General features: G+C 69.1%; 54 protein-coding genes, 2 tRNA genes and 5 pseudogenes (1 of these 61 only partly in view). 44 read left to right on the plus strand and 17 right to left on the minus strand.

The genetic code is table 11. The features are described from left to right. The 12 genes and pseudogenes from IPG68_06280 to IPG68_06335 form a co-directional block, all read left to right on the plus strand. Positions 1-110, plus strand: the 3' portion of a protein-coding gene (locus tag IPG68_06280) for a DUF2344 domain-containing protein (GenBank protein ID MBK6762895.1). The gene continues 520 nt to the left of window position 1, outside the view; only the last 110 of its 630 coding nucleotides appear in the window; its start codon lies off the left edge, out of view; its stop codon occupies positions 108-110. Between the two features lie 272 nt (positions 111-382). Further along, on the plus strand, positions 383-2,536 hold the full coding sequence (locus IPG68_06285; protein MBK6762896.1) for an Rne/Rng family ribonuclease: 2,154 nt from the start codon (positions 383-385) through the stop codon (positions 2,534-2,536). Positions 2,537-2,652: 116 nt separating this feature from the next. Beyond that, the gene (gene rplU, locus IPG68_06290; GenBank protein MBK6762897.1) at positions 2,653-2,970 is read left to right on the plus strand and encodes a 50S ribosomal protein L21; all 318 of its coding nucleotides are present in this window, start codon (positions 2,653-2,655) and stop codon (positions 2,968-2,970) included. A gap of 4 nt (positions 2,971-2,974) precedes the next feature. Next, a complete protein-coding gene (gene rpmA / locus IPG68_06295) occupies positions 2,975-3,223 on the plus strand; it encodes a 50S ribosomal protein L27 (protein ID MBK6762898.1) in 249 nt (82 codons plus the stop codon). Positions 3,224-3,234: 11 nt separating this feature from the next. Continuing rightward, complete coding sequence (gene obgE / locus IPG68_06300; GenBank protein ID MBK6762899.1) at positions 3,235-4,560, plus strand: GTPase ObgE; 1,326 nt, start codon at positions 3,235-3,237, stop codon at positions 4,558-4,560. Next, positions 4,560-5,671: pseudogene (locus IPG68_06305) on the plus strand (glutamate 5-kinase). Before obgE ends, IPG68_06305 begins: the two are co-directional and overlap by 1 nt. Positions 5,672-5,722: 51 nt before the next feature. Next, the gene (locus tag IPG68_06310; protein ID MBK6762900.1) at positions 5,723-6,997 is read left to right on the plus strand and encodes a glutamate-5-semialdehyde dehydrogenase; all 1,275 of its coding nucleotides are present in this window, start codon (positions 5,723-5,725) and stop codon (positions 6,995-6,997) included. Between the two features lie 27 nt (positions 6,998-7,024). Then, a complete protein-coding gene (locus IPG68_06315; protein ID MBK6762901.1) occupies positions 7,025-7,183 on the plus strand; it encodes a hypothetical protein in 159 nt (52 codons plus the stop codon). 29 nt (positions 7,184-7,212) lie between these two features. Further along, positions 7,213-7,767 (plus strand): annotated as a pseudogene (locus IPG68_06320) (nicotinate-nucleotide adenylyltransferase). Next, complete coding sequence (locus IPG68_06325) at positions 7,767-8,897, plus strand: LCP family protein (GenBank protein MBK6762902.1); 1,131 nt, start codon at positions 7,767-7,769, stop codon at positions 8,895-8,897. The pseudogene IPG68_06320 and the gene IPG68_06325 overlap by 1 nt, the downstream one beginning before the upstream one ends. Continuing rightward, on the plus strand, positions 8,872-9,252 hold the full coding sequence (gene rsfS, locus IPG68_06330; GenBank protein MBK6762903.1) for a ribosome silencing factor: 381 nt from the start codon (positions 8,872-8,874) through the stop codon (positions 9,250-9,252). Before IPG68_06325 ends, rsfS begins: the two co-directional genes overlap by 26 nt. Beyond that, a complete protein-coding gene (locus tag IPG68_06335; GenBank protein ID MBK6762904.1) occupies positions 9,245-9,895 on the plus strand; it encodes a histidine phosphatase family protein in 651 nt (216 codons plus the stop codon). Before rsfS ends, IPG68_06335 begins: the two co-directional genes overlap by 8 nt. Positions 9,896-9,907: 12 nt before the next feature. Here IPG68_06335 and IPG68_06340 read toward each other — a convergent pair whose 3' ends face one another. Then, positions 9,908-10,336: a CBS domain-containing protein gene (locus IPG68_06340; protein MBK6762905.1), complete on the minus strand. Its 429-nt coding sequence runs from the start codon at positions 10,334-10,336 to the stop codon at positions 9,908-9,910. Between the two features lie 117 nt (positions 10,337-10,453). On the opposite strand from IPG68_06340, the gene IPG68_06345 reads away from it, so the two are divergent. The 5 genes from IPG68_06345 to plsY all read left to right on the plus strand — a co-directional run bounded on the left by IPG68_06345 (position 10,454) and on the right by plsY (position 15,255). After that, positions 10,454-10,526 (plus strand) — tRNA-Ala (locus IPG68_06345). A gap of 68 nt (positions 10,527-10,594) precedes the next feature. Beyond that, positions 10,595-11,305 (plus strand): SGNH/GDSL hydrolase family protein, encoded by a 711-nt coding sequence (locus tag IPG68_06350; protein MBK6762906.1) that lies wholly within the window; start codon positions 10,595-10,597, stop codon positions 11,303-11,305. Positions 11,306-11,353: 48 nt separating this feature from the next. Next, the gene (locus tag IPG68_06355) at positions 11,354-13,816 is read left to right on the plus strand and encodes a leucine--tRNA ligase (GenBank protein MBK6762907.1); all 2,463 of its coding nucleotides are present in this window, start codon (positions 11,354-11,356) and stop codon (positions 13,814-13,816) included. A gap of 24 nt (positions 13,817-13,840) precedes the next feature. After that, positions 13,841-14,686 carry a DegV family protein gene (locus IPG68_06360; protein ID MBK6762908.1) on the plus strand — a complete coding sequence of 282 codons (846 nt, stop codon included), beginning with the start codon at positions 13,841-13,843 and terminating at the stop codon, positions 14,684-14,686. Continuing rightward, positions 14,683-15,255 (plus strand): glycerol-3-phosphate 1-O-acyltransferase PlsY, encoded by a 573-nt coding sequence (plsY, locus tag IPG68_06365; GenBank protein ID MBK6762909.1) that lies wholly within the window; start codon positions 14,683-14,685, stop codon positions 15,253-15,255. Before IPG68_06360 ends, plsY begins: the two co-directional genes overlap by 4 nt. Positions 15,256-15,276: 21 nt before the next feature. Here the strand turns inward: plsY and IPG68_06370 are convergent, their stop codons facing one another. Further along, positions 15,277-16,509 (minus strand): DUF222 domain-containing protein, encoded by a 1,233-nt coding sequence (locus IPG68_06370; GenBank protein ID MBK6762910.1) that lies wholly within the window; start codon positions 16,507-16,509, stop codon positions 15,277-15,279. Positions 16,510-16,666: 157 nt separating this feature from the next. Between IPG68_06370 and IPG68_06375 the strand changes: the two genes are divergently transcribed. Together IPG68_06375 and IPG68_06380 are read left to right on the plus strand one after the other, a co-directional pair. Then, positions 16,667-17,290 carry a ComEA family DNA-binding protein gene (locus IPG68_06375; protein ID MBK6762911.1) on the plus strand — a complete coding sequence of 208 codons (624 nt, stop codon included), beginning with the start codon at positions 16,667-16,669 and terminating at the stop codon, positions 17,288-17,290. 74 nt (positions 17,291-17,364) lie between these two features. Further along, positions 17,365-19,389, plus strand: a complete 2,025-nt coding sequence (locus IPG68_06380; GenBank protein MBK6762912.1) for a ComEC/Rec2 family competence protein — start codon at positions 17,365-17,367, stop codon at positions 19,387-19,389. 1 nt (position 19,390) lies between these two features. On the opposite strand, the gene IPG68_06385 is transcribed toward IPG68_06380, so the two are convergent. Together IPG68_06385 and IPG68_06390 are read right to left on the minus strand one after the other, a co-directional pair. Beyond that, positions 19,391-20,353 carry a hypothetical protein gene (locus tag IPG68_06385; GenBank protein MBK6762913.1) on the minus strand — a complete coding sequence of 321 codons (963 nt, stop codon included), beginning with the start codon at positions 20,351-20,353 and terminating at the stop codon, positions 19,391-19,393. Beyond that, positions 20,350-22,050: pseudogene (locus IPG68_06390) on the minus strand (elongation factor 4). The gene IPG68_06385 and the pseudogene IPG68_06390 overlap by 4 nt, the downstream one beginning before the upstream one ends. A 205-nt stretch (positions 22,051-22,255) precedes the next feature. Between IPG68_06390 and rpsT the strand changes: the two are divergent. The 3 genes from rpsT (at position 22,256) to IPG68_06405 (ending at position 25,981) form a co-directional block, all read left to right on the plus strand. Next, positions 22,256-22,525 carry a 30S ribosomal protein S20 gene (rpsT, locus tag IPG68_06395; protein ID MBK6762914.1) on the plus strand — a complete coding sequence of 90 codons (270 nt, stop codon included), beginning with the start codon at positions 22,256-22,258 and terminating at the stop codon, positions 22,523-22,525. A gap of 161 nt (positions 22,526-22,686) precedes the next feature. Then, entirely contained in the window at positions 22,687-24,453 is a 1,767-nt protein-coding gene (locus IPG68_06400; protein MBK6762915.1) for a long-chain fatty acid--CoA ligase, read from the plus strand. A 328-nt stretch (positions 24,454-24,781) separates the two neighbouring features. Further along, entirely contained in the window at positions 24,782-25,981 is a 1,200-nt protein-coding gene (locus IPG68_06405) for a coproporphyrinogen III oxidase (protein MBK6762916.1), read from the plus strand. On the opposite strand, the gene IPG68_06410 is transcribed toward IPG68_06405, so the two are convergent. Both IPG68_06410 and IPG68_06415 read right to left on the minus strand, forming a co-directional pair. After that, positions 25,963-26,640: a hypothetical protein gene (locus IPG68_06410; GenBank protein MBK6762917.1), complete on the minus strand. Its 678-nt coding sequence runs from the start codon at positions 26,638-26,640 to the stop codon at positions 25,963-25,965. The genes IPG68_06405 and IPG68_06410 overlap by 19 nt on opposite strands. 319 nt (positions 26,641-26,959) lie before the next feature. Beyond that, positions 26,960-27,415 carry a DUF4190 domain-containing protein gene (locus IPG68_06415; GenBank protein ID MBK6762918.1) on the minus strand — a complete coding sequence of 152 codons (456 nt, stop codon included), beginning with the start codon at positions 27,413-27,415 and terminating at the stop codon, positions 26,960-26,962. Positions 27,416-27,564: 149 nt separating this feature from the next. On the opposite strand from IPG68_06415, the gene hrcA reads away from it, so the two are divergent. The 9 genes from hrcA to era are packed head-to-tail and all read left to right on the plus strand — an operon-like array spanning position 27,565 to position 34,745. Next, positions 27,565-28,578, plus strand: a complete 1,014-nt coding sequence (hrcA, locus tag IPG68_06420; protein MBK6762919.1) for a heat-inducible transcriptional repressor HrcA — start codon at positions 27,565-27,567, stop codon at positions 28,576-28,578. A gap of 10 nt (positions 28,579-28,588) precedes the next feature. Then, positions 28,589-29,728, plus strand: a complete 1,140-nt coding sequence (dnaJ, locus tag IPG68_06425) for a molecular chaperone DnaJ (GenBank protein ID MBK6762920.1) — start codon at positions 28,589-28,591, stop codon at positions 29,726-29,728. Continuing rightward, positions 29,725-30,438, plus strand: coding sequence for a 16S rRNA (uracil(1498)-N(3))-methyltransferase (locus IPG68_06430; GenBank protein ID MBK6762921.1), 714 nt, complete (start codon positions 29,725-29,727; stop codon positions 30,436-30,438). The genes dnaJ and IPG68_06430 overlap by 4 nt, the downstream gene beginning before the upstream one ends. A gap of 1 nt (position 30,439) precedes the next feature. After that, on the plus strand, positions 30,440-30,787 hold the full coding sequence (locus IPG68_06435) for a histidine triad nucleotide-binding protein (GenBank protein ID MBK6762922.1): 348 nt from the start codon (positions 30,440-30,442) through the stop codon (positions 30,785-30,787). Then, positions 30,772-31,767 (plus strand): PhoH family protein, encoded by a 996-nt coding sequence (locus IPG68_06440; GenBank protein ID MBK6762923.1) that lies wholly within the window; start codon positions 30,772-30,774, stop codon positions 31,765-31,767. Before IPG68_06435 ends, IPG68_06440 begins: the two co-directional genes overlap by 16 nt. Further along, on the plus strand, positions 31,764-32,222 hold the full coding sequence (ybeY, locus tag IPG68_06445; protein ID MBK6762924.1) for an rRNA maturation RNase YbeY: 459 nt from the start codon (positions 31,764-31,766) through the stop codon (positions 32,220-32,222). The genes IPG68_06440 and ybeY overlap by 4 nt, the downstream gene beginning before the upstream one ends. Beyond that, positions 32,222-33,523, plus strand: a complete 1,302-nt coding sequence (locus IPG68_06450; GenBank protein ID MBK6762925.1) for an HlyC/CorC family transporter — start codon at positions 32,222-32,224, stop codon at positions 33,521-33,523. Before ybeY ends, IPG68_06450 begins: the two co-directional genes overlap by 1 nt. Next, positions 33,520-33,840, plus strand: a complete 321-nt coding sequence (locus IPG68_06455) for a cytidine deaminase (protein MBK6762926.1) — start codon at positions 33,520-33,522, stop codon at positions 33,838-33,840. The genes IPG68_06450 and IPG68_06455 overlap by 4 nt, the downstream gene beginning before the upstream one ends. Beyond that, positions 33,837-34,745 (plus strand): GTPase Era, encoded by a 909-nt coding sequence (era, locus tag IPG68_06460; protein MBK6762927.1) that lies wholly within the window; start codon positions 33,837-33,839, stop codon positions 34,743-34,745. The genes IPG68_06455 and era overlap by 4 nt, the downstream gene beginning before the upstream one ends. Here era and IPG68_06465 read toward each other — a convergent pair. Next, entirely contained in the window at positions 34,725-35,849 is a 1,125-nt protein-coding gene (locus IPG68_06465) for an AI-2E family transporter (GenBank protein ID MBK6762928.1), read from the minus strand. The genes era and IPG68_06465 overlap by 21 nt on opposite strands. A 69-nt stretch (positions 35,850-35,918) precedes the next feature. Between IPG68_06465 and recO the strand changes: the two genes are divergently transcribed. Together recO and IPG68_06475 are read left to right on the plus strand one after the other, a co-directional pair. Further along, positions 35,919-36,692, plus strand: coding sequence for a DNA repair protein RecO (recO, locus tag IPG68_06470; GenBank protein MBK6762929.1), 774 nt, complete (start codon positions 35,919-35,921; stop codon positions 36,690-36,692). Continuing rightward, positions 36,638-37,456, plus strand: coding sequence for an isoprenyl transferase (locus IPG68_06475; protein MBK6762930.1), 819 nt, complete (start codon positions 36,638-36,640; stop codon positions 37,454-37,456). Before recO ends, IPG68_06475 begins: the two co-directional genes overlap by 55 nt. 4 nt (positions 37,457-37,460) lie before the next feature. On the opposite strand, the gene IPG68_06480 is transcribed toward IPG68_06475, so the two are convergent. From IPG68_06480 to IPG68_06490, 3 genes are read right to left on the minus strand one after another with little or no spacing between them, the layout of a single operon-like run. After that, positions 37,461-37,919, minus strand: a complete 459-nt coding sequence (locus IPG68_06480) for a hypothetical protein (GenBank protein ID MBK6762931.1) — start codon at positions 37,917-37,919, stop codon at positions 37,461-37,463. Next, positions 37,892-38,314 carry a hypothetical protein gene (locus IPG68_06485; protein MBK6762932.1) on the minus strand — a complete coding sequence of 141 codons (423 nt, stop codon included), beginning with the start codon at positions 38,312-38,314 and terminating at the stop codon, positions 37,892-37,894. The genes IPG68_06480 and IPG68_06485 overlap by 28 nt, the downstream gene beginning before the upstream one ends. After that, positions 38,311-38,622 (minus strand): hypothetical protein, encoded by a 312-nt coding sequence (locus tag IPG68_06490; GenBank protein MBK6762933.1) that lies wholly within the window; start codon positions 38,620-38,622, stop codon positions 38,311-38,313. The genes IPG68_06485 and IPG68_06490 overlap by 4 nt, the downstream gene beginning before the upstream one ends. Between IPG68_06490 and IPG68_06495 the strand changes: the two are divergent. The 9 genes and pseudogenes from IPG68_06495 (at position 38,621) to IPG68_06535 (ending at position 49,782) form a co-directional block, all read left to right on the plus strand. Beyond that, positions 38,621-40,092, plus strand: a pseudogene (locus IPG68_06495) (glycine--tRNA ligase). The gene IPG68_06490 and the pseudogene IPG68_06495 sit on opposite strands and share 2 nt — an antisense overlap. 44 nt (positions 40,093-40,136) lie before the next feature. Then, a pseudogene (gene dusB / locus IPG68_06500) lies at positions 40,137-41,225 on the plus strand (tRNA dihydrouridine synthase DusB). Between the two features lie 243 nt (positions 41,226-41,468). Next, positions 41,469-41,996 carry a YdcF family protein gene (locus IPG68_06505; protein ID MBK6762934.1) on the plus strand — a complete coding sequence of 176 codons (528 nt, stop codon included), beginning with the start codon at positions 41,469-41,471 and terminating at the stop codon, positions 41,994-41,996. 1 nt (position 41,997) lies between these two features. Continuing rightward, positions 41,998-43,200 carry a deoxyguanosinetriphosphate triphosphohydrolase gene (locus IPG68_06510; GenBank protein MBK6762935.1) on the plus strand — a complete coding sequence of 401 codons (1,203 nt, stop codon included), beginning with the start codon at positions 41,998-42,000 and terminating at the stop codon, positions 43,198-43,200. A gap of 808 nt (positions 43,201-44,008) precedes the next feature. Then, complete coding sequence (locus tag IPG68_06515) at positions 44,009-45,856, plus strand: DNA primase (GenBank protein MBK6762936.1); 1,848 nt, start codon at positions 44,009-44,011, stop codon at positions 45,854-45,856. Beyond that, positions 45,853-46,308 carry a hypothetical protein gene (locus tag IPG68_06520; protein MBK6762937.1) on the plus strand — a complete coding sequence of 152 codons (456 nt, stop codon included), beginning with the start codon at positions 45,853-45,855 and terminating at the stop codon, positions 46,306-46,308. The genes IPG68_06515 and IPG68_06520 overlap by 4 nt, the downstream gene beginning before the upstream one ends. Positions 46,309-46,352: 44 nt before the next feature. Further along, positions 46,353-47,003, plus strand: coding sequence for a DUF308 domain-containing protein (locus IPG68_06525; GenBank protein MBK6762938.1), 651 nt, complete (start codon positions 46,353-46,355; stop codon positions 47,001-47,003). Between the two features lie 2 nt (positions 47,004-47,005). Continuing rightward, positions 47,006-47,437 (plus strand): GNAT family N-acetyltransferase, encoded by a 432-nt coding sequence (locus IPG68_06530; GenBank protein ID MBK6762939.1) that lies wholly within the window; start codon positions 47,006-47,008, stop codon positions 47,435-47,437. Further along, a complete protein-coding gene (locus IPG68_06535) occupies positions 47,419-49,782 on the plus strand; it encodes a glycoside hydrolase family 3 C-terminal domain-containing protein (GenBank protein MBK6762940.1) in 2,364 nt (787 codons plus the stop codon). The genes IPG68_06530 and IPG68_06535 overlap by 19 nt, the downstream gene beginning before the upstream one ends. 6 nt (positions 49,783-49,788) lie before the next feature. Here IPG68_06535 and IPG68_06540 read toward each other — a convergent pair whose 3' ends face one another. From IPG68_06540 to IPG68_06550, 3 genes are read right to left on the minus strand one after another with little or no spacing between them, the layout of a single operon-like run. Then, on the minus strand, positions 49,789-51,048 hold the full coding sequence (locus IPG68_06540; protein ID MBK6762941.1) for a HAMP domain-containing histidine kinase: 1,260 nt from the start codon (positions 51,046-51,048) through the stop codon (positions 49,789-49,791). Continuing rightward, entirely contained in the window at positions 51,049-51,750 is a 702-nt protein-coding gene (locus IPG68_06545; protein ID MBK6762942.1) for a response regulator transcription factor, read from the minus strand. Positions 51,751-51,760: 10 nt separating this feature from the next. Further along, positions 51,761-52,675: an FAD:protein FMN transferase gene (locus IPG68_06550; protein ID MBK6762943.1), complete on the minus strand. Its 915-nt coding sequence runs from the start codon at positions 52,673-52,675 to the stop codon at positions 51,761-51,763. 129 nt (positions 52,676-52,804) lie between these two features. Here IPG68_06550 and IPG68_06555 point away from each other — a divergent pair, with 129 nt between their 5' ends. After that, entirely contained in the window at positions 52,805-53,083 is a 279-nt protein-coding gene (locus IPG68_06555; GenBank protein MBK6762944.1) for a hypothetical protein, read from the plus strand. 52 nt (positions 53,084-53,135) lie between these two features. Here IPG68_06555 and IPG68_06560 read toward each other — a convergent pair whose 3' ends face one another. The 4 genes from IPG68_06560 to IPG68_06575 all read right to left on the minus strand — a co-directional run bounded on the left by IPG68_06560 (position 53,136) and on the right by IPG68_06575 (position 55,213). Then, positions 53,136-53,432 (minus strand): hypothetical protein, encoded by a 297-nt coding sequence (locus IPG68_06560; protein ID MBK6762945.1) that lies wholly within the window; start codon positions 53,430-53,432, stop codon positions 53,136-53,138. 69 nt (positions 53,433-53,501) lie between these two features. Then, positions 53,502-54,272, minus strand: coding sequence for a CPBP family intramembrane metalloprotease (locus IPG68_06565; GenBank protein ID MBK6762946.1), 771 nt, complete (start codon positions 54,270-54,272; stop codon positions 53,502-53,504). A gap of 17 nt (positions 54,273-54,289) precedes the next feature. Beyond that, on the minus strand, positions 54,290-55,090 hold the full coding sequence (locus IPG68_06570; protein ID MBK6762947.1) for a neutral zinc metallopeptidase: 801 nt from the start codon (positions 55,088-55,090) through the stop codon (positions 54,290-54,292). Positions 55,091-55,137: 47 nt separating this feature from the next. After that, a tRNA-Asn gene (locus tag IPG68_06575) sits at positions 55,138-55,213 on the minus strand. Between the two features lie 332 nt (positions 55,214-55,545). Here IPG68_06575 and IPG68_06580 point away from each other — a divergent pair. Then, positions 55,546-55,995, plus strand: coding sequence for a hypothetical protein (locus IPG68_06580; protein MBK6762948.1), 450 nt, complete (start codon positions 55,546-55,548; stop codon positions 55,993-55,995). Positions 55,996-56,021: the final 26 nt, after the last annotated feature.

Here is a 56,021-nt window from a genome sequence, read left to right on the forward strand (position 1 = left end):
TGGTGAGCGCCATCCGGTCGGTCTTCCCGGAGTTGCCCGACGAGCCGGTGCTCGCGACCAGGCTGGTCCAGGGCGTGCCCGGTGACACAGGGGTCCGGGCGCCCTTCTGAGCTGACGAAGACGGGTCACCGTGCGTGATCGGGGCTCTACGCAGCGCTCATGTGCGATACTGCCGGTAGTCGGGAGCCGATCGGAGCCCGACCGGTGACCGGATCTGCTGCCCGGGCGCATCGCGCCTTATGTGTGCGGCACACAGTCACCGCCGAATGGAAGCTTTGTGTTCGGTCGCGGCCGAACACCTACGAGTGGGTCCGGAGGATTCGCGCGCGAAGGGCGTAGGAGCCCGCGCGCCGATTCTGAGGACCCGGATCGGGAGTACCCGATGGACGATGAGGTCCAGGACAGCGAGCAGTTCAGCGACGGTGGCGAGCGTGCCCGTCGGCGCCGTCGGGCAGCCGGCCGGCCGGCCGGACCGCCCCAGCCCCACCCGCACGAGGCACCGGAGATCCCGGCGGACGAGGAACCGGTGGTGCAGGTGGACCAGGCGCCGGAGACCCCGGCGAACCAGGTGCCGGAGTCAGCAGAGGGCCAGGTGCCGGAGACCCCGGTGACCGAGCCGCCGGCGCTCGAGGCGCCACAGTCCGATGAGGACGGGTCCCGGGACCTCGTGGTGCCGGACGTGAGCATGACCGACCCCTTCCACGTGGGCCCGCTCGAGTCACAGCCGGAACCCGAGGTCGAGACCGACGAGGTGTTCGAACTCGACGAGGACGAGCCGATCATGGCCACGGCCTTCTTCCTGGCCCCGGAGATCGAAATCGAAGAGGTCGACACCGAACCTGTGCCGGCGCGCTCCCGCCAGCGCGGCAAGAAGAGGCCGCCGCGCGATGACGACGGGGGTCAGGGTGACGCGAAGGCCGAGCCGGCCGCCGAGGCCGAGACCGAGGCGGAGGAGTCCAGCGGTGACGACGAGGGTGCCGGCAGCAAACGTCGTCGTCGTCGGCGCCGCCGTGGCGGGGGCGGGGAGACTGCCGACGAGGAGACTGGTACTAAGGACGAAGTCACGTCGGTGAAGGGCTCCACCCGACTGGAGGCCAAGCGGCAGCGCCGGCGGGAGGGTCGCGATGCCGGCCGTCGCCGTTCCCCCATCGTCACCGAGGCCGAATTCCTCGCCCGCCGGGAGAGCGTCGACCGGGTCATGGTCGTGCGGGGGATGGACGACCGCACCCAGATCGCGGTGCTGGAGGACAAGATCCTCGTGGAGCACTACGTCACCCGCGAACGCAATGCGAGCATGATCGGCAACGTCTACCTGGGCAAGGTGCAGAACGTGCTGCCGTCGATGGAGGCGGCCTTCGTCGATATCGGCCGGGGCCGCAACGCGGTGCTCTACGCTGGCGAGGTGAACTGGGAAGGGGCCGGGCTCGAGGGCCAGCCCAAGCGCATCGAGCTGGCCATGCAGCCTGGCGACACTGTGCTCGTGCAGGTGACCAAGGACCCGGTTGGGCACAAGGGCGCCCGCCTCACCAGTCAGATCTCGCTGCCGGGCCGGTACCTGGTCTATGTGCCCAACGGCAGGATGACCGGCATCAGCCGCAAACTGCCCGACAAGGAGCGCAGCCGGCTCAAGAAGGCGCTGCGCGCGGCCCTGCCCGAGGATGCCGGGGTCATCGTGCGCACCGCGGCGGAGGGTGCCACCGAAGAGCAGTTGGCCTCGGACGTGGCCAGGCTGTCAGCGCAGTGGGAGAGCATCACCGAGAAGACCCAGACGGCCAAGTCGCCGTCGCCGTTGTACTCCGAGCCGGATCTGGCCATCCGCGTGGTGCGCGACATCTTCAACGAGGACTTCAGCGAGTTGATCGTGTCCGGTGCCCAGGCGCAGGACACCATCGAGGAGTACGTGGGCTGGGTGGCCCCGGAACTCAAGGACCGTGTGAAGCGCTGGACCGACGCCGAGGACGTCTTCAGCGCCTACCGGGTCGACGAGCAGATCACGAAGGCGCTCGACCGGAAGGTCCTGCTGCCCAGCGGCGGGTCCCTGGTCATCGACCGGACCGAGGCGATGACCGTGGTCGACGTCAACACCGGTCGCTTCGTGGGGCAGGGAGGCAACCTGGAGGAGACGGTCACGCGCAACAACCTCGAGGCGGCCGAGGAGGTCGTGCGGCAACTGCGCCTGCGCGACGTCGGCGGGATCATCGTCGTGGACTTCATCGACATGGTCCTGGAGTCCAACCGGGACCTGGTCGTCCGGCGGCTCGTGGAGTGCCTGGGCCGTGACCGGACCAAGCACCAGGTCGCTGAGATCACCTCAATGGGGCTCGTGCAGATGACCCGCAAGCGCATCGGTCAGGGCCTGCTCGAGACGTTCAGCGAGCCGTGCGAGCACTGCAACGGCCGCGGCGTGCGGGTTCAGACCGAACCGGTGGGCTCGCGGCGCAGGCGCCCGCCGGGGCCGATCCCGGGGGCGCCGACGAACTCGTCGAAGCCCGAGGACGCACCCGCCGAGCCGGAGGGCGTCGCCGAGAACGGCTGAGGGGGCGCGTTGCCCTGCGGAGGGCGCATCGCGTACCCTGATGAGGTGCGCTTCTCGCGCGCATTCCCTCGTGCCTTGTGCCGGAGGGTCACCATGAACGTTGAAGGAGCTAGGGCGTGTACGCGATCGTGCGGACCAGTGGTCACCAGGAGAAGGTGGCTGTTGGCGATGAGCTGCTGTTGAACCGAGTGACCGGCGAGCCCGGCGCTGCGGTGGAATTGGCCCCCGTCCTGCTCGTCGTCGACGGTGACAACGTGACCTCCGACCCCAGCACGCTGTCGGGCGCGAAGGTCACCGCCGAGGTGGTCGAGCACCGCCGAGGCCCCAAGATCGACATCCAGAAGTACAAGAACAAGACCGGCTACCGCCGCCGCCAGGGTCACCGTCAGGAGCAGACCGTGGTGAAGGTGACCGGCATCGAGTTGGGAGCCTGACCTCATGGCACACAAGAAGGGTGCAGCCAGCACCAGGAACGGCCGCGACTCCAACGCCCAGCGCCTCGGTGTCAAGCGCTTCGGTGGCCAGGAGGTCAACGCCGGCGAGATCCTCGTCCGTCAGCGCGGCACCCACTTCCACCCCGGCGACAACGTCGGCATCGGCAAGGACGACACCCTGTTCGCCCTGACCGCAGGGACCGTGGACTTCGGCACCAAGCGCGGTCGCCGGGTCGTCAACGTCCTGGCCTGAAGCCGTCCGCGGTGACGACTTTCGTTGACCGCGTCCTGATCCACGCATACGCCGGGGACGGCGGCCACGGGTGCGCCTCGATCCACCGCGAGAAGTTCAAACCCCTCGGTGGGCCTGATGGCGGCAATGGTGGCCGCGGTGGCGACGTGGTGCTCCTGGTCGATCCCAATGTGAACAGCCTGCTGGACGTGCATCATCATCCCCACCGGCGAGCCGGTAGCGGTCAGCCCGGACAGGGTGGGCACCGCAACGGCGCGTGGGGCGGCGACCTGGTGGTGCCGGTACCGCCGGGCACCGTGGTCCAGACGCCGGCCGGCGATGTGCTCGCGGATCTGCTGGCGCCGGGCGAGCGTTTCGTGCTGGCGGCCGGGGGCCATGGCGGTCTGGGGAATGCTTCGCTGGCGAGTCGCCGGCGCAAGGCGCCAGGTTTCGCGCTGCTGGGTGAACCGGGCGAGCAGACCGACGCGGTCCTCGAACTCAAGACGGTGGCCGACGTCGGTCTCATCGGCTATCCGAGTGCGGGCAAGTCGAGTCTGGTCTCCGCGTTGTCCGCTGCGAAGCCCAAGGTGGCCGACTACCCGTTCACGACGCTGACCCCCCACCTGGGGGTGGTGTCGATCGCGGGCACGACCTTCACCGTCGCCGACGTCCCCGGACTGATCCCCGGTGCCAGCCAGGGCAAGGGCCTCGGGCACGAGTTCCTGCGCCACGTGCAGCGGTGCAGTGCCCTGGTCCACGTGCTGGACTGCGCGACGTTCGAGAGCGACCGCGACCCGGTGGCCGATCTCGAGGTCATCGAGCAGGAACTCCTCGCCTTCGACCCGGAACTGGCGGGACGTCCCCGACTGGTGGCTTTGAACAAGGTCGACGTCCCGGACGGCCGGGAGATGGCCGATATGGTGGCGGATTCCCTGCGCGAGCGTGGCTACGAAGTCCATCCCATCTCCGCGGTCACGCACGAAGGGCTGCCGGCGCTGACGTATGCGATGTTGCGCCTGGTGCTCGCAGACCGTGCCCTGCGTCCCGAACCCGAGGCCCGGGTGGTACTGCGCCCGCAGCCCGTCACGGGTCCCGACTTCGACGTGCGCACGCAGGGGGAGGCCTTCCGGGTGTTGGGCACCAAGCCGCACCGCTGGGTACGGCAGACCGACTTCAGCAACGAGGAGGCGGTGCGCTACCTGGCTGACCGGCTGGCCAAACTCGGGGTGGAGGACCGGCTGGCCGAACTCGGCGCCGTCGAAGGGTCGACCGTGATCATCGGCCCGGAGGACGACGCGGTGGTCTTCGACTGGGTTCCCTCGGTGGACCGGGTGGTTGCCGAGGAGGACGAACAGTGATGGACGCCCGGGCGCGCATCGCGCAATCTTCCCGGCTCGTGGTCAAGATCGGCTCGTCCTCACTGACCGATGCCGCCGGTGGGCTGCACCAGCAGCACCTCGACCAGTTGGTGGCGGCGCTGGTCCGCAACGTGCGGGCAGGCGTGCAGTTGATCCTCGTGTCATCGGGATCCATCGCAGCCGGGACACCGGCCCTGGGTCTGACGAAGCCGCCGCGGGACCTCGCCACGCAGAAGGCTGCGGCCAGTGTGGGCCAAGGCATCCTGCTGGCGCACTACACCGCGCAGTTCGGGGAGCACGGCATCCGTGTGGGGCAGATCCTGCTCACCGCCGAGGACCTCATCCGGCGCACCCACTACCGCAATGCCCAGCGCACCCTGGGCCGGCTGCTGGAACTCGGCGTGCTGCCCATCGTCAACGAGAACGACACTGTGGCGACCGACGAGATCCGGTTCGGGGACAACGATCGGCTCGCCGCGCTGGTGGCCCACGTCGTGCAAGCCGACGGCCTGGTGCTGCTCACCGACATCGACGGCGTGTACGATCGCCCCCGTCCCAGGCGGGTGCATCTCACATCCAGACCGTGACCGGTGCGCAGGACCTGGCTGGCGTGAGTCTCGGGGGCCAGGGGTCCGGGATCGGCCGGGGCGGCATGGCCACCAAGGTGCAGGCCGCGCTCATGGCCAGCGAGGCGGGGATCCCGGTCGTGCTGACCTGCGCCGACCAGGTCTCCCAGGCGCTGCTCGGCGAGGTGACCGGGACCGTGTTCGAGCCGTCGGGTAGGCGCCGTTCACCGCGTCAGATGTGGCTGGCACATGCGACGACAGCGCGTGGCGCCGTCCAGATCGACGCCGGTGCGGTGAGGGCCCTGCGTCAGCGTCAGGCCTCGCTGCTCGCGGCTGGCGTCGTGGGGGTGTCGGGAGGGTTCGTGGCCGGGGAACCGGTGGACATCGTGGGTCCCGACGACGCAGTCGTCGCCCGCGGCCTGGTCGGTTACGACGCCGCTGAGTTCGACCGCCTGGTGGGGCGCACCACCGCCCAGTTGATCGCGGAGTTCGGCCCGGACTACGAACGGGAGATCGTGCACCGCGACGACCTCGTGCTGCTGTGAAGTACCGCTGACCCGTGGCGCTGCGTACGCGAGTCTTGAGAGACTGAGCCCATGAGTCATGCCTCGGCTGAAGAAGTCCGCGCCGTCGGGATGCGGGCGCGTGCCGCATCCGCCACCCTGCGCACCCTGCACCGCGATCAGAAGGACGCCGGACTGACTGCCATCGCCGACGCGCTGCAGGCCCGTTCGGCACAGATCATCGGGGCCAACGACGCCGACGTGGAGGCGGCGCGCGCAGCGGGTACGGATCCGGGCATCATCGACCGGCTCACACTGACCGAACAGCGGCTGGCCGACATCGCGCAAGCAGTGCGTCAGGTGGCGGCTCTGCCGGACCCGGTGGGCGACGTCCTGCGCGGATACACGCTGCCCAACGGCTTGCGGGTGCGGCAGGTGCGCGTGCCGCTCGGGGTCATCGGGATGATCTACGAGGCCCGGCCCAATGTCACGGTGGACGCCGCGGCGCTGTGCCTGAAGAGCGGCAACGCAGTGCTGCTGCGCGGATCGGCCAGTGCCGCCCACAGCAACCAGGTCCTCATCGAGGTCATGCGGGAGGCGTTGGCAGGGACGGACGTCCCGCGTGATGCGATCTGCCAGGTACCCGGTCTCACGCATGAGAGCGTGGAGCACCTCACCCGGTCCCGCGGCATCGTCGACGTGGTCATCCCCCGCGGCGGAGCTGGTCTGATCCAGGCCGTGGTGCGCAACAGCCTGGTGCCGGTGATCGAGACCGGTGTGGGTAACTGCCACGTCTACCTGCATGAGGACGCCCCGCTGGACCGTGCGGTGGAGATCGTGGTCAACTCCAAGACGCACCGGGTCAGCGTGTGCAACGCGGCGGAGACCCTGCTGGTCCATCAGGGAGCCGCTGACCGGCTGCTGCCGGCCGTGCTCGCCGCGCTCAAGGACCGCGGCGTCACGGTGCACGGGGACGAAGCGGCAGCGCCGTACGCCGCGCAGGTGGGCATCCCCTTCCGCCCGGTCAACGATCACGACTGGGCCGAGGAGTTCCTGACCCTGGACATCGCTGTGGGGGTGGTGCCGGACCTGGAGGCGGCAATCGACCACATCGCGCGCTGGAGCAGTGGCCACACGGAGGCGATCGTGACCGACTCCGTGTCCGCGGCCACGCGGTTCGGGGACGCGGTGGATTCCGCGGCGGTGATGGTGAACGCCTCGACCCGGTTCACCGACGGCGAGCAGCTGGGCTTCGGCGCCGAGATCGGGATCTCCACGCAGAAACTGCATGCCCGCGGGCCGATGGGGCTCACGGAACTGACCTCCACGAAGTTCGTCGTCGAAGGTGACGGGCACGTTCGCGCCTGAGCCGGGGGCACTGGGTAGAGTGCCTGCATGGGAAACGCGGTCGTGGTTCTGAGCAACGTCCTGGCCAATACGGAGGGTGAGGAGGGGGAGGCGGCCCACGCTTCGCCGTACGCCTACGGCGCGGTCGCCCTGATCGTGCTCCTGCTCCTGCTGTTCCTCGTCACACGCATCAACGTCGACCGCTGACAATGGCTGCGCGCCGCAGGATCGGCGTCATGGGAGGGACCTTCGACCCGATCCACATCGGACATCTCGCGGCGGCTGCACACGTCCAGCACCACCTGGCCCTCGACGAGGTGGTGCTCGTTCCCACCGGACAGCCCTGGCAGAAGTAGGACCGGTCGGTGACGGATGCGGAGCACAGGTACGTCATGGCGGTCCTTGCCACCGATCGCACCTCCTTCCGGGTCAGCCGGGTGGACATCGACCGGCAGGGACCGACCTTCACCGTGGACACCCTGCGCGACCTGCACCGCGAGTACCACCCGGCCGATCTGTTCTTCATCATGGGATCGGACGCCCTGTCCGGAGTTGCGACATGGCGGGACCCGGATGCCGTCCTCGAGCTGGCGCATATTGTGGGGGTGACCCGCCCGGGCCATCCGAGCAGCAACAATCTGCCCCACGGGGCTGCGACCCTTCTGGAGATACCGAGTTTGGACGTCTCATCGACGATGTGCCGTGAACGTCTCCAGCGCGGACAGCCCATCGACTTCCTGGTCCCGGCGCCGGTGGTCGACTACATCCGCAAGCAACAGCTCTATCGCTGATGCACAGACGAGCCGACGCCTCGGTAGCCCTCCTGCTGGTCGTCATCGCGGCGACGGTGGGGATTCTCGTCTCCCGTCAGCAGCCCGTCGTGCCCCCGCCGGACGACCCGCCGGGGCCCGCCCCTCGCACCCTGCTGGTCCAACTGCGCGACTCCCGGCTCCTTGCTCAGGGGTCCGTAATCATGGGGGTCGAGAAGGACTCGCGCCTGGCGAACCTGTGGTGGACCGGGCAGTGGTGGATCGACCAGATCGGCGTTCAGGAGGTCAGCGCCGCGGAACTCGGTCGCAAACCCGTGCCGTACCTCGTGGACACTGTCCAGAACCAGTTGGGGGTCCGGGTCGATGATGCCTGGGTGCTCGACCGGCTCGCGTTCGCCGGCCTCGTGGACGCGGTGTCCGGGGTCCGGCTGGAGATTCCGCAGGTGACCGTCTACGTCACGGACGATGACACCACGGCCGTGCTGCCTGCCGGGATGCGCACGTTGGCGGGTGCGCAGGCCGCCGATTACGTCCTCGACGCATCGCTGGTCGACGAGCAGGCGAGATTGCAGCGGTTCCAAGCGGTGTGGGATCAGATCGTTCGACGGTTCCCGACCGATCCGGACAAGGCCCGGACCCTGGTGGTCTCCCTCGGCGCATTGTCGAAAGCCACGATGCCGGCCGAGCAGCTCGCAGTCCTCCTCGCCGACGCCCACGACCTGCGGATCACCGGGGACTACGACGAGGTCCAGGTCGCCCTCGACGGGCAGAACGCCGTGCGTGTTCGACCGGCACAGGGAGTGCGCCGGGCCTACGCCCTCGACCCCTTCGCGACCGCCCGGCGCCTGAGCCGGGTCTTCGACGGGTTCGCCGGCCCCGACGAGCCAGTGGCCCGCGTCGCGTCGGTGGTGATCCGTAGCGAGGCGGTTCCTGAGATCCGCTCGCAGCTGAGCACCCGGTCCTGGCGCTCGGCCTGGGGGGGCCGCGCTATCACGAGTTCGACGACGGTGACGGTCGACCCGTCCGTGCCCGCTGCGCAGGTGGTGACCTTGGAACAGGCGCTGGGGATCACCCCGGGGAAGGATCCTGTCCCGCTGGCCGAGGCCAGGGTGGCCGTGGCTGCTGATGCCGCCGACCCTGTGGGATCGTGAGGTCGTGACAATCGCTGCTGACACCAGGGTCCGGGTGGAGCGCGCCGCACAGGCGGCGTTCGGCAAGAAGGCTGCAGATGTGGTGGCCCTCGATGTCAGCGACCACCTGGCCCTCACCGACGCCTTCCTCATCTGCACGGGCGGCAACGAGCGGCAAGTCGACGCGATCGTCGACGGCGTCGAGGACGCCTTCGACGAACCGCCGGTGCGCCGCGAAGGCCAAGGCAAGGGCCGGTGGGTGCTGCTGGACTTCGGGGACTTCGTGGTGCATGTGCAGCATGCCGACGAGCGGGCCTTCTACGACCTGGAACGACTCTGGAAGGATTGCCCGGTCATCGAGGTGTCCGATGTCTGATCCACCTCGCCGGCTGGTGCTGTGGCGGCACGGGCGCACGGCCTGGAACCTCGAGCACCGGTTCCAGGGTCAGACGGACGTGCCCCTTGACGGTGTGGGGCGCAAACAGGCGCAGGCGGCCGCGCGCCTGCTCATCGCTTTGCGGCCGCAGCACATCGTGAGCAGTGACCTCAGCCGGGCGCGTGACACCGCGGCCGCCCTGGCCGCGCGCTGTGGACTCGAGGTGGCCACCGACCCTCGGCTGCGGGAGACCGATGGCGGCTCCTGGGAGGGGCGGCAGCGGGAGGAACTCCTGCGCACCGATCCGGACGCCTACCGCTCCTGGCTGGCCGGGGAGCCGGTGCGGCCCGGTGGCGACGGGGAGGCGCGGGCCGACGTGGGGGACAGGGTGATGGCGGCGGTGCAGGATGCGCTGGTGGGCGCGGACCCCGGCCGCACAGTCGTCGTCGTGACCCACGGTGGCGCTGCCCGCGCGGTCCTGGCCCCCCTGCTCAACCGGCCGTTCGAGCAACTGCGGTTCTTCGGGGTGATGCGGAACGCGGCCTGGAGCGTGTTCCTGGAAACTCCCGACGCGCAGACGCCGTGGAGCGTGCTGGAGTACAACGCCCGCTCGCTGCCGGAGCCGGCGGCGGCCGACGACTAGCAGGGACGTCGGCTAACTGCTGATGTAGGCCTGCAGGGCGTCGCGCTCGGTCTCCAGTTCGGCCAGGCGGGACTTGACGACGTCCCCGATGCTGACGATCCCGATCAGTTCCTCGTCGACGATGACGGGGATGTGCCGGACCCGCTTCTGCGTCATCAGCCCCATCAATTCGGCGGTCGTGGCGCTCGGGTCACAGGTGACCACCACGGCGGTCATGATCTCGCGCACAGGGCGTTGCAGTGCCTCGGATCCGTGCGAGTGGGCAGCCCGGGCCACATCCCGCTCGGAGACGATTCCGGTGACGTGGCGGCCGTCCTCGCTGACCACCGCCGCACCGATCTGGTGCTGGGCGAGTAGCGCCAGCAGGTCGCTCACGGAGGCGTCGGGCGGCACTGTGGCCACGAAGTCGCCCTTGGTCGTCAGGATGCTCGAGATCTTCATGCCGGTCCTTCCACGCCGCTTGGCCATATCGTGCCGTGAAAGGCGGTCCCGTGTCATCCCTGTGCCTGATGCCGGGTGGGGGACGGCGATTCTGTCGGGTACAGTTGTGGGGGTCGAGGGGCTATAGCTCAGCTGGTAGAGCACTTGCATGGCATGCAAGGGGTCTGGGGTTCGAGTCCCCATAGCTCCACTGAACCCCCGGGTGATCCTCGGGGGTTTTTCATTCCTCCGTGGAGATGGCGAGGGGGTCCGGTACCGGTGAGGGTGCTCGTCGTCGGCGACTCGCTGACCTTCCACGGGCCCGACCAGGCACACCCGCCCGGTGACCCCCGACTGTGGCCCAATCTGCTGGCCGCCGACCTCGGTGGCGACGTCGATGTCGCTGCGGGAGTGGGTTGGACTGCGCGCGAGGCCTGGTGGGCGCTCACCCGGGATCCGAAACTCTGGGGCGAGTACTTGCCGCGGGCGCAGGCCCTGGTGATCGCGGTGGGCGGCATGGATGCGCTGCCGGCTGCGATCCCGACCTATTTGCGGCAGGGGATCTCGTACATCCGGCCGGGCTGGCTGCGGCGCCGCGTGCGTGGGGTGTACACGGGGTTCTCGCCGCGGGTGATGGCGGCGCTCGGCGGGCCGCTGCGGCAACTCCCGCAGAGCGCCACCGATCACTACCTGTCCCGGATCGTGCAGGCCGTACGAACCTGGTACCCCGACCTGCCGATCCTGCTGCTGACGCCAAGCCCCCACGACTCGTCCTTGTACCCGACATTGCGCTTCCACCCCACAGCCGTCGCCGCGGCCCGGCGCTGGGCGCAGGCGCACGACGTGGTCCTCGTCGACATCGAGCAGGCCGCGCAACGCGGGCTGGACAACGGCTGGGTGAATGCCGACGGCATGCACTGGGGCTGGCAGACGCACGCCGAGATCGCCGGGATGGTCTCCGAGGCGCTGCGCGCGGCCTCGGTACCCTGATACCGGGCCCTGTGGGTCCGCATCTGACCACCACGCAAGGGGACATTCATGCCGGACCCGGTCGAGTACGACGCCGAGGCCATCCAGGACCGCTGGTTGCCGGTCTGGGACCAGATCGCCCCGTTCCGCTCGGGGCGCCCGGATGACCCGCGGCCGCGCAAGTACGTACTCGACATGTTCCCGTACCCCAGCGGTGACCTGCACATGGGGCACGCGGAGGCGTACGCGCTCGGCGACGTGATCGCCCGGTATTGGGTACAGCGCGGATTCAACGTGATGCACCCCATCGGGTGGGACGCCTTCGGACTGCCGGCGGAGAACGCGGCCATCCGGCGGGGCGTGAACCCGAAGTCGTGGACGTACGAGAACATCGCGCAGCAGCGCGAATCGATGCGCAGGTACGCCTGCTCGTTCGACTGGGACCGCACGCTCAACACCTGCGATCCGCAGTACTACCACTGGAACCAGTGGCTGTTCCTGAAGATGTTCGAGCGCGGCCTGGCCTACCGCAAGGACAGTTCGGTCAACTGGTGCCCCAATGACCAGACGGTGCTGGCCAACGAGCAGGTCGTCAACGGCCGGTGTGAGCGCTGCGACGCGGTGGTGACGAAGAAGAAACTGACGCAGTGGTACCTGCGGATCACCGACTACGCCGAACGGCTGCTGGACGACATGGCCCAGTTGGAGGGCAAGTGGCCGGACAAGGTGCTGACGATGCAGCGCAACTGGATCGGCCGCTCGACGGGTGCGGAGGTCGCGTTCGAGATCGAGGGCCGGGACGAGCCGGTGACCGTGTACACGACACGGCCCGACACCCTGTACGGCGCGACGTTCTTCGTGGTCGCCGTCGACTCCGACCTTGCCGCCGAGCTCGCCGAGGGATCGGGAGTCGAGCAGGAGTTCGCGGACTACCTCACACAGGCGACCAAGCAGTCCGAGATCGACCGGATGTCCGCCGAGCGGCCCAAGACCGGCGTCTTCCTGCACCGCCACGCCATCAATCCGGTCAACGGGGAGCGCCTGCCCATCTACGCCTCCGACTACGTGCTGGCCGACTACGGCACCGGCGCAATCATGGCGGTTCCGGCGCATGACCAGCGTGACCTCGACTTCGCCCGTGCTTTCGGCCTGCCGGTACGAGTCGTCGTCGCCTCCGAGGAGGATCCGGGGCAGACCTGGGTGGCCACTGCCGACGACGGGCCGCACATCAACTCCGGACCGCTGGACGGGTTGGGTACTCCGGAGGCCATCGAGAAGGTCGTGGCGGATCTGCAGGCCGGCGACCGGGGCCGCTCCGCGGTCAACTACCGACTGCGGGACTGGCTGATCTCGCGCCAGCGCTACTGGGGCACCCCGATCCCGATCATCCACTGCCCGCAGTGCGGTGAGGTTCCCGTCCCCGAGGACGAACTGCCCGTTCAACTGCCTGAGCCGGAGGGCCTGGACCTGCAGCCCAAGGGGTCGTCGCCGCTGGGGGCGGCCACCGAATGGCTCAACGTCCGGTGCCCCCGCTGTGCGGGTCCGGCGCAGCGCGACTCGGACACGATGGACACGTTCGTGGATTCGTCGTGGTACTACCTGCGTTACCTCGACCCGCAGCGCACCGATGCACCGTTCGACCCGGTGGAGGCCCGCAAGTGGCTGCCGGTGGACCAGTACGTGGGCGGCGTCACCCACGCGATCCTGCATCTGCTGTACGCGCGGTTCTTCACCAAGGTGCTGCACGACATGGGCATGGTGGACTTCACCGAACCCTTCGCCAGCCTGCTCAACCAGGGCATGGTCGTGATGGACGGCTCCGCGATGAGCAAGTCGCGCGGCAACCTGGTGCGACTGTCCGATGAACTCGCCGAGCACGGGGTGGACGCACTGCGGCTGACGATGGTCTTCGCCGGGCCGCCGGAGGACGACATCGACTGGTCGGATGTGTCGCCCGCGGCCAGCGTCCGTTTCCTGACCCGGGCGTGGCGCCTCAGCGGTGACGTCACCAGCGCCCCCGGCCCGGATCCCGCCGAGGGAGACGTCGGGCTGCGCAGGGTGATCCACCGGCTCGTGCACGAGGCCGGGCAGGCAGTGGACTCGTTCCGCTTCAACGTGGCGGTGGCAAAGGTCATGGAGATGGTCAACGCCACGCGCAAGGCCATCGACTCGGGGCCGGGGCCGGGGGATCCGGCGGTGCGTGAGGCTGCCGAGGCGGTGGCTATCGTGCTGTCGCTGGTGGCCCCGTACACTGCCGAGGACATGTGGGCCCGCCTGGGTCATGAGCCGTCGGTCGCGCTGGCCGGCTGGCCGCAGGTCGACCCGGAACTCGTCAAGGCGCAGACAGTGACTTGTGTGGTGCAGATCGCCGGCAAGGTGAAGGCCCGGCTCGAGGTGGATCCCGATATCGGTGACGACGAGTTGCAGGTCGCCGCGCTGGCCGAACCCGCGATCGGGGCCGCGCTTGCCGGCATACCACCGCGTCGGGTCATCGTGCGGGCGCCGAAGTTGGTCAACATCGTTCCCGGCTGAGCGAGCGTGGGTAAGGATGGTGCAATGCCTTCCATCGCCGTGGTCACCGACAGCACCGCCTGCCTCACTGTCGACTTGCTGAAGCAGTCGGGTCTGACCGTCGTGCCCATCCACGTCGTCGTGGACGGGCGGACCTTCCTCGACGGGGTGGACATCACCTCGGCCGAGGTCGCCGCGGCGTTGTCCCGGTTCGCGACGGTCAGTACCTCCAAACCGACCCCGCTGCAGTTCCTCGACGCCTATGCCGCCGCCGCCGAGGCCGGTGCGGATTCGATCGTCAGCGTGCATCTGTCGGCGTCGCTGAGCGGGACCTACGACGCCGCCCGGCTGGCGGCACGGGACGCCCCGATCCCGGTCGAGGTCGTGGACACCCGCTCGATCGCGATGGGGCTGGGCTTCGCCGCGCTCAACGCCGCGCGGGCCGCACAGGCCGGAGCCGACCAGGTAGCCACTGCCGAGGTGGCCCGTCGCACCGCCGCTGACAGCCAGGTGCTGTTCTACGTCGACACCCTCGAGTTCCTGCGGCGTGGCGGTCGCATCGGCAAGGCCTCGGCCTGGCTGGGCAGCGCGTTGCGCGTCAAGCCGCTCTTGCACGTCGTCGACGGCGAGGTGGCCCCCTTGGAGAAGGCCCGCACCGCCAACCGCGCGCTGGGCCGTCTCGCCGACCTTGCCGAGGAGGCCGCCCAGGGCCGCCGGGTCCAGGTGGCCGTTCAGCATCTGGACGCCCAGGATCGGGCCGAGGGGGTGGCACAGCGGCTGCGCGAGCACCTGCGCACCGACGTCCTGGTCTGCGAGGTCGGCGCGGTGATGGGTGTCCACGTCGGTCCCGGGCTGGTCGCGATCGCCGTGTCGCCCGCGGAGGTTCCATGACCTACCTGTTCGCGGCAGTTGTCGGCTACCTGATCGGGTCGATCAACCCGGCTGCGATCATCGCGCGCATCCGGGGGGTCGACTACCGTTCCGTCGGATCCGGGAACCCCGGGGCGACGAACATCAGCCGTGCGATGGGGCGCAAGACCGGCATTCTCGTGGGCGTCCTCGACGTGCTCAAAGGATTCCTCCCCGCACTGGCCTTCAGCCTGTGGAGCGGTGACATCGTCCTGGCCGAAATCGCTGGATTCGCTGCTGTGTTGGGTCATGTCACGAGTCCTTTCCTGAAGGGCCGTGGTGGCAAAGGGGTGGCCACCTCGCTGGGAGCGATCCTGGCCATCCAGCCGATCTGGCTCATCCCGGTGCTGGTCGTCTTCGGGATCGCCTTCTGGCTGAGCCGCCGCATGGGGATCGCCAGTGTCGCTGGCGCCGTCACCTTGCTGCCAGCGTCGCTGGTGTGGCGCGACGACGACAGCGAGATCCTCTTCGCCGCCGCGATGGTAGGGCTGATCCTCCTCCGGCATCAGAGCAACATCCGCACGGCCATCGCGACCCGTTTCGGGAAGTGAGCCGCGGTGGCCGCTGGCCGGTCAGGCCGGGAGGTCGGCCGGTGGTGATCGGCTCGGCGTGATGTGGGGGATGTCGTGGGCGTCCACCGTGATCGTGTAGTGACCGTGATGCAGGTCGGCGTGACATCGGTCGCAGAGCAGGACCAGGTTTGACACATCCGTCAAACCACCATGGCGCCAATGGAGGATGTGGTGCGCCTGACAGAAGCGGGGTGAGCGACCGCAACGGATACAGCCACGATCGCGGGCGATGAGGGCAGCCCACTGCCAGCGGGTGGCCCGCCGGGCAGCACGGCCAAGTGCGATGGGGACGAAAGTGTCGCCGTGCTTCCGGCCGAAGACGACAGCGGCCGTCGTGGCGCACGTGAGCAGGTCGAACGTAGCGGGTCCGATCGGATGGCCATCGTCCAGCGTGGCCCGGGTCCCGTCGTCGATCTCGTCGACATCGACAAGGATGGACAGCCCGGACACGCCCAGGGGACGGCTGTTGGCATTCGCGGCGGCGACGAGGTCGGTCAGCGCATCTGCCCGCCTCTGGATCGCGGTGCGGTGGTCGTTGGGTGTGCGCGGATCGGTGAACGCTGCCAGCGTGTCGCGAAGTCGGCGGCCCTCGACGGGGTCGAGCCAGCCGTCGATACGGAACATCCCGCCCGGGGTCTCGGAAAGGCTCAAGCCGCGCTTCTCGCGCAGTCGCAGATGCTCCGCGTCGATACTCGCGGGTCCTCTCTGCTGCGAGATCAGGCTGTTCGCGATGGTCCGGAGTTCCGCGGCGTCGACGTGGCTGGCGATCTCTACGAGAGTCGTCTCGAGGGCGGTGAAATCCTCGAGGTGATTCGCGGCGCGGGTGAGTGCGACGACGTGGGCGGTCCCGATGGTGCCCACGCTGTAGGCGTCGTGCACGGCTGGCATCCTCTGCAGGGCCTGGGCGGTCGCCACGATCGCCGAACCCGCCGCAGGGGTCTGGCCTGTGGCAGCGGCGATCATGATGCCGGTCGTACCGGCTCTCAGAACGCGGGAGTCACCGGCCGCGTCAGCGTGAGCGGCCAGGTCGGTCTGTGCCGCGTTCAGTCTCGTGCTCAGCCGGTGCAGGGCCCGCATGGAGGCAATTCGCTCCTCGGCGCTCAGGAGGGAAGGGTCGGGGATGTCGTCGATCAATTCCGAGATGCGGTCATAGACGTCGGGGTGCTCGGTGGGCAGGGAGGCCGCGATCCGGGCGCGGCGCTGCGCCGACCGGGAGATCTCGAAGAACGCCATTTGTCCACCTCCGATCCACTTCGAACAGTACGAATCTAAGGCAGGGGTACGACGCCGACCAGGCCCTCGCCGACTGCTGTGGACAAGCTCGTCGGCCTGTCCACAATCTGGCTAACGCCGTGTCCACGCCGCGTTCAACGAGCGCATGGTGAACAGCATGAACAGTCTGGATCTCGACCGCCGGACACTGGCGATCCTCGCTGCAGTGCTGGCTGCAGCGGTGGGTCTGACGCTGCTGTTCACGCGCCAGCGTCCAGCACCGGCCGCGGCGCCGATCGCGGTGGTCGCGTCGGCCAGCACCAGTCCGTCGGAGCCCATCGCGTCGGGGTCTCCCAGCCCCACCGGCGAGGTAGTGGTCGAGGTGGTGGGCAAGGTGGCCCGTCCCGCGGTCGTCACGCTGCCGAAGGGCGCTCGGGTGCAGGACGCTCTGGAGGCCGTGGGCGGCGCCAAGCCGGGAGTGGACACCAGCGACCAGAACCTGGCCAGGGTGCTCGTCGACGGTGAGCAGATCCGCGTCGGGATCGATCCAGCCCCGGTCGCCGCGCCGACGTCGGCAAGCGGCACGACCGGCGGCCCGGGACCGATCGACATCAACACGGCGTCCCTGGAGGTGCTGCAGGAGATCCCCGGTGTGGGGCCGGTGATCGCCGGCCGGATCGTCACCTACCGGGAGCAGAACGGCGGATTCCAGACGGTGGAACAACTGCTGGAGGTATCGGGGATCGGAGAGGCGACATTCGCACAGATGAAGCCGCTGGTGACCGTCGGCGCTGGTGGCTGACGGGCGTCCTGGCATGTCTATGGGCTGGCATCTGCTTCGGGGCAGCGGGGTGGCTGTGGGCGATCATCCCGGCAGTGGTCGTAGCTGGTCTGGTACGGCGCTGGTGGGTAGCGGCGGCCGGGGCAGCGCTGGTGACCGGCGTCGTCATCGCGGCCCTGCACGCAGCGTCCGTGCAAGCGTCCGCGCTGCCGGCGGGGACCTCGCATGAACTGGCCGTGCGACTGTCCACGTCGCCGCAGATCCGGCAGGGTCTGTCTGGCCCGTGGTGGACCGCCACGGGCCAGATCACCGCCGGTGCGCCGCGGGCGACAGTGAGTGTCGCCGGGGATGGTGCGATCGGGGCGCGCATGGCGGACACGGTCGTCGCCAGGATGACGGTGCAGGAACCCCGGACCCGCGGACAGAGTTCCTCGCTGCGGGTGAGCGGACCGGTGGAGGTCCGGCATGCCGGCGGCTGGCCTGCCCAGGCACGCATGGTCATGCGGCAGGTGTCCGGTGACGGCGACACGGGATGGCTGCTGTCGGGGATGACGCTCGGCCAGGAAGAAGGGCTGTCCGACGGTGCGCGCGAGGCAATGCGAAGTGCCGGGCTGACCCATCTGACCGCGGTGTCCGGCGCGAACATCGCGATCCTGCTGGTGGTGGTCCACTGGCTGGCCGGATGGGCCAGGGTGCCTCGCACGCCCCGCGGCGTGCTGTGCGCGGTGGTGCTGGTGGGGTTCGTGGTGACGGCCGGGAGCCAGCCCAGCGTGCTGCGGGCCGCTGTCATGGCCGGACTGTCGCTGGTGGCCGGACTGGTGGGTGGCAGGCACGCGGCTGCCCACGTGCTGCAGGTCAGTGCGGTCCTCCTGCTGCTGGTGGACCCATGGCTGGCGTTCTCCGTCGGCTTCATCTTGTCGGTGGCGGCCACAGCGGGGCTCATCGCCGTGATCGACCGGGGGCCGCTGGCGGCGTCCCTGGCAGCGCAGATGGCGACGTTGCCCATCCTCGTGGCCCTGGGAGGTGCCGTCGGGCCGCGCACCGTGATGGCGAACGTGATCGCGATGCCCCTGGCGGCGGCCGCACCGATCCTGGGGCTGGCGGCCCTGACCCTGCAGTGGTCCGGCCTGCCCGCTCAAGTGCCGGCAACCGCGGGTCGCTGGGTGTGCGCAGGCGTCTTGAGGATTGCTGAGTGGGACGTGCTGCCGCACCTCACCTGGGTTCCCGGCTGGGGTGGGGTGATCCTGGCTGCTGCCGTGAGTGCGGCGGTCCTTGTCCTGGGACGCCAGCACATCGCACTGGTGTCGCTGCTGCTGGTGGGCGTCGTCGCCGTCACGATCCGGGGGAGTGCGCCATGGCCACCGCCGGACTGGTGGATCGTCGGGTGCGACGTCGGTCAAGGGGACGGCTTCGTCGTGCGATCACAGGGTCGAGTCGTCGTCATCGATACCGGTCCGGACGCCGAGGCGATGGACGGGTGCCTGGCCCGACTCGGCGTGTCATCGATCGACCTGCTGGTGCTTACCCATTTCCATGCCGACCACGTCGACGGCCTGGCAGGGGTCCTGCACGGCCGACCGGTCGCGCAGGTCTGGACGACGCCGTGCCTGGAGCCTGCCGAGCAGCATGCCGAGGCCGTCCCGCTGTTGTCCGCACTGCCGGTGGCCACCCCGTCACCCGGAACCACGGTTGCCGTCGGCAACATGCAACTGACCGTTGTCTGGCCACAGCGCATCATCGAGGCCGGTTCCGTCCCGAACAACGCAAGCCTGGGTCTTATCGTCATCGCCCCGCAGGGACGCGCGGTGTTCCTGGGCGACATCGAGCCGGAGGCTCAGCGGGCGCTGCTTGCCAATTACGACGTGCACGCCGACATCGTCAAGGTTCCGCATCACGGATCGGCGCAGTTCGTCCCCGACCTCGCGGGGCGGGTGGCCGCGGACATCGCGCTCGTGGGCGTGGGCGCGGGTAACCCATTCGGCCACCCGGCGCCGCAGGCCGTGGCGGCCTGGCAACGGGCGGGCGCACGGGTTTTCACGACCGAGGACAACGGGGACATCGCCATCACTGACGCCCGCGAGGTGGTGATCCGGGGGCCCGAACAGTCGCCGCTGGGCTGACTCAGTCGACGGCCAACGAGATCAGGTCCCGCTCGAGGGCGTGCAATTTCTGCGCGGCGTCGAGTTGCTCCCCCTCGCGCAGTCCGCCCTTCACACGTGCGTCGAGGTCTGCGAGCACGGTGACCGCCTGAGCCAACTGCGCTGGTTTCCAGCGGCGCAACTGCGTCCGCAGGGTACGGACCTTCCAGGGCGGAACGCCCACCTGCCGGGCGACATCCGGATCGGCGAGCCCGGGCGGGCAGGCCGACAGGGCGATGAGCTGCCGGACCGACCCTGCCACAGCGGCGACGATCGCCGGGCCGGTGCGGGCCCCGTCCGCCGCGATCTGCGCCTGCCGCAGGCGTTGCAGCACCTCAGCGGGGTGACCGAGCATCACCGCGTCGGCCACCTGGTAGCCGGACAGTTCTGCCACGCCTCGGAAGTACTGCCCGACCACGTCGGCGTCGATGGGGTCGGACTGCGAATCGGAGGTGAGCTGGTGGGCGGCCGACGCGAGGTCGGCGAGGTCCGTCCCGACCGCCTCCACCAACAGGGCCAGTGCGTCGGAAGTGATCCGGCGCTTGTACCGCCTGAACTCGGAGGTCACGAAGTCGTTGAGCTGCCGCCCTCTCTTCAGCGGCTGGCATTCGATCACGGTCTCTGCCCGCTTCTTCACGTCCTTCAGTACCGCCTGTCCGGCCCGGCCGGCCCGGTGGTGCGCCACGACGGGGTTGTTCTCCGCAGCGACGAGCAGGGCGTCGACGGCCTCCCCGAGCGCGTCGGCTTCGGTGACCACGAGGATGCTGCGGGTGCCGAAGAGATCCTCGCCGCCAGCCTCGGCGAGCCGGAGCCGTACGTCGGAGGCCGACCCACTGGTCTCCTCGACGGCAAGGTCCGGGTCGTGCTTCTGCCCCTGCTTGCCCGTGTCCTCGATGGCACGCGCGGACAGGAACGGGTCCGAACCCGTCAGCAGGACCAGCGTCATCGCGGCTCCTCTGACGTGGACAAGGCCGCGATGAAGGCTTCCTGCGGAACCTCCACGCGCCCCACCATCTTCATCCGCTTCTTGCCCTCCTTCTGCTTCTCGAGCAGTTTGCGCTTGCGGGTGATGTCGCCGCCGTAGCACTTGGCGAGCACGTCCTTGCGGATCGCGCGGATGGTCTCGCGGGCGATCACCCGGGAGCCGATGGCGGCCTGGATCGGTACCTCGAACTGCTGGCGGGGGATCAGCGCGCGCAGTTTGGCGGTCATCATGACTCCGTAGGCGTAGGCCTTGTCCCGGTGCACGATGGCGCTGAACGCATCGACGTTCTCGCCCTGCAGAAGGATGTCCACCTTGACGAGGTTCGCGCTCTGCTCATCGGCGGGTTCGTAGTCCAACGAGGCGTAGCCGCGCGTGCGGGACTTCAACTGGTCGAAGAAGTCGAACACGATCTCGGCCAGCGGCAGGGTGTAGCGCATCTCGACGCGGTCCTCGGACAGGTAGTCCATCCCCAGCAGGGTGCCGCGCCGGTTCTGGCACAGTTCCATGACCGTGCCCACGAACTCGCTGGGGGTGAGGATCGTGGACCGCACCACCGGCTCGAACACCTCACCGATCTTTCCGGTCGGGAACTCGCTGGGGTTGGTCACCACGTGCTCGGTGGCGTCCTCCATGATCACGCGATAGACCACGTTCGGCGCTGTCGAGATGAGATCGAGGTCGAACTCCCGCTCGAGGCGTTCGCGCACGATCTCCAGATGCAGCAGACCGAGGAACCCGCAGCGGTACCCGAAGCCCAGAGCCGCGGAGGTCTCCGGCTCGTAGACCAGGGCGGCGTCGTTGAGTTTCAGTGCAGGGCTCCTGTGCCGGGCGTGCTGCGGCGGTGACGGTGTCCCCGACCCGGGACTGCCGCACGTCCTTCACGCCGGTGATGAGATAACCCACCTCGCCGGCGGCGATGGAATCGGTGGCGATCGGCTCGGGGGAGATGACACCGACCTCGAGCGTCTCGTGGGTGGCGCCGGTGCTCATCATCCGAATGCGTTCCCGGGAGTGCAGGGCGCCGTCGACCACCCGCACGTAGGTGACGACGCCGCGGTAGGTGTCGTAGACCGAGTCGAAGATCATCGCCCGCGCCTCGGCGTCCGGCTGGCCGCTGGGCGGGGGGATCTGGGTGACGACCTCGTTGAGCAACTCCGCCACCCCCTCGCCGGTCTTGGCGCTGACCTTGAAGACATCGTGGGGGAACAACCGATGATGTGGGCCAGTTCGGCGGCGAACTTCTCCGGCTGGGCTGCCGGCAGGTCGATCTTGTTGAGCACCGGGATCACCGTGAGGTCGTTCTCCATCGCCAGCCAGAGGTTGGCCAGGGTCTGGGCTTCGATGCCCTGCGCGGCGTCCACCAGCAGCACGGCACCCTCGCACGCGGCGAGACTGCGCGACACCTCGTAGGTGAAGTCCACGTGGCCCGGGGTGTCGATGAGATTGAGCACGTAAGTCCGCTCGTCCGCAGCGGTGAACGGGAGCCTGACGGCCGGGGACTTGATCGTGATCCCGCGCTCGCGCTCGATGTCCATGCGGTCGAGGTACTGCGCGCGCATCGACCGGCCGTCCACGACCCCGGTGATCTGCAGCATCCGGTCGGCCAGCGTCGACTTTCCGTGGTCGATGTGGGCGATGATGCTGAAGTTGCGCAGCAGGTGCTCGGGGGTCTGGCCGGGTGCCGGGGCAGCGCCCGCCGAAGTCGTCACGCTCCTATAGTTCCATTCCCCGCGCGCCCCCGGCGCCGGGGGCGCGATCGTGCCGCGCTATGCTGATTCGGACGCGGTTTCGCGCTGCCTGGCTTCGTTCGGACCGGTAGGCGCCGCCCTCGACGATAGAACACGACAAGGACATAAGAGCACCGTGGCGAACATCAAGTCCCAGATGAAGCGGAACAAGACCAACATCAAGGCGCACGAGCGCAACAAGGCGGTCAAGAGTTCGCTGCGCACCGCCTCGCGCCGGGTGCGCGAGGCGCTCGCGGCCGGCGAGGTCGACCGCGCTCAGGAACTCGCTCGCGAAGCCGGCCGCAAGCTCGACAAGGCCGTGAGCAAGGGCGTCATCCACAAGAACCAGGCCGCGAACAAGAAGAGCGCCCTGGACAAGGCCGTCGCGCAGGCGACCTCCGCCTGATCGCAGGTCCGATTTCTCCGGATGCGCCTGCATCCTTTCGCGGCGGGTACTAGTGTGGCGCGTAACTATCCTCCTAACGCCGTAGCGAAAGGTTCACACCAGTGGCCAACACGACGACAGGGCGTGAAACGCTTGGACAGACGTCCGAGTCCGTCGCTCACATGATCCTCGACCGGGTCAGCGCGACTCCCAATGCCGATGCCTTCCGGGCGCCGACCGCCGACGACTCAAGCTGGTTCTCCCTGACGTGGAAGCAGGCCTACGACGACGCTGAGAAGCTTGCCGCCGGCCTGCTCTCCCTTGGGCTCGAGCACGAGCAGCGCGTGTCCATCGCGTCGAACACCCGGCTCGACTGGATCCTCGCCGACATGGCGGTCATGCTCGCCGCAGGGGCGACCACAACCGTCTACCCGAGCACCGGCGACGCCGACGTGGCGTACATCCTCAGCGACTCGAACACCCGCTTCCTGTTCGCCGAGGACGACAGCCAGGTCGAGAAGGTGCGGTTGCACCGCGACGAGTTGAACATCGAGAAGGTCGTCGTCTTCGACGGTGCCGGTGACGGTGACTGGGTGATCTCCATGGATGACCTCCGCGCACTCGGCGACGGCTACCTGAAGGGCAACCCCGAAGGTGTCAAGGAACGGGCACGCACGGTCAAGGCCGACAGCCTCGCCACCCTGATCTACACCTCCGGCACCACCGGCAAGCCCAAGGGTGTGGAACTGACGCACAGCAACTGGACCTACGAGGGCGCCTTCGTCGAGAGCCTGAACATCATCGGCATCGACGACGTGCAGTTCCTGTGGCTGCCGCTGGCACACTCGTTCGGCAAGGTGCTGCTCGCCCTGCAGTTGCAGGTCGGCTTCGTGACCGCGGTCGACGGCCGCGTGCCGCAGATCGTGGAGAACCTGCCCACGGTGCAGCCCACGTTCATGGCCGCTGTTCCTCGCATCTTCGAGAAGGTCTACTCGAAGGTCGCGCAGACCGCACTCTCCGAGGGCGGCGCGAAGGCCAAGATCTTCACGTGGGCGTTCAAGGTTGGCATCGAGGCCGCAGAGAAGGAACTGGCCGGTGAGAAGGTCGGTGGCGGGCTGGCCTTCAAGCGCAGCATCGCCGACAAGTTGGTCTTCTCGAAGATCCGCGAGCGGCTCGGCGGCCACATGCGCTACATGATCTCGGGCTCCGCAGCACTGTCGAAGGACATCGCGCTGTGGTTCTATGCGGCCGGGCTGCCGATCCTCGAGGGCTACGGCCTGACGGAGACCAGCGCTGCGACTTGTGTCATGCGCCCCGACCGTATCCGGTTCGGCACCGTGGGAGAACCCGCCGCCGGCACCGAGATCAAGATCGCAGACGACGGTGAGATCCTCATCCGCGGTGGCGGCGTGATGCGCGGCTACCGCAACTTGCCTGAGGCCAACGCCGAGGTGTTCCCCGGCGACGGCTGGTTCGCCACCGGTGACATCGGCGAGATCGATGACATGGGCCGGGTGAAGATCACCGACCGCAAGAAGGACCTGGTCAAGACCTCCGGTGGCAAGTACATCGCGCCGTCGGCGATCGAGAGCCAGTTCAAGGCGATCAGTGGTCTGGTCGGGAACATGGTGGTCCACGCCAACGACCGCAACTTCGCCAGCGCGCTGATCACGCTGGACCCCGATGCCGCAGCTGCTTGGGCAGCGGATCACGGCAAGGCGGGCGTCTCGCTCGACGAGATCGCCAAGGACCCGGAGATGCTCAAGGAGATGCAGGCCTCCGTCGATGAGCTCAACTCGCGGCTGAACCGCTGGGAGACGATCAAGAAGTTCGAGATCCTCGACCGCGACTTCACCGTCGAGGAGGGTGAGTTGACCCCGAGCCTGAAGGTCAAGCGCAAGGCTGTCGAGGAGAAGTACCGCGACATCCTGGACGCGATGTACACCTGATCCAACGATCGAAGGGGCGGTGCCTGCGGGCCCGCCCCTTCGATCGTGCCTGGCGGTGCGCTGCGCTCCCGGGTGCGGGTGGTGGGTGGCCCTGGCGTCGCCGGCGGCGTCCAGGTGTAGGCGGGAGTGATACCTCTACCGGGGAGCGATTCAACCGTGCAGTTTCGCTCCGCGGGTGGTGGCCCTGCGCCAGGAGGCGGATACCTCACCGGGAGCGATTCACCGGCAGTTTCGCTCCCGGTGTCCGCTCCCGGGTGCTGCTGGGGTGGCAGTCACCGGGCACAGACGTTGGCACCGGGTGGCACTTCGCGGGTGAGACACTGACCGCGTGCCCGAACTGCCCGCTGGTGACCCCGCGCCAGCAGACGGCGGCCTGCCCGGCGGACTCGACTGGGACCACCCGCTGCGCGCTTACGTCCACGTGCCGTTCTGCACGGTGCGATGCGGCTACTGCGACTTCAACACCTATACCGCCGGCGAACTGGGGGGCTTGCACACCGACGCGTACGTGACCGCCGTGCGCCGCGAGGTCGATCTCGCCCACCGTGTGACCCGCCCGCAGCCGCTGGCGTCGGTCTTCATCGGCGGGGGTACCCCGTCGCTGCTCCCACCCCCTGAACTGGCGCTGCTCATCGGTGCGCTGCGGGACGGCTTCGGGCTGGAGCCAGACGCTGAGGTCACGATGGAGGCGAACCCGGAGAACGTGACCGATCAGGCCCTCGACGCGTGGCTCGCCGCGGGAGTGAACCGGCTCAGCCTCGGCATGCAGAGCGCCGATCCGGCCGCGCTGCGGGTGCTCGACCGTGTGCACACCCCGGGGCGGGCGCAGGCCGCAGCCCGTCAGGCGAGGGCCGCCGGATTCGGGCACGTGTCGCTGGACCTGATCTACGGGGTCCCCGGCCAGTCGTTGGCATCCTGGCGGGAGACCGTTCTGGCGGCTCTGAGCGCAGGTCCCGATCACGTCTCCGCCTATGCCCTCGGGGTGGAGGAGGGCACAGCCCTGGCCCGCCGTGTCCGTCGGGGGGAGGTGCCGGCTCCGGATCCCGACCTTGCCGCCGCGCAGTACGACGCCGCCGACGAGATCCTCAGCAGCCACGGGCTGTCGTGGTACGAGATCTCCAACTGGTCGCGTCCAGGGGCCCGCAGTGAACACAACCTGGGCTATTGGCACGCCGACAACTGGTGGGGTTTCGGGCCTGGTGCCCACTCGCATGTCGACGGCATCCGGTGGTGGAACGTGAAACGGCCGGCCACCTATCAGTCGATGCTGGCCGCCGGCCGCAGCCCCGCTGCCGGGCGGGAGACCCTGGACGACGAGCAGCGCCGCACCGAGTCCGTGATGCTGCAGGTCCGTCTGGCCGAAGGCTTCGACCCCGCCGGCTTCCCACCTGCCCCGGTGGCGGACCTTGTCGGCCGCGGATGGCTGGAGAACGCCGACGGCGCCCGCCTGCGCCTGACCCGTGAGGGCCGGATGCTGGCGGACGCCGTCGTGCGGGTCCTGCTGTGGGATCAGGGCGCCACAGGCTGACCCCGTAGCACCTTGTACGCGTAGGTCTGCGCGATGACGGTGACGGGCACGGCCACGAAGAGGCCGAGGCCGCACAGCAGCGCGCCGACGAACAGGGCGATCCACGTGAGGATCAGCAGCAGCAGCAGGTTGCCGATGTTGTCCTTCACGAAGGAGAAACTCGCCGTGATCGACTGCCATGCACCGAGATCCTGATCGAGGATGAAGTACACGAAGAACGCGCCGAAGAAGGCGACCACCAGACCGGGCAGGATGCACAGAAGCAGACCGATGAAGGTCATGATGCTGAGGATGATGCCAGCCAGGATGATCCGTCCCAGCTTGTTGAAGCTGAGCAGTTCACCGAGCACCAGCGGCCGGCCCTCGGTGAGGGCCAGACCACCACGGGCGAACCCGGCCTGGATCAGGTAGCTCCAGATGAAGCCCACGATCGAGAACACCAGCGAGACCAGCATGGCCGCGAAGCCACTGCCGGACTGCTGGACGACGAAACCGTTCTCGCCGCTGATCACGGTGGCGTCCGGGCTCGTGAGGCTCTGGAACAGGAACTGCAGCCCGTAGATCACAGCACCGACGAGCATGAACACCAACATGGCGATCAGGATCGGGCCGATGTTCTCCGTGAACTTCTTCCAGCCGTAGCCGAACGCATCGCCCACGCTGAACGGCTTACCCGCAGGACCGGGCATGCCGCCGCCGGGGAGGGGTAGCCGCCGGGCGGGTAACCGGGGGAGGAGGTGGAACTGACATCGAGAACTCCTAGTCCTTGTTGGCGACGGCTGCGGTGATCGTGTCGGAGAGCCGGCACTGGCGGTCCCGTGCCCGCAGGGGCCACGCGACGCCGATGTGAGCTGTCTCGGACATGATTTCCTCGCTTGGTCGGATTGCCGGAATTGCCGAGCGGTTCACAGCCTAGTCCGGTCGGCGCGGACGCCGCCGGATTTGCCACATGCGCCGCCGGCGGGTGCTCGCGGCGTGTCAGTCGCCGCTGGGAGCGCCCGCACTGAATACCAGGATCGCGACCATGAATACTGCCAGCAGCGTCAGCGAGATCACCCCGAGGACCAGTCCGGCAGTGGCCGCTCCCGAGGGGCTCCCGGTGTACCGGGCCTGTTTGCGGCCCTGGATGCCCAGCACGATCGCGGCGATGGCCAGTGGTACGCCGAGCGCCGCGCAGAGGAAGGTCAGAATGAGCCCGAGCAGTCCGGTGACCAGCGCGGCCGTGGACTTGGTGTCCTTCTGGGTCCGCGCGGCCGCGAAGCCGGTGTCCCAGTCCGGCGCCGACGCGCGGTCGGGCATTGGCGTGCCCGCCGGTGGTGGCGGAGGCGGTGGGACGTGGGCCCGGAAACCGCCGGAGTCGGCCGGTCCGGGAGGCCCGAAGTCGGGCTGATCCTGCGCACCGCCGTGCCAGTCGCCGCCTCCGGTGTCAGCCATGGTCGCCTCCCGGTGTCGAGGTTAGCGGGGCCAGGAGCGCCGGCGCCACCGCGCGTGCGCACCGTGGCTGTACGTGTGTATTGGCCGTACACTGGCACTCAGGGCAGCAGAGTGCTAATCAGCGACAGTGCCCGTGATGAAGGGTGGCCATGGACGACCGGAAGCTCGAGGTCTTGCGGGCGATCGTGGAGGACTACGTCGCCACGCGCGAGCCCGTGGGTTCCAAGATGCTGGCCGAGCGCCACAACTTCGGGGTGAGTTCGGCCACGTTGCGCAACGACATGGCCGTGCTGGAGGAAGAGGGCTACATCGTCGCCCCCCACACCAGTGCCGGCCGGGTGCCGACCGACAAGGGGTACCGGCTGTTCGTCGACCGGATCGCCCAGATCAAGCCGTTGTCCCCGGCCGAGCGGCGGGCGATCCACCACTTCCTGGATTCCGCCGTCGACCTCGACGACGTCATGCAACGCACAGTGCGACTGCTGGCCCAACTGACCCAGCAGGTTGCGCTGGTCCAGTACCCCACCTTGACCCGCAGCGGGGTCCGGCACGTCGAGATCGTCGGTCTCACGCCGCGCCGCGTCCTGCTGATCGTGATCGCGGACACCGGCCGCGTCGAGCAACGCACGGTGGAGAGCCCGATCGAGATCACCGACGAGGCGCTGCTCGACCTGCGTGCCCGTCTCAACGCGGCGGTGGTGGGCAAGTCCTTCACCGCCGTCGCGGACGCCGTGGGCGTCATTCCGGACCAGACCCCGGCGCAGTACCGCCCGCTGGCCGCCAGCGTGCTGGCCAGCCTGCTCGAGACGGTGGTCGAGCGGCGGGAGGACCGGATCGTGATGGGTGGCACCGCGAACCTCACGCGGTTCGGCGAGGACTACTCCATGACCGTGGGGCCGGTCCTGGAGGCGCTGGAGGAGCACGTCGTGCTGCTGCGGTTGTTGCAGGAGGTGGGCAGCCACGACGACCTGACGGTGCGGATCGGGTCGGAGAACGAGGTGGCGGAACTGTCGTCATCGGCGGTCGTGACCACCGGATACGGTCCCCATTCGCACAGCATCGCGCACATCGGGGTGCTCGGCCCGACGCGCATGGACTACCCGGGCACGATGGGTTCAGTCCGCGCCGTGGCACGTTACCTGGGCCGCATCCTGAGCCAGTAGAAGGAAGACGATGGCAACCGATTATTACGAGACCCTCGGTGTCGCGCGCGATGCCACACCTGAGGAGATCAAGCGCGCGTACCGGCGGTTGGCCCGGGAGTTGCACCCCGATGTCAACCCGGACCCCAGCACCCATGAGCAGTTCAAGGACGTGACCGCGGCCTACGAGGTGCTCTCGGACGCCCGCAAGCGGCAGATGTACGACTTGGGCCACGACCCGCGGGCTGGGGCTCCCGGCTCCGGTGGCGCCGGGTTCGGCACGGAGAACCTGTTCGAGGACCTGATGAACTCGTTCTTCGGCGGTGGCGGTGGGGGTGCCTCCCGTGGGCCCAAGCCCCGGACCCGCCGGGGCCAGGACGCACTGCTGCGTGTCGAGATCGATCTGTCCGAGGCCGTGTTCGGCACCCAGAAGGAGATCACCGTGGATACCGCGGTGGGGTGTCCGACGTGTCACGGCGGGGGCACCGCCGACGGCGCCCAACTGGTGACCTGCCCGATGTGCCGAGGCCGTGGGGAGGTGCAGAACGTGCAGCGCACGTTCCTCGGACAGGTGATGACTGCCCGCGCCTGCCCGCAGTGCCAGGGGTTCGGCAACCTCAATCCGTCGCCCTGCCCGGAGTGCGCCGGGGACGGCCGGGTCCGCACCCGTCAGACGATCGCCGTGGAGGTGCCGGCCGGTGTGGAGACGGGCACCCGGCTGCTGCTCGCCGGCCAGGGGGAGGTGGGGCCGGGCAACGGTCCGCAAGGCGATGTCTATGTCGAGATCATCCAGAAGCCGCACCCGGTGTTCGAGCGACAGGGCAACGACCTGCATGTGCGTCTGAGCATCCCGATGACCGCCGCTGCGCTCGGCACCATGATCCCGCTGCAGACCCTCGACGGTGAGCAGCAGATCGAGATCCGGCCCGGGACCCAGAGTGGCAGCGTGCAGACGCTGCGCGGGCTCGGCGCGGCGAGGCTCCAGCGTTCCGGCCGCGGCGATCTGCTCGTACACATCGATGTGCTCACCCCCACCCGCATCGACGCCGAGCAGCGCGAGTTGTTGGAGCAGCTCGCGGTCATGCGTGACGAGGAGCACGTGGAGGCGACCGTCGCCGAGCACCCCACCGGGCTGTTCACCCGGATCAAGGACGCTTTCAGCGGCAAATGACAGCACCGCTGTTCTACGTGGATCATCTGCCGCGGCAGGGTCAGGTCACCGTCACCGGCGACGAGGCGCGCCACGCGACGGTGGCCATGCGCTTGCATGTCGGCGAAGCGGTCCTCGTCGGGGACGGCCGGGGCGGCCTGGCCGATTGTGTCGTCGGCTCTGTGGACCGCCGGCAGGGGCTGGTGGCGGCGGTCAGGACGCACCGCCACGTGCCGGCGCCGCGAGCCATCGTCGTGGTGCAGGCGGTTCCCAAGGGTGAGCGGGCAGAACTCGCGGTGGAACTGCTCACGGAGTGCGGCGTCACAGCAGTCGTGCCGTGGCAGTCGCAGCGGACGGTACCGGACTGGGGGGACAAGCGGGAGGTCAAGCGGCAGCGCTGGCAACGGGTGGCCCGCGCGGCGGCCAAGCAGTCCCGCCGGGCGTGGATCCCCGAGGTGGCCGAGGTGCAGAAGGGCCTGCCGGTCATACAGGGAGCCGGACTGATACTGCACGAGGATGCCGACGAGCGCCTGTACGACCTCGACCCGCCGCCGGGGCCGGTGACTGTCGTCGTCGGCCCTGAGGGAGGGCTCGATGACGACGAAGTTGAGGGGCTGGTGGCGGCGGGGGCGGTGCCGGTCCGGATGGGTCCGGAGATCCTGCGCACCTCGACCGCCGGAGCGGCGGCCTGCATGTGGTTGAGAGGTTTAGAGATGCGCCTGGGGGCATGACATGATTCCGGATATGGCCTGCATCTTCTGCGCCATCGCGCAAGGTGAGATCCCCGCGACGGTCGTGCGTGAGACCGACACCGTGGTGGCGTTCCGGGACCTCAACCCGGTCGCACCGGTGCACGTCCTGGTGATCCCGCGGCACCACTACCGCAACGTCTCCGAACTGTCAGCCGATCGGCAGGCCGTTGCCGAGGTGCTGACCGTGGTCTCGGACGTGGCGGCCGCCGAAGGGCTCGACGAGGGCTTTCGTGTCGTCTTCAACACCGGTGGCCACGGCGGCCAGGAGGTGGAGCACGTGCACGCGCATGTGATCGGTGGACGGCAGATGGAATGGCCGCCGGGATGAGCCCCTCCGCATCCGCCGGCGCGGTCGTGTCCAGTACCGTCGTCGTCCCGAACACCCATCCGATGGTCGCGCTGCTCGGCGCGAACGATGAGAACCTCAAGCAGTTCGAGCGGGACTTCCCGGAGATCGATGTCCTGGTGCGCGGCAACGAGATCCATCTCTCCGGTGATGTCACGGAGGTCGGTCTGGCCGAGCAGGTGCTGGCCGAGATGCTGTCGATCCTGCGCACGGGCCAGGGCCTGACCCCGGATGCCGTGGAGCGGTCCGTGGCGATGCTGCGCTCGGACCGGTCACTGTCGCCGTCGCAATTGCTCACGGCCAACATCCTGTCCAGCCGGGGCAAGGCGATCCGGGCCAAGACCCTGAACCAGAAGCGGTACGTGGACGCCATCGACCTGAACACGATCGTGTTCGGCATCGGTCCGGCCGGCACCGGCAAGACCTACCTGGCGGTGGCCAAAGCGGTGCAGGCCCTGCAGTCCAAGCAGATCAATCGCATCATCCTCACGCGCCCGGCGGTCGAAGCCGGCGAGCGTCTCGGCTTCCTGCCCGGCACGCTCAGCGAGAAGATCGACCCGTACCTGCGCCCGCTGTACGACGCACTGCACGACATGATCGATCCCGACCGGATCCCGCAACTGATGACCAGCGGCACGATCGAGGTGGCGCCGCTGGCGTACATGCGCGGCCGGACCCTCAACGACGCGTTCATCATCCTCGACGAGGCGCAGAACACCACCGCCGAGCAGATGAAGATGTTCCTGACCCGGCTCGGTTTCGGCTCGACGATGGTGGTGACCGGCGACGTCACCCAGGTCGACCTCCCGGGGGGCACGACCAGCGGCCTGCGGATCGTGCAGAAGATCCTGGCCGGCATCGACGACGTGCAGTTCTGCGAACTGACCAGCCGCGACGTCGTCCGCCACCGACTCGTCGGCGACATCGTGGACGCCTACGGCCGATTCGAGCAGTCACGATGAGCGTTGACGTCGTCAACCAGACGCAGGCAGAGATCGACCTGGGCTCGATCCAGGATCAGGCGCGCTTCCTCCTCGACCGGCTGCGCATCCACCCGGGTGCCGAACTGAGTGTCGTCTTCGTCGATGTCGACACCATGACGGATCTGCACGTGCGGTGGATGGGCGAGCCGGGACCCACCGACGTGCTGAGTTTCCCCATGGACGAACTCACGCCTCCCCGCGATGACGAGGAGCCCCCGGAGGGCCTTCTCGGCGACGTGGTCATTTGCCCGGAAGTCGCGCAGCGACAGGCCGTGCAGGCCGGGCACGAGGTGCGACTGGAGATCGGCGTGCTCCTCACCCACGGCATCCTCCACCTGCTGGGCTACGACCACGCCGAGGCCGACGAAGAGCGCCTGATGTTCGGCCTGCAGCGCCGGTTGCTCGGGGAGTGGCAGTCCGAGGGCGCGTCCTGATGGAGTACCGAGATATCGTCCTGCAGGTTCTGGCCGTGCTGCTGCTCGTGGGTCTGGCCGGACTGCTGGTAGCGGCCGAAGTCGCCATCACGCGGGTCTCCCGCCCACGTGCCGAGGAACTTGTGGAACTCGGGGTGCGCGGTGCCAAGGGGCTGCACATCGTGGTGGAGGATCGTCCCCGGTACGTCAACGTCCTGCTTTTCCTGCGGCTGGTGTGCACCACGACGGCGATCGGCCTCGCGACGCTGATCGGCATGGAGACCGTCAGCGGTCCGCTGTGGTGGCAGATCGGGCTGGCGGTCCTGGTCATGGTCTTGGTCGGCTATGTCGTCACCGGCGTCGCGCCGCGCACTCTGGCCCAGCAACACGTTGAACCGGTGGCCCTGGCCGCGTCCGGGCCGGCGCGGTTCCTGGCCGGGATGCTGGCGCCACTGACGTCCTTACTCATCCTCATCGGCAACGCCATCACGCCCGGCAAGGGGTACCGCGAGGGGCCGTTCGTCAGTCAGGCCGAACTGCGGGAACTCCTGGATCAGGCCAGCGCGAACTTCGTCATCGAGGACGAGGAGCGACAGATGCTGCACTCGGTCTTCGAACTCGGCGACACCCTGGTGCGGGAGGTGATGGTGCCCCGCACGGAGATGGTATGGATCGAGAGCACGAAGTCCCTGCGCCAGGCGCTGTCGCTGGGGCTGCGCTCAGGCTTCAGCCGCATCCCGGTGATCGGGGAGAACCTCGATGACGTGGTCGGCGTGGTGTATCTCAAGGACGTGGCCCGGCGTTCGTTCGAGAACCGCAACTCCGAGCGCAGCGAGCGGGTCGACGCGGTGATGCGGCAGGCGCATTTCGCACCCGACTCCAAACGTGCCGACGACCTGCTGCGGGACCTGCAGGCGGCGCGCGTGCACATGGCGATCGTCGTCGACGAGTACGGCGGCACTGCCGGGCTGGTCACCATCGAGGACATCCTCGAGGAGATCGTGGGGGAGATCGCCGACGAGTACGACACCGCAGAGACCCCCGACGTGGAGGAACTGGCGGGCGGGCGATACCGGATCAACGCGAGACTGCCGGTGGACGACCTGGCGGAACTGGTACCGGTTGCCGTGAGCAGCGGGGCCGACGAGGTGGACACCGTGGCGGGGCTGCTGGCGCGCCGGCTCGGGGTGGTTCCAATCCCCGGCACGCACGTGGACATCGACGGCTACCGGCTGACCGCGGAGCGGGCCGCCGGCCGCCGCAACCGGATCGGCACCATTCTGGTCGAGAGGCTGCCGGAACCGCAGGAGGACCGACGATGACCCCGGAGGACGAGAAGCTGGTGGCACTGGCCCGCGCGGCACGTGCCCGCATCCAGGCCGCGCAGGGCGCAGCGGTGCGTGATGACACCGGGCGCAGCTATGCCGGTGCCAGCGTCGCCCTGCCGTCGTTGCAGGTGAGTGCGCTCGACCTCGCCGTGGCGCAGGCGGTCGCCGCCGGGGCCACCGGGCTCGAGGCCGCGGTGGTGGTGGGTGGAGACGCACCCGGACTCGACGGGGTGCGCGACCTCGGGGGCACCGCGGTGCCCGTCTGGCACTGCGCCGCCACCGGTGCGGTCGTGGAGGAGTTGTCGACATGAGCAGGTGCGGTTTCGCGGCCATCATCGGGCGGCCCAACGTGGGCAAGTCCACCCTGACCAACGCGCTGGTGGGTCATCGCGTGGCGATCACGTCGTCCCGGCCGCAGACCACCCGCCACACCATCCGGGGCATGTTGAACATCGGTGAGGACCAAGTGATCCTCGTCGACACCCCCGGGATCCACCGGCCCCGGACCCTGCTGGGCCGCCGGCTCAACGATCTGGTCCTGGGCACCCTGACCGAGGTGGACGTGGTGGTGGTGTGCCTGCCCGCCGACCAGCGGATCGGCCCGGGTGACCGCTTCATCGCCGAGCGCCTGCAGGACCTGCGGCAGCAGAAGATCCTGCTCGCACTGACGAAGGCCGACGCCGTGCGTCCCGACATGGTGGCGCAACGCCTGCTGGAGGCGGACGCGTTCACCAGCGAACTCGGCCTGGAGATCGCCCACTTCGTCCCCGTCAGCGCCCTCGACGGGGCCAATGTCGCGGAACTGGCCGGGGTGCTCGCCGCCATGATGCCCGAGGGTCCGCACCTTTTCGGCGACGAGATCAGCGACCAGCCGGAGCGGGTGGTCGTGGCCGAGATGATCCGGGAGGCAGCCCTCGAACGGCTGCACGACGAACTGCCGCACTCGCTGGCTGTTGACATCGACGAGATGGGCCTGCGCGAGGGGCGGGCCGCGGACGACCCGCTGATGGACATCTACGCGACGATGTACGTGGAGCGCGACAGCCAGAAACCCATCGTGCTCGGCCGGCGCGGGCTGCAACTCAAGCAGATCGGAGCGCAGGCCCGCACCAAGATCGAGGCGCTGCTGGGCACCCGGGTGTACCTCGACCTGCACGTCAAGGTGGCCAAGGACTGGCAGAACAACCCGGGGCAGTTACGCCGGCTGGGTTTCTGACTCTTCGTCGTCCTCGAGTTCGGGGATGAGTTCGTAGCGACGGGTGTACACCTGGGCGAAGGCCAGGACGGCAGCGGCCACGGGGATCCCGATCAAGGCACCGATCGGCCCGAACAGTGCCGCACCGGCGATCACCGAACCGAACGCCACCGCCGGATGGATGTCCATCGTGCGGGCGCTGATCCGCGGGGCGAAGTAGTAGTTCTCGATCTGCTGGTACACGGTCGCGAAGATGATGACCCACACGGCGTCGAGCGGCTGGTCGGACAGCACCGCGATCAGCCCGGGCAGGGCCACCGCCAGGTACGTGCCCACCGTGGGGATGAACTGGCTGATCAAGCCCATCCACAGCGCCAGTGGCAGCCAGTAGTCCAGGCCGATGATGATGAAGAAGAGCCCGGAGAACAGTGCCGAGATGCCGGCCAGACCGAGCCGGGAGATCACGAACCCGCCGGCCTTGTCCGTGGCGATCTGCCACACGTCGTGGAAGACGGCCTGCTGCTTGGTGGGCAGCAGGGACGCCACATGCTTGCGCAGCCGCGGTCCGTCGGCGGCGAAGTAGAACGCGAACAGCAGCAGCGTGAAGCCCTGGAAGACGACCCCGATCGCCGAGCTCAGCACCCCGAGCACACCGCCGGCGGCTTGGCTGGCGAACTTGCCCACGGTCTGCGGCGTGAGGTTCAGTTGATTCTTGATGGTCGCCGGGTCGAGACCGAGGTTGAACCGGGCGTTGAGCCAATCGATGACGTTCTGCACGATCGACGGGGCGGCCTGTACCAGCGACGTGATCTGGGAGGCGAACAACTGGCCGAAGGCGACGAAGAACACCGCGGCGAACACCCCCAGCATGATGAACACGAACATCGTGCCCAGTCCGCGCGGCCACCCCCAGCTGTCGTGTAGGCGGGTGACGATGGGGTCGATCGCCAGGCCCAGCAGCCATGCCAGCAGCAACAAGAAGAGGAAGTCCCCCAGGGCCTTCCACGCCCACAGGAACACCATGAACACCGCCAGCAGGACGATCACGCCCAGAGCCGAGCGCCGGACCCAGCCCGGATCGAGCCGGACCTGCACCGTCGGCACCTTGTCGTCGTGTTCAGCCACGAGCCCCACCGTACCCACGCTGCACACGATTGCGGTGGTGGCGCGGCACAATGAAGCGTGGCCACCCGCATCGAGGACGTTGCCGTGGTGCTGCGTGCCTACCCGCTGGGGGAGGCAGATCGCATCCTCAGCCTGCTCACCGAGGAGAACGGCGTGGTGCGGGCCGTGGCCAAGGGCGTCCGCAAGCCGTCGTCGCGGTTCGGGTCCCGCTTGCAGCCGCTGAACCACGTGCACGTCGTGATGTACGCCGGGCGCAGCCTTGCCACGATCAGCGCGGTGGATTCGGTGCGGTTGTACGGGTCGCTGATCGCCGGGGACTACGTCCGCTGGTCGGCAGGGCATGTCCTGGCCGAGGCGACCGAACGGCTGGTCAGTGAGGAGATGGAGCCGGCGAGGCCGCAGTACCGGTTGCTGATCAGCGGGCTGGCCGCCCTGGCCGATCAGCAGCGCGACCCGCGGTTGGTCATCGATGCGTTCCTCCTGCGCTCGCTGGCGACCGGGGGCTGGGCGCCGAGTTTCTCGGATTGCGCCCAGTGCGGTGCCCAGGGCCCGCACCCGTGGATCCACCTGGCCTCCGGCGGTTCGGTGTGCCAGGACTGCCGGCCCGCCGGCGCGGTGTCGATCAGCCCGGCGACGTGCGCCTTGCTGGGAGCGCTGCTCAGCGGTGACTGGGACCTGGCCGGGCGGGCGGGAACGACAGCCCGGCGGGCGGCGTCCGGCGTGGTGGCCGCGTACCTGCAACTGCACCTCGAGCGGGATCTGCGGTCGTTGCCCATCGCAGACAAGGCATGGTTGTCGGAACTGTCCGTGAAGCTCACCGCAGAACAGGATGTCGTCGCGTGAAGATCCCGCCCCCGCACGCCAGTGGTGCCACGCCGCCGCCGCTGACCCCCGATCAGATCCCGCAGCACGTCTCGTTGGTGATGGACGGCAACGGCCGCTGGGCGCAGCAGCGCGGGTTGCCGCGTACGGCGGGGCACGAGGCGGGGGAGGCGAGTCTGCTGGACTGCGTGCACGGCGCGCTGGAGTTGGGCATCCCGTGGTTGTCCGCCTATGCGTTCTCCACGGAGAACTGGAAGCGGTCGCCGGAGGAGGTGCGCTTCCTCATGGGTTTCAACCGCGACGTCATCGCGCGCCGGCGCGACGAGATGAACGAGATGGGCGTGCGGGTGCGCTGGGCTGGCCGCCGGCCGAGACTGTGGCGCAGCGTGATCCGGGAACTGGAGATCTCCGAGCAGATGACGGCCCACAACGACCGGCTCACGCTCACCATGTGCGTCAACTACGGCGGCCGGGCCGAGATCGCCGACGCGGCGGCGGCAATCGCCCGCGATGCCCGCGCCGGGCGGCTGGATCCCGACCGGATCACCGAGAGGACCGTGGCCAGGTACATGTACCAGCCGGCGATGCCGGACGTCGACCTGTTCGTGCGCAGCAGCGGCGAGCAGCGCACCAGCAACTTCCTGGTCTGGCAGTCGGCCTACGCCGAGATGGTGTTCGTGGACGCGCTGTGGCCCGACTTCGACCGCCGGCACCTGTGGTACGCCTGCGAGGTCTACGCCGCGCGTGAGCGCCGGTACGGTGGCGTCCCCCGGCCCCCGGCCTGAGGCCTCACCCCGGACGGTCGCTGCTGCTGGGGGTGACCAAGGGGCAGTCCTGGTGGTCGGCCACCTGTGCGGCAGTGTCGAGCAAGCCCTGGAGCAGGTCGTCCTCGGGGGCCGACTCGGTGAGGGTGTCGACGGGTATAGGTGTGGTCTGGCTGCCGGCGGCCGCCCGGCGCACCGCGGGCTCGGCGTCGAGGGTGAAATACAGCGCGTCCACCGGGTCGCGCTGTGGGTCCCAGGAGATCAGCGGCACCTGGTCGAAGGCGTAGGCACGGGCGAAGTACGTCAGCACCGGTGCCTCGACCACCAGCGTCGCTATGCGGCAGGGGTTCAACTCCTCCTGCAGTCGCTGATCCACCTGCAGCGACTCGTTGCGCACGGAGAACGCCCGCAACCCGTAGAACTGGTAGGCCTCGAACGGGGTGGGGCTCACCTCGCTCATGGCCTTGCCGAGGGTCTCGGCCATCGTCGCCACGTTGACCGGGTCGAACCAGACATAGGGTCCTTGACCTCGGGGTCGCGGGGGCTGGCGATCCGGCTGACGTCGTCGGTGAGGTCCACAGCCTGTTCCTCGGGCAGGTCGCGCACGGCTGCGTCGACCCGCGCGTCGAGGCCCGGGACGTACACGAACAGGTCGGCGTCGCTCGTGGCGACCTCGTCGGCATCGATGCGTTCGACCTGCGCGCCGTCGCCGCCGACCTGTTCGGCCAGCCACGCTGACGGGAAATCGACGGCTGCCACCCGCAGCGCGGGGGGAACCCCGGCGGATGCTGTGGGATCTGCACCGTCAGCCACTCCCCGGGTGCATCCGGCCAGCGCGAGGGCGGCCACCAGGCCTGCCACCAGGGGCGCGGGCCTCATCCCCGGCCGGAGGCGCGCAGTGCGGCCGCGCCGAAGACCAGACCCACCGTGACCACGCGCATGATCCGGGAGCCGCCGGGCAGGACCGGCCAGGACAGGGCCACCAGCCACAGCAGGAACAGCCCGAGGATCACCAGCAGGATGCTGCCGATCGCCGGCGGTAGCAGCAGGCCGGCGACGAGCAGGGCCGCCATACCGATCACGACGAGCGCGCGGGGAACCCGGTTGAGCGTCTGCAGGGGGCCGCGGCTGAGGTCCTCGAAGCGGGTGCGGGCGTCCGAGGGGGGCTGGGGACGGCTGTGGCTCATGCGTCCATGGTCGCGCACGACTGCGCGCGGACTGCAGGTAGGGAGTGTGCGGACCGGGCCGGTGGGGCCCCTCGGTAGCCTGGAATGCGTGCCTATCGATCGTGTGGATTCCGTCGTCAACCTCAGCAAGCGCCGCGGGTTCGTGTTCCCGTCCTCGGAGATCTACGGGGGCACGCGCTCGGCCTGGGACTACGGTCCGCTCGGCGTGGAGCTGAAGGAGAACATCCGCCGTCAGTGGTGGCAGTCGGTCGTGCGCGGTCGCGACGACGTCGTCGGCCTGGACTCCTCGGTGATCCTCGCTCCGCAGGTGTGGGAGGCGTCGGGTCATACCCAGGCCTTCGTGGATCCGCTGACCGAGTGCAAGAAGTGCCACAAGCGCTGGCGGGCCGACCAGTTGATCGAGGCGGACGAGGAGAAGCACGGACGCCCCCCGGAGAACGGACTCGGCGACATCGTGTGCACCAACTGCGGCACGCGTGGCGAGTTCACCGAGCCCGCGACTTCAACGGCATGCTGCGCACCATGGTCGGCCCGGTGGAGGACGCTGGAGCCCTGCACTTCCTGCGCCCCGAAACGGCCCAGGGGATCTTCGTGAACTACCTCAACGTCCTGAACACCTCCCGGCGAAAGCCCCCGTTCGGCATCGGCCAGACCGGCAAGTCCTTCCGCAACGAGATCACGCCGGGCAACTTCATCTTCCGCACCCGTGAGTTCGAGCAGATGGAGATGGAGTTCTTCGTGCAGCCGGGCACGGACGAGGACTGGCATGAGTACTGGTTGCAGAACCGGTGGGACTGGTACACCGATCTCGGGATCGACCCGCAGAACCTGCGCTTCTTCGAGCACCCCCAGGAGGCGCTGTCGCACTACTCGAAGCGCACTGTGGACATCGAGTACCGCTTCCGGTTCGCCGGTTCTGAATGGGCTGAACTGGAGGGCATCGCCAACCGGACCGACTTCGACCTGCGGACGCACTCCGAGCACTCCGGCACGGACCTGACCTACTTCGACCAGGCCACCGGCGAGCGCTACGTCCCCTACGTGATCGAGCCCGCCGCCGGGTTGACCCGCTGCGTGCTGGCCTTCCTGCTCGACGCGTACGCCGAGGACGAGGCGCCGAACACCAAGGGCGGCGTGGACAAGCGCACGGTGCTCCGGTTCGACCCGCGGCTGGCTCCGGTCAAGGCCGCGGTGCTGCCACTGAGCCGGCATGCCGACCTGTCGCCGAAGGCCCGCGACCTCGCCGCGGCGCTGCGCAGGCGGTGGAACGTCGACTTCGACGACGCGGGGCAGATCGGCCGCCGGTACCGGCGGCAGGACGAGATCGGCACGCCGTACTGCGTCACGGTCGACTTCGACACACTGGAGGACGAGGCCGTCACCGTGCGCGAGCGGGACAGCATGGTCCAGGAGCGCATCGGCATCGATGCGGTGGAGTCGTGGCTGGCGCAACGCCTGCCGGCGTGCTGAGCGTCGCCGGCACGACGCTGGCCGCCCCGGTGGTGCTGGCGCCGATGGCCGGCATCACCAACCGCGCCTTCCGCCGCCTGTGCCGGGAGTACGGCGCGGGCCTGTACGTCAGCGAGATGGTCACGTCCCGCGCCCTGCTGGAACGCAACGCCGAGACCCTGGCGATGTGCAGCTTCGACGACGAGGAGTCGCCGCGCTCGATCCAGCTCTACGGGGTGGACCCGGACGTGATGGCCGCGGCGGTGCGGATGGTCGCCGAGGACGACATGGCCGACCACATCGACCTCAACATGGGATGCCCGGTCCCCAAGGTCACGCGCAAGGGCGGGGGAGCGGCGCTGCCGTGGAAACTCGACCTGTTCGCCGCGATCGTGCGGGCAGCGGTTCGCCACGCCGATGGCCGCCCGGTCACGGTCAAGATGCGCATGGGCATCGACGACGACCACCTCACCTACCGCGACGCGGCTCGCATCGCAGCCGATGAGGGTGTGCACTGGGTCGCCCTGCACGCCCGGACCGCTCAGCAGATGTACTCCGGGCAGGCGCAGTGGGACGCCGTCGCGAAGCTTGGTGCAGGACCTCGCGCCGCTTCCGGTACTGGGCAACGGCGACATCTGGACCGCCCAGGACGCGGTCGAGATGATGGCAACGACGGGGTGCGCCGGCGTGGTCATCGGCCGGGGCTGCCTGGGCCGGCCCTGGTTGTTCGGGCAGTTGGCGCACCGGCTCGCGGGAGCTGCGGCCGTACCGGATCCGACGGTGTCGCAGGTGTGCGACGTACTCCGCAGGCACGCGGGACTGCTGGTGGAGAACTTCGGCGAGCACAAAGGCTGCCAGGAGATCCGCAAGCACATCGCGTGGTACTTCAAGGGCTACGCGGTGCGCCAGCACCTTCCGACTGGACCTGGCACACGTGAGTTCGCTGACCGAACTCGACGATCTCCTCGGCATGGTCGCCGAACGCGGACCCGGAACAGGTGCCACCGCCGGACGTGCTCTCCGGCCCGCGCGGACGGACCTCGCGGCTCAAGCAGGTGGCGCTGCCCGAGGGGTGGCTGGACAGTCGCAGCACCGGCGATCGAGGAACGCGAAGTGGTGGCCGGGGCCCGGAACTGGCGGTGAGCGGCGGCTGAGGGTCTGGCGGCGCGGTTTGTCCACACGCGAACAGACTCATACACAACCTTGAGGCCCGATCCGCGCCGCGTCTGCCACACTTGAGCACATGTCCGCCCCCGCTCTTCCGCTGCGCACCGCCACGCGCACGCGTACCCGGCCGCGGACCACCAAACGCTCCCGTTTCGTGGGCTTCCTCGTCGTCCTGATGCTGCTGGCAGTGGTGGCCGTGGTAGCTGACGCCCTTCTACGCGGGTTGGCGGGTGATCTCCTCCGGCGCTGTCGACGACCGGCGCGCCACGGATGCGATCGTGGTGCTCGGTGCGGCGCAGTACAACGGCAAGCCGTCGCCGGTGCTCGAGGCCCGCCTCGACCATGCGAAGGTCCTCTACCGGCAGTCCGTCGCACCACGGATCGTGACGGTGGGCGGGAAGCAGCCGGGTGACCGTTTCACCGAAGCCGGCGCCGGGGTCATGTACCTGACCCGCAACGGAGTACCTGCCACAGACGTCTCCGCGGTGACTGTGGGTCACGACACCAAGGACAGTCTGCTGGCGGTGGCCAGGATGGCTGACCGTGAGGGGTGGCGCAGCGTCACGCTGGTGTCCGACCCGGCACATATGGCCCGCGTCGCGGCGATCGCCAAACACCTGGGCTTCCAGGCCCACCTGAGTCCCACCCGCAAGGGCGACGGCACCGTGCTGACCCCGGAGTACGTGGCACGGGAGACCGCCGGACTCCTGGCGTTCGAAGTCGTGCAGCAGTGGGACACCCCTGCGCCGCTGGACTGAGATGACCCGCTACGGCCCCCAGGACCACGAGCGGTTCGTCGCCGAACCGCGATATGCCGGGCGCAGTGACTTCGCCCGCGACCGGGCACGCGTGCTGCACAGCGCGGCGCTGCGCCGACTGGCGGCCAAGACCCAGGTCCTCATGGCGGGGCAGGACGACTTCCCGCGCACGCGCCTGACCCACACGCTCGAGGTGGCGCAGATCAGCCGTGAACTCGGCGCCTCCCTGGGGGCCGATCCCGACGTCGTGGACACAGCCGGCCTGGCCCACGACCTCGGGCACCCGCCCTTCGGCCACAACGGGGAGGCGACCCTCGATGCCCTCAGCGCGGACATCGGTGGGTTCGAGGGGAACGCACAGAGCATTCGGGTGCTGACCCGTCTGGAGTTCAAGGTGCTCGCCGAGGGCCGCAGCGCAGGGCTCAACCTGACCCGCGCGAGCCTGGATGCGGTGATCAAGTACCCGTGGCCCCGCCGGGATGGCAGCACGAAGTTCAACGTGTATGCCGAGGACCGGGAGATCTTCGACTGGGTGCGGGAGACCGCCCCGGGGTCCCGCCGCTGTTTCGAGGCGCAGATCATGGACTTCGCCGATGATGTGGCCTACTGCGTGCACGACCTCGAGGATGCGATCGTGTCGGGGGCGTTCTCCCCGCCGGATCTGGGGCGCGCGGATGTGGTCGAGAAGGTGGTGGAGGCGTCCGCCTCCCTCTACGCCCCTGGCACCCCCCCGGGGGATCTGCTAGCCGCTGTCGGCCGGGTGGTGGGCCTGGACGCCTGGCCGCCGGACCACGACGGCTCCGCGCGCAGTCTGGCCGGGTTGAAGAACATGACCTCGTCGCTGATCCGCCGGTTCTGCACCGCAGCGCAGGAGTCGACCCGGGCCCACCATGGCGATCAGCCCCTGACCCGCTACCGGGCCGACCTCGTGGTGCCGCCCAGCACGCTGGCGGAGGTCGCGGTGCTCAAAGCGATCACCTACGTCCACGTGATGGCTGACAACGAGTCCCGGTACGCCTGGGAGCGAGAAGTCGTCACAGACGTGGTGAGGGGTCTGCTCGCCGGGCGCCGACCGTTGCAGACCCCGTTCCAGCAGGCCTGGGAGGCGACCGCGGATCCCGGGCGAAGGCTGCGGCTCGTGATCGATCAGGTGGCCTCCCTCACCGACCTGTCGATCGTGCGCTGGCGCGAGGAGCTGGCCTGACTCGTGGGGGTGCGGCGACGCTCCGGCGGGCCGTCCCGGAGTGCGCGCTGGGTGCAGCGGGGAGCGATCGAACCGGTCCGCTGGCTGCCGCGGGCGGGGAAGAGTGCGCGCTGGCTGCAGCGGGGAGTGATACGTACGTTGGGGAGCGATCGAACCGGTCCATATGGCTCCCGCCCTGAGGCAACTCTCCCGCCTTGGGCTGCGGTGGTCCCGGAGTGCGCGCTGGCTGCAGCGGGGAGTGATACATCCGGTCCGCTGGCTGCCGCCGGTGTCCGGGGGGGGGGGGGGGGGGGGGGGGGGGGGGGGGGGGGGGGGGGGGGGGGGGGGGGGGGGGGGGGGGGGGGGGGGGGGGGGGGCCTGGGGGGGGTCCCGGAGTGCGCGCTGGGTGCAGCGGGGAGTGATACGTACGGTCCGCTGGCTGCCGCCGGTGGCCCGGAGTGCGCGCTGGCGGCAGCGGGGGGATAATCCGGTCCTGGGCGGCGGCCCGGAGGCGGGGGCGGGGAGTGATACATCCGGTCCGCTGGCTGCCGCCGGTGGCCCGGAGTGCGCGCTGGGTGCAGCGGGGAGTGATACGACCGGTCGGCTGCCTGCCGCCGGCGGGGGAAGAGTGCGCGCTAGTTGCAGCGGGGAGTGATACGTACGTTGGGGAGCGATCGAACCGGTCTTTATCGCTCCCGCCCTGAGGCAACTCTCCCGCCTTGGGCTGTGGCGGTCCCGGAGTGCGCGGGCGCCGGCCCCAGAAGGGGTCAGCGTGGCGCGCCTGTGGGTAACGCCGGGCGCGGGGACGAACCCGACGTACGATCGGCCTGTGGCACGCATACTCCCGGAGGACATCGCAACGGTCCGGGAGCGCGCTCGCATCGATGAGGTGATCTCCGACCAGGTGACCCTCAAACCCGCCGGCGGGGGATCGTTGAAGGGCCTGTGCCCGTTCCACGACGAGCGCAGCCCCTCGTTCCACGTCACGCCGGCCAAGGGCCTGTACCACTGCTTCGGCTGCCAGGCGGGCGGCGACGTCATCGACTTCGTCATGAAGACCGACATGGTGACGTTCTCGGAGGCGGTGGAGAAACTCGCCGCCCGGTTCGGGGTGACCCTGCGCTATGCGGAAGGCGGGTCGGGCCGCACGAGTCAGCAGGGGCAGCGGACGCGGCTCATCGAGGCCAATGCGGCCGCGGCGGAGTTCTTCCGGACCAACTTGGAAGCCCCGCAGGCCGCTCCGGCCCGCGAGTTCCTCGGGCAACGACTCCTGGACCCGGTGCCGTTCGGCGTGGGATTCGCGCTGCCCGGCTGGGACAACCTGGTGAGGCACCTGCGGTCCAGGGGCTTCACCGACAACGAGATCGTGATGGGCGGCCTGGCCCTGCGAGGCAACCGCGGGCCGTACGACCGCTTCCGCGGCCGGATCGTCTGGCCGATCCGGGACCTCTCCGGGGAGGTCGTCGGGTTCGGCGCCCGCCGGATCATGCCCGACGACGACGGACCCAAGTACCTGAACACGCCGGAGACGCCGGTGTACCACAAGTCGCAGGTCCTGTACGGCGTGGACCTGGCACGCAAGCAGATCGCCCGCAGCCAGCAGGTCGTGATCGTCGAGGGGTACACCGACGTCATGGCCTGCCATCTCGCCGGGGTCGACACTGCCGTGGCGACCTGTGGCACGGCCTTCGGCGAGGATCACGTGAAGATCCTGCGGCGACTGCTGCTCGATCAGGACGAGCATCGCGGCGAGGTGATCTTCACGTTCGACTCCGACGAGGCCGGCCGCAAGGCCGCACTGCGGGCGTTCGATGTGGACCAGAAGTTCGTCGGGCAGACCTTCGTGGCGGTGATCGACGAGGGCATGGACCCCTGCGACTTGCGGATCGCGCGTGGCGATGAGGCGGTGCGCGACCTCGTCAGCAGCCGGATCCCGCTGGCCGAGTTCGTGATCCGCTCGAAGATCGACGGCTTCGATCTCGACAGCGCCGAAGGACGGACGAACGCCGTGCGCGCCGCAGCGCCGGTGATCGCGTCGATCCCCGACCGGATCCTGCGCACGGAGTACGTGCGACTGCTGGCCGGTTGGACGGGGGTTGAACAGGCCCAGGTGGGAGACGCGGTCAGGAATCAGGGCGGGAAGAAGTCCACCGCGCCGGGGCTGCCCACTGGTGTGGCGCCTGTGGACGACCGGGACCCAGCAGGATCGGTCGAACGCGAGGCGCTCAAACTTGCGCTGCAGTACCCGGAACTGGTGAGCCAGTGGTTCCCCAGTGTGCGTGCGGCTGCGTTCACCGGGCAGGTCTACGGCCGGGTCTATGCGGCCGTGGCGGCGGCCGGTGGGCCTCCGGAGGATGCAGACGAGCAATGGATCACCCGGGTGCTTGAGAACTGCCCGGACGACGAAGTCCGCGCCGGCGTTCGGGCCCTCGCCGTCGAGGCGCCCCGCCAGTTGTTCGGCGACGACCATGCCGCAGTGGATCCGCGGTTCACCGAGAACGTGTTCTCCCGCCTGCTGGAACTCGACGCCGGCCGGCGGCTGCGGGAGGCGAAGGGGCGGCTGCAGCGGATCAACCCGGTGGAGTCCGAGGACGAGTACCGGCGTGCCTTCGCCGACGTCCTGGCCCTCGAGCAGTACCGCCGCGGGCTGCGGGAGGTGCTGGTGGGCGGCTCATGATCCGCAGGGTGCCGGCGGAGGTGAAGCAGCGGGCAGCCGGTGAGAAGGCGCTCGCCTGGGCGCCGGTGGCCGGCGACTGGATCGTGGCCACCAGGGACCGGTTGTTCCTGCCGCTGGCAGAGCCACTGGCCTGGGACGAGGTGATTCGCGCGGCGTGGGACGCCCCGGTGATGCAACTGCAACTGCCCCAAGGGCCGTACCGGCTGGTCCTGGAGAACCCTGGCGCGATCCCCGAGGTCGTCAACGAGCGGGTCAAGGCCAGTGTCGTGATCCAGCACCACGTGCCGCTACAGGGGGACCTGGGCGTGCGCATCGTGGCGCGCCGGCGCCCGGGCGCCTCGGAGGTGACGTGGCGGGTGAGCTTCGACGCCGGACTGGATCCGCGGGACCCCGGCCTGCGGGCAGCGGCCGACGCCGCACTGGCGGAACTGCGCGCCACGCTGGGATTGTGAACCCCTGCACGCCCGCGGGCCTCACCCGCGGCTAGCATCTGGCCATGACGCAGGATCCGCACGACAACCTCCCCGAGCCCAGCGGTGCCACGCAGTACGAGCAGGAATGGCTCGAGCCGCAGGTCCAGACCTACGACGTCGCGGGGGTGTTCGCCAGGGCGATCACGACCGTGGCGGTCCTCACCGGCGTTTTCGGCCTGATCATGCTCATCTGGCCCGGAGCCACCGTGCGGGTCGTGGCGATCCTGTTCGGGCTGTGGCTGATCCTGTCCGGCGTCGTGATGCTGGTGCAGGCGCTGGCCTCCCGGGGTAGCGGGCTGCTGCGGGTGCTGCTGGGCGTCGGCGGGTTGCTGTCACTGGTCATCGGCGGTGTCTGTGTGGTCAACGGCGACGCGTCCGTGAGGATTCTGGGCCTGTTCGTGGTGATCGGATGGATCGCCCACGGCCTGGCCTACCTCGTGGTCGGCATCCGCAACAAGTACTCGCCCAGCCGCAGCTTCTACCTGTTCTTCGGCATCTTGCAACTGGTCCTCGCCGGGTTGGTCATCGCCTGGCCCAACGAGACCGTCACCGTGCTGGTCAGGGTCATCGCGATCGGCCTGCTGCTCACCGCCGCGTTCGGCCTGTGGGCCGCCCGCCAGGTGCGCAAGGGTGCCGCCGGTCAGGGGAACATCGTCGTGATCGAACAGCAGTAGCCGTGCTGCTGCTCCATGAACCGCCCCTGGTCGAGGAGTATGTGCGGCTGCGGCGGGAGTCCGGCCTGACCCCCCGCACCCCCGAGGAGGCCAAGCCCGCACTGCAGAACTCCTGGGCCTGGGTACATGCCCGCATCGATGATCAGGCGGTGGCCATGGGCCGGGTGATCGGTGACGGTGGCTGGTACTTCCACATCGCGGACATGGCCACCCTCCCCGCGTATCAGCGCCGCGGCCTCGGGCGGGCGGTCCTGCAGGCTCTGCTGGACCGCATCCACGAAGCGGCCCCGGGCACGCCGTGGGTCACGCTGTTCGCCGACGCACCCGGGGTGCCGTTGTACCGGAGCATGGGGTTCGTACCCAGCGGGTGCCAGGGGATGGAACTGGCCCGGCCGGAGTCCGCGATGATGGACCCATGGATGCCGCCGACCTGACCCTCGCCGAACAGATCAGCCTGCTGTCGGGAAGTACGTTCTGGCGCACCGAGCCGTTGGCCGATCGCGGCGTGCCGAGTGTCATGGTCAGCGACGGCCCCCACGGGATGCGGGCGCAGACCGGCGACGGGGAGCACCTCGGGCTGCTCGGCAGCGCGCCGGCCACCTGCTTCCCGACGGCGGCGACCCTTGCGAACTCCTGGGACCCCGAACTCATCGAGCAGATCGGCGCGGCGGTCGGCCGGGAGGCGCGGGCGCTGGGCGTCAGCGTGGTGCTGGGCCCCGGATTGAACATCAAGCGGCACCCCCTGTGCGGACGCAATTTCGAGTACTTCTCCGAAGACCCCCTGGTGGCCGGGGTGCTGGCCTCGGCGATGGTCCGTGGCATCCAGAGCCAGGCGGTCGGAGCCTGCCTGAAGCACTTCGCGGTCAACAACCAGGAATCGCACCGCTTCGTCGTGGATGCGATCGTCGATGAGCGGACACTGCGTGAGATCTACCTGGCCGGGTTCGAGTACGCGGTGACCACCGCTCGGCCGTGGACGGTGATGGCCGCCTACAACCTGCTCAATGGCGAGTACTGCTGTGACAGCAGCGCCCTGCTGACGTCGATCCTGCGCCGCGAGTGGGGCTTCGACGGATTGGTCATGAGCGACTGGGGTGCCGAGAACGACCGGGTGTCCGGCGTGCGCGCGGGCATGGATCTTGAGATGCCCGGCAACGGTGGGGTCTTCGACGGTGCGGTTGCGGCCGCCGTCGAGGCAGGCGCTCTCGAGTCCGAGCGGGTGGAGGTGTGCGCACAGCGGGTCCTCGCTCTCGTCGAGCGCAGTCCGCGCGGCCCGGCCGCCGCTGCCGACTTCGACGCCCACGACGCACTGGCCCGGCGGGCGGCTGCCGAGAGCAGTGTCCTGCTGGTCAACGACGGGCTGCTGCCACTCGCTGACGGCCGGCGGATCGCGGTGGTGGGAGCCTTCGCCGACCAGCCCAGATTCCAGGGCTCCGGCAGTTCGCTGGTCAACCCGACCAGGGTGACGACGGCCCTGGATGCCTTCGCCGAGCGCGGTATCGAGGTGGCCTACGCGCCGGGCTACGATCCGCAGACCTCGGCCGTCGATGACGGGCTCATCGCCGAGGCCGTCGCGGTCGCCCGGTCCGCCGACGCCGTGGTCCTGCTGGCGGGTCTGCCCGGCGCCTACGAGAGCGAAGGATTCGACCGCGACGACATGCACCTGCCCCGCCAGCATGAACGCCTGATCAGCGCGGTCTGTGGGGCCAACCCGCGCACGGTCGTCGCCTTGTCGAACGGGGCGCCGCTGGAGATGCCATGGGTGGGTGAGCCGGCGGCTATCCTGGAGTGCTACCTCGGGGGCCAAGCCAGCGGCGCAGCCCTCGTGGACGTGCTGCTCGGCGAGGTGGAACCCGCGGGTCGCCTGGCCGAGACCTTCCCAGTGCGTGCGACCGATGTCGGCAGTGATCCGTTCTTCCCCGGTGAACCTCATCAGGTGCAGTACCGCGAGGGGCTCAGCATCGGATACCGCCACTTCACCACGACCGGGATCGAGCCGCTGTTCGCGTTCGGCCACGGCCTCGGGTACACGAGCTTCGAGCTGGGGGAGCCCACGGCGCCGGCGGACCTGGCACCCGATGAGTCGCTCACGGTGACGGTGCCGATCCAGAACGCCTCGGAGCGTGCCGGCAGCACGGTTGTGCAGGTGTACCGGCACGACCGCACCGGCCGGGTCACCCGGCCCCGCCGCGAACTCGTGGGCTTCGCCAAGGTCCACCTCGACGCCGGACAAGCGCAGGAGGTGGAGATCACGGTCCCGTGGCGCGGCTTCGCCTTCTACGACGTCGCCACGCACGGATGGGCCGTGCCTCGGGGCACCCATGCGCTGGAGATCGGCTTCTCGAGTGAGGACATCGCGCACACCTGCCTGGTCGAGGTGGCCGGGGACTTCACCGGTCACCATGCCGACGAGCCGCACATCGCCTACTCCGTTGACTCCTTCGAGCGCCGCCTGGGCCGTGCGATCCCACCCGCGCGCCCGGTGCGGCCGTACAGCAGGGTGTCCACGATCGGCGAGATCTCCGGCAATCCGCTGGGCCGCCTGGTCCGCACCGCGGTGCTGCGGTTCAGCGGGTATCACGACGAGCAGGACCCCACGACGGCAAAGATGATCGAGCGCTCCCTGGACGAGATGCCGCTGCGCGGGGTCGCGCTGCTCGGTGGGGGCAAGGTGAATCTGGGGACTGTCGACGGCCTGGTGGACCTGCTGAACCGGCGGCCTGACCGGATGGTGCTGCGGCTTGGGCGCGCCCTGATCGCGATGCTCCCGGGTCGCTGACGCACCTCACTGCGGAGGTGGCCCCAGCCGCAAGGTGACGCGGGCGCCGCCGTTGCTGGTGTGCGCGACGATGAGGGTGCCGCCCGCAGCCTCGACAAATTTGCGCACGATGGACAGCCCGAGTCGCGTGGAGCCCACCACCTCCTCGCGATCGGACAGGTCGAACCCCGGTCCCTCGTCCCAGACGGTGACGTCGACCAAGGCGTCGTGCGCGGTCACCGCGATACCGAATGCGGTCCCCTCGGGGGTGTGCAGGAAGACGTTCTGGAACAGGATGTCGATGGCTGAGGCGAGGTCGTCGGCGGTCAAGCGCACCAGCAACGGCGACCCCGGGACCTCCTGCCCGAAGGTGCGGCCCTGATCTTCGGCGAGCACCCGCCAGAACTGCATGCGCTCGCGCACGACGGCAGTGGCGTCGCATTGCGCCTGCAAACCCTCGCGAGCGGTGCGGCGGGCGGTCTTGATGATTTCGTCGACCATGCGGTGCACCCCGTCGAGGTCGTCCTGGAGGCGCTCGCGCACGACGGGATCGCTGACCCCGTCGACGTCGACGGACAGGACGGTGAGGGGGGTGCGCAACTGGTGGGCCAACTCCGCGGTGTACTCGCGCTCCTCGGCCAGCAGTTCCTGCACCCGCCCTGTGAGCCGGTTCAGCGCGATCCCGACGTGTTCGATCTCGATGATGCTGGAATGTGGTGCCCGGGCGGTGAGGTCGCCGGCAGCGACGGCGTTCGCGGTCACCTCCAGGTCGGTGAGGGGAGCCACGGTTCGGCGCGCCAGCCACCAAGCTGCACCGCCGGCGATCCCGAGCAGCATCAGGGACACCCCGGCCAGCGCCGCCAGTCGCGGCACCAGCCCCTCTCGCACCTCGTGCGGCGTCAGGGACACCAGCACCACGCCGAACTCCTCGTCGAAGTACGCAGGGGTCGTCACGTACCCCCAGCCATCGACGAGGTCGGAGGCGCTGCCACCGCGCATGGCCGACTGCACCGCCCGTTGCGCCTGCGGGGGATTCGGGCCCTGCACCTCACCTGCCGGGGAGATCAGCGTGACCTTCCCGGGCGCGTCGGTGTCCGGCTCGATGAAACGGTCGCCGCGGTCACCGACCTGCTGCCACTCGTTGGCCACCGAGCGGGCTTGCGCGGCGGCTCTGCTCAACTGGTCGGACTGCACGATGTCCCGGGCCGCGAGCCCCAGCGGTACGAGCAGGGCGATCAGGGCGCACGCGCAGACACCGAGCCCGAAAAGGATGAGGCGACGGTACATTCACGCGGTCCCGGCAGTGTCCTGTGCGTCCTCCAGCATGACGCCCACGCCCCGATGCACGTGCAAGAACCGCGGGGAGTCCACGTCGTCACCGAGTTTGCGTCGCAGCCACGACAGGTGCACGTCCACCGTGCGCGCGCTGTCCGTGCGCTGCCATACCTCGCGCAGGAGTTCCTTGCGGCTGATGACCCGGCCCGGGTTGGCGGCCAAGTAGGCGAGGACGTCGAACTCGAGCCGCGTGAGGTCCAACGGCCTGCCGTCGATCTCCGCGGTGCGTCGCGCCGGGTCCACGCTCAAGCCACCGACGGTGAACCGTACGCGACTTGCGTCGTCGTCGGTCGCCCCCGCCCGGCGCAGCACGGCCCGGAGGCGTGCCTCCAACTGGGCGGGGTCGTACGGCTTGACGACGTAGTCGTCGGCGCCGGCATCGAGGAGTTCCACGATGAGACCCTCGTCGTCGCGGGCGGTGGCCACGATCACGGGCACGGTGGTGGCCGCCCGGATCATGCTCAGCAGCTGCTCGCCGGTGATGTCGGGGAGCCCCAGATCCAGGATGACCGCCTCCGGGTTCTGCGTGAGCAGGGATTGCAGACCGGTCAGGCCGTCGGGAGCGGTGTCGACCGCGTGGCCCCTGGCCAGCAGGGCCCGGGTCACCGCCGTCCGGATCCCCGGATCGTCCTCGATGAGTAGAACGTGCACCACGCCTCGCAGACTACGCGCCGACCGGGGCGGACCTCGCACCTCGCGGCCAGCGGCCGACGGGGTGCTGCCGGCCATGGGGCGCCACGAACCATCCGTCGAGTCCCGCGTCGCCGAGCCAGCGGGGTCCGTGCGTGCCGGCGACCATCGCGGCCGTAGCAGCCGCATTGGCACCGGCAGCAGTCGCAGCCAGCACGCTGACGCTGGTCCACGGGCACGCGGCCGGCTTGCCGGTGCGCGGATCGATGATGTGATGGCCGCCCTCCCACCGTCGGTGACCTGTGCTGCTGGTGGCCAGTCCGGCGTCGTCGATCTCCAGGGAAACCGCATCAACGCCTGGGACGTCGGCGTCAGCTGCCACCACCCAGGGCGTGGCCGGGCTGACGACCCGGAGGTCGCCTCCCATGTTCGCCACCGCGTCGAGACCGGTGGAGTCATGGGCGACCGTGGCCAGCCGGTCCGCCAGCCAGCCCTTGGCCACGGCGCCGAGGTCCAGAGCCGTCCCGGGCGGGATGCGCACCTGCGCGCCGGTGCGGCCGCCTCGCACCTCGATCTCCCGCCAATCGCCGGCGGCCCCTCCGGGCTGGATGCCGGAGTCCTGGCCGGCCCACGTGTCGTAGCCGGCTGCCACGACGGCACGACCCAGCAGCGGATCCACGAATCCGCCGGTGGCACCGGCCGCCTCCAGGGCCGCGGTGAGCACCTCGACGAAGTACCATGCCACCGGTGTCCAGCGGCCCGCGTTCCGGCTGACCGCGGAGGACGTCGAGTCGGGACGGAACCGGCTGGCCAACAGGTCCAGCGCGTCGACCTCGTCATGCAAGAGCGAGGCCAGCCACCGGGTGAGGGCCGGCGTCGGCTCAGCGCGTAGCGACAGCCACAGTTCAGTGCGCCATGTGCGGTAGCACACGCTGGTCTCGGCGGTCATGCTCCCAGCGTGCCGGGCCGTCGGTTCAATGCGCTGCCACGTGCGCGTCAAGCCCCGAGCGGTCGCCTTGACATGGACTTAACATGTGCTTGCCACCGGGTGGGCACGCAGGCGACGCACACTGGTGCCATGCGGACATTCATCGTCTGGACCGTCGCAGTGGCTCTGAGTCTGGTGCTGGGCGTGGCTCTCTACGCCACGAGCTTGCGGGGGTCCAACGCGGGGTTCCAGCAGACGCTGGTATCGCCGCTTCCCACGGCCACGGTTGTCAAGACGGAGAAGAAGATCGTGCGCAAGCCCCCCAAGGAGACTGTGGTCTACGTCCCGCAGCCGCAGGCCGTGGTGCCGTCGTCGGCCGCACCCGCGGTGAGCGGCGACGACCACCAGGACGACAGCGACGACGACTGATCAGAAACGGAGGGCCGGCCCACCGCGGTGGTGGGCCGGCCCTCTCGTGTGGTCAGGAGCGGCGGGAACGGTGCTTGCGCTTGGCCTTCTTCCTCGCGGGGGCGAACGAGGGTGCCGCCGCGATGGACGCGGACGCGGCGACCCGGCCGGAGCGGTGCACGATGAGTGCCCCCCGGGTGGAGGCCCGGCTGATCTGCTGGGTCGGAGCCTGTGCCACGCCGACCACCCCGGCGGGTTCGGTCGGGACTGCGGCTTCGGCCGGAACGGCTGCCACCATCAGGCCGGAGCCGACGAGGGTGGCGGTCGAAGCGGCAATTGTGCGGGTGCGTTTCCTCTGCGTTGTGTGCATGACTCCACGGTGCAGGGAGGTCGTGTTAGCGCGCGCCCAGCGCAACGTCAAGAACGCGCTGATGCCTTGTCACCCAGGCAGCCACCCGACGCGGCCCGCCAGCACGGCATAGCCGATGAAGGCAACGGCGTCGATCAGGGCATGGGCGATGATCATCGGCATCACCCGTCCCCAGCGCTTGAACAGCCAGCCGAACAGCAGGCCCATCACGACATTGCCGACGAATCCGCCGATGCCCTGGTACAGGTGGTACGACCCGCGGATCACCGCGCCGGTCACGATCGCAGACGGCCAGCTCCAGCCCAGTTGTCGCAATCGGTGCAGCACGAAGCCGAGGACCACGACCTCCTCGACGACGGCGTTCTCCAGTGCGCCGAGTACCAGGACCGGAGTGCGCCACCACTGATCGGGCAGCCCTTGCGCGGCCACGTTCAGGTTGATGCCGGCCCGGTAGGCGATCAGGTACCAGACCAGGCCCGTGCCGCCGATCACCGCGGCGAGCACGGCCCCGCGCCCGAGATCGCGCCCGGGTTGAGAGCCGTCCACGCCCAGAGTGCTCAGGCTCTCCCCGGAGCGCCTGAGCAAGTAGGCCACCAGCCCGACGATGACAAGTGCGAAGCCGATGCGCAGCAACTGCAGCGTCAGGTCGAGCAGCGGCCGCGGGGAGGCCGAGGGATTGAGTGTGGCTGTCTGATCGGCCAAGGGCACGCCGCTGGTCAGATCGGCGATGAAGTCGACCACCGAGAAGACGCCGGCCCGGCCCAAGGACAGACCGAGCACCAGCAGGATCTCGGCGAAGAGATAGCTGCGCGCAAGGCCAGGCTGCTCACCGCTGCGCATGTCGGTCAGGGTACTGGTCAGCCCTGCGTCGAGAATCCGGGCACGAAGGTGTCGACGCAGCCTGCCGCGCCGCTATCGACTCCGATGGCGAACGCCTCGAGGCGTTCATCGGCGGTGCCGTGCGCGTCGGGGTCGTTCCACGGCACGCCTTCGGGATCCGCGACCGAGACCACCGCGGCGGCGGCCTGGTCGGCGGCATCTGCGCCCAGTAGGCCCTGTTCGTCGGCCCACCCGGCCCAGGCCCCCGCGAAGCAGTCCGCTTGCAGTTCGGACTCGATCGTGAGGGGGAACTGCTCGCTGAGCCCCAGGCGCCCGAACTCGTGGGCCAGGATCACCGCGTTGGCCATATCCCCGAATTCCTCGTAGTAGGGGACCATCAGGCCGGGCTCGTCCCACGCGATGTAGTCGCCGTCGCTCTGCGAGCAGTACACGGCGTTCTCCGGACCCACCGGCTGGCCGCCGCAATCCGGGCCGTCCTGCTCCGGCGGGTAGTACGCGATGAACTCGCCCGGGTCGGTCCACTCGATGCCGAACTCGGCGGGCAGGGTCTCGATCCAGTACTCGTTGATCGCTCCGAGTGCCAGATCCATCGCCTCGTCGTACGCCGCGAAGTCGAACTCCTGCGTCTCGCCCTCGGCCTTGAAGGAGAACGAGGTCCCCGACGGCGCAGAGGTGGGGACAGCGCCGGTCCGCTCGCCGCCGGCCGGGACTGTCGCCTGCTCCGGGACCGCGGGTGTTCCTGGATCCGACGGGGTGGTCCCGCCGCAGCCGGCAACCAGGACCAGCGCGGCGACCATGGGGGTGAGCAACTTGATCATTGGAGAAACGGTAGTGCCGTCGAGGTGTTCATGACGTGCGGCGAAGGTGGCTCCCGCGACTGGACTCGAACCAGTAACCGTCCGATTAACAGTCGGATGCTCTGCCAATTGAGCTACGCGGGAATCTTCCCTAGCGTACCGATCGCCCGTCGTGGTGCTTCCCCCGGGGCGCGCAGTCACGCTATCCGGTGCGTGTGCATGGGTCGTTCGGTTGGTCGGTGCGCCGGGGAGGTTGCGGTTCGGCAACGTCAATGATCGAGGCACGTTTTTGTGGTGTGGAGTCCAGTCGCCTTGGGTACTGTGATGTCACCTGATTCATATCGAAAGGGATGCACCCATGATTGTTCGTCGTATCACCGCCAGTGCCGCTGGTCTGGCGCTGGTAGGTACGGCTTTCGCTGCGGCTCCGGCCATGGCCAAGCAGAACACCACCACGCTCAAGCTCGACAGCAGGCTTGGTCTCCGCGTTCAGCGCCGTCGGGGTGACCCCGTCGGCCGTCAAGCCCGCGAAGCTCAGCGGAACCACCATCAGCTTCCCGGCCAAGCTCAAGGGCAAGACCATCACCCACAAGGGTGGCCTGAAGCTCACCACCGCCGCCGGCTTCGTGTCGCTGGAGAACATCGTCATCAACTACAAGACCGGCAAGGCGACCGCCGATGTCGGCAACCCGGTGACCCCGGACCCCCTGAACATCAAGAACATCCTGGTGATCAAGGGCGGCAAGAACAAGATCGCCAAGAAGGGCACGTGGAACAACGCCACCGCCAGCCTGAACAAGAGCGTCGAGGCGCTCGGCTCCAAGCAGGACCCCGCTGTCCTGCTGGCGCAGGTCCTCGGCCTGCCGGCGGGCTCGATCCCGACCGGCCAGGCGCTGGGCAAGATCACCATCAAGGTGAAGAAGTAGCACCAAGCACCCGAAGGGGAGCGGTC

The sequence above is a fragment of the Micrococcales bacterium genome, assembly GCA_016703125.1.
Taxonomy (GTDB): domain Bacteria; phylum Actinomycetota; class Actinomycetes; order S36-B12; family UBA10799; genus JADKAV01.

Coding starts and splice junctions, on each gene's coding strand:
- IPG68_06455 (MBK6762926.1), top strand. CDS start 33,520: ATGACCCCGGAGGACGAGAAGCTGGTGGCACTGGCCCGCGCGGCACGT.
- IPG68_06450 (MBK6762925.1), top strand. CDS start 32,222: ATGGAGTACCGAGATATCGTCCTGCAGGTTCTGGCCGTGCTGCTGCTC.
- IPG68_06325 (MBK6762902.1), top strand. CDS start 7,767: ATGCACAGACGAGCCGACGCCTCGGTAGCCCTCCTGCTGGTCGTCATC.
- IPG68_06570 (MBK6762947.1), bottom strand. CDS start 55,090: ATGATCAAGTTGCTCACCCCCATGGTCGCCGCGCTGGTCCTGGTTGCC.
- IPG68_06490 (MBK6762933.1), bottom strand. CDS start 38,622: ATGAGCCACAGCCGTCCCCAGCCCCCCTCGGACGCCCGCACCCGCTTC.
- era (MBK6762927.1), top strand. CDS start 33,837: ATGAGCAGGTGCGGTTTCGCGGCCATCATCGGGCGGCCCAACGTGGGC.
- IPG68_06435 (MBK6762922.1), top strand. CDS start 30,440: ATGATTCCGGATATGGCCTGCATCTTCTGCGCCATCGCGCAAGGTGAG.
- IPG68_06400 (MBK6762915.1), top strand. CDS start 22,687: ATGATCCTCGACCGGGTCAGCGCGACTCCCAATGCCGATGCCTTCCGG.
- IPG68_06360 (MBK6762908.1), top strand. CDS start 13,841: ATGCCTTCCATCGCCGTGGTCACCGACAGCACCGCCTGCCTCACTGTC.
- ybeY (MBK6762924.1), top strand. CDS start 31,764: ATGAGCGTTGACGTCGTCAACCAGACGCAGGCAGAGATCGACCTGGGC.
- IPG68_06315 (MBK6762901.1), top strand. CDS start 7,025: ATGGGAAACGCGGTCGTGGTTCTGAGCAACGTCCTGGCCAATACGGAG.
- rpmA (MBK6762898.1), top strand. CDS start 2,975: ATGGCACACAAGAAGGGTGCAGCCAGCACCAGGAACGGCCGCGACTCC.
- IPG68_06525 (MBK6762938.1), top strand. CDS start 46,353: ATGACGCAGGATCCGCACGACAACCTCCCCGAGCCCAGCGGTGCCACG.
- IPG68_06560 (MBK6762945.1), bottom strand. CDS start 53,432: ATGCACACAACGCAGAGGAAACGCACCCGCACAATTGCCGCTTCGACC.
- IPG68_06375 (MBK6762911.1), top strand. CDS start 16,667: ATGAACAGTCTGGATCTCGACCGCCGGACACTGGCGATCCTCGCTGCA.
- plsY (MBK6762909.1), top strand. CDS start 14,683: ATGACCTACCTGTTCGCGGCAGTTGTCGGCTACCTGATCGGGTCGATC.
- rsfS (MBK6762903.1), top strand. CDS start 8,872: ATGCCGCCGACCCTGTGGGATCGTGAGGTCGTGACAATCGCTGCTGAC.
- IPG68_06565 (MBK6762946.1), bottom strand. CDS start 54,272: ATGCGCAGCGGTGAGCAGCCTGGCCTTGCGCGCAGCTATCTCTTCGCC.
- IPG68_06480 (MBK6762931.1), bottom strand. CDS start 37,919: ATGGCCGAGACCCTCGGCAAGGCCATGAGCGAGGTGAGCCCCACCCCG.
- hrcA (MBK6762919.1), top strand. CDS start 27,565: ATGGACGACCGGAAGCTCGAGGTCTTGCGGGCGATCGTGGAGGACTAC.
- IPG68_06430 (MBK6762921.1), top strand. CDS start 29,725: ATGACAGCACCGCTGTTCTACGTGGATCATCTGCCGCGGCAGGGTCAG.
- IPG68_06340 (MBK6762905.1), bottom strand. CDS start 10,336: ATGAAGATCTCGAGCATCCTGACGACCAAGGGCGACTTCGTGGCCACA.
- IPG68_06550 (MBK6762943.1), bottom strand. CDS start 52,675: ATGACCGCCGAGACCAGCGTGTGCTACCGCACATGGCGCACTGAACTG.
- IPG68_06555 (MBK6762944.1), top strand. CDS start 52,805: ATGCGGACATTCATCGTCTGGACCGTCGCAGTGGCTCTGAGTCTGGTG.
- IPG68_06370 (MBK6762910.1), bottom strand. CDS start 16,509: ATGGCGTTCTTCGAGATCTCCCGGTCGGCGCAGCGCCGCGCCCGGATC.
- IPG68_06355 (MBK6762907.1), top strand. CDS start 11,354: ATGCCGGACCCGGTCGAGTACGACGCCGAGGCCATCCAGGACCGCTGG.
- IPG68_06540 (MBK6762941.1), bottom strand. CDS start 51,048: ATGTACCGTCGCCTCATCCTTTTCGGGCTCGGTGTCTGCGCGTGCGCC.
- IPG68_06520 (MBK6762937.1), top strand. CDS start 45,853: ATGATCCGCAGGGTGCCGGCGGAGGTGAAGCAGCGGGCAGCCGGTGAG.
- IPG68_06535 (MBK6762940.1), top strand. CDS start 47,419: ATGGATGCCGCCGACCTGACCCTCGCCGAACAGATCAGCCTGCTGTCG.
- dnaJ (MBK6762920.1), top strand. CDS start 28,589: ATGGCAACCGATTATTACGAGACCCTCGGTGTCGCGCGCGATGCCACA.
- IPG68_06415 (MBK6762918.1), bottom strand. CDS start 27,415: ATGGCTGACACCGGAGGCGGCGACTGGCACGGCGGTGCGCAGGATCAG.
- IPG68_06335 (MBK6762904.1), top strand. CDS start 9,245: ATGTCTGATCCACCTCGCCGGCTGGTGCTGTGGCGGCACGGGCGCACG.
- IPG68_06285 (MBK6762896.1), top strand. CDS start 383: ATGGACGATGAGGTCCAGGACAGCGAGCAGTTCAGCGACGGTGGCGAG.
- IPG68_06510 (MBK6762935.1), top strand. CDS start 41,998: ATGACCCGCTACGGCCCCCAGGACCACGAGCGGTTCGTCGCCGAACCG.
- IPG68_06385 (MBK6762913.1), bottom strand. CDS start 20,353: ATGACGCTGGTCCTGCTGACGGGTTCGGACCCGTTCCTGTCCGCGCGT.
- IPG68_06485 (MBK6762932.1), bottom strand. CDS start 38,314: ATGAGGCCCGCGCCCCTGGTGGCAGGCCTGGTGGCCGCCCTCGCGCTG.
- IPG68_06475 (MBK6762930.1), top strand. CDS start 36,638: ATGGTTGTCGGAACTGTCCGTGAAGCTCACCGCAGAACAGGATGTCGT.
- IPG68_06440 (MBK6762923.1), top strand. CDS start 30,772: ATGGCCGCCGGGATGAGCCCCTCCGCATCCGCCGGCGCGGTCGTGTCC.
- IPG68_06310 (MBK6762900.1), top strand. CDS start 5,723: ATGAGTCATGCCTCGGCTGAAGAAGTCCGCGCCGTCGGGATGCGGGCG.